This window comes from Caulobacter sp. GW821-FHT12A07, assembly GCF_058807655.1.
In genome coordinates this window covers 163,046-219,717 of sequence record NZ_JBXAQX010000009.1, presented here as the reverse complement: position 1 = coordinate 219,717, position 56,672 = coordinate 163,046, and the positions used below count along the sequence as shown (strand labels likewise).

Annotated in this window: 50 protein-coding genes and 1 pseudogene (1 of these 51 cut by a window edge); 35 read left to right on the top strand and 16 right to left on the bottom strand. The window is 69.8% G+C overall.

All coding sequences use genetic code 11. The features are described 5' to 3' along the window. Window positions 1–247 precede the first annotated feature (247 nt). Complete coding sequence (locus tag AC1RRS_RS18670) at window positions 248–1,723, top strand: sensor histidine kinase (protein WP_492856398.1); 1,476 nt, start codon at window positions 248–250, stop codon at window positions 1,721–1,723. Window positions 1,724–1,757: 34 nt separating this feature from the next. Continuing rightward, a complete protein-coding gene (locus AC1RRS_RS18665) occupies window positions 1,758–2,522 on the top strand; it encodes a 3-oxoacyl-ACP reductase (protein WP_492856397.1) in 765 nt (254 codons plus the stop codon). 7 nt (window positions 2,523–2,529) lie between these two features. Here AC1RRS_RS18665 and AC1RRS_RS18660 read toward each other — a convergent pair. Then, a pseudogene (locus AC1RRS_RS18660) lies at window positions 2,530–2,658 on the bottom strand (hypothetical protein); the annotation flags it as partial. A gap of 90 nt (window positions 2,659–2,748) precedes the next feature. Here AC1RRS_RS18660 and AC1RRS_RS18655 point away from each other — a divergent pair. From AC1RRS_RS18655 to AC1RRS_RS18630, 6 genes are all read left to right on the top strand, one after another. After that, complete coding sequence (locus AC1RRS_RS18655; protein ID WP_492856396.1) at window positions 2,749–3,018, top strand: usg protein; 270 nt, start codon at window positions 2,749–2,751, stop codon at window positions 3,016–3,018. A 62-nt stretch (window positions 3,019–3,080) separates the two neighbouring features. After that, window positions 3,081–3,725, top strand: coding sequence for a phosphoribosylanthranilate isomerase (locus AC1RRS_RS18650; RefSeq protein ID WP_492856395.1), 645 nt, complete (start codon window positions 3,081–3,083; stop codon window positions 3,723–3,725). 17 nt (window positions 3,726–3,742) lie between these two features. Continuing rightward, window positions 3,743–4,975, top strand: coding sequence for a tryptophan synthase subunit beta (trpB, locus tag AC1RRS_RS18645; RefSeq protein WP_487291941.1), 1,233 nt, complete (start codon window positions 3,743–3,745; stop codon window positions 4,973–4,975). After that, window positions 4,975–5,811, top strand: coding sequence for a tryptophan synthase subunit alpha (trpA, locus tag AC1RRS_RS18640; protein ID WP_492856394.1), 837 nt, complete (start codon window positions 4,975–4,977; stop codon window positions 5,809–5,811). Before trpB ends, trpA begins: the two co-directional genes overlap by 1 nt. A 12-nt stretch (window positions 5,812–5,823) precedes the next feature. After that, the gene (locus AC1RRS_RS18635; protein ID WP_492856393.1) at window positions 5,824–6,747 is read left to right on the top strand and encodes an acetyl-CoA carboxylase carboxyltransferase subunit beta; all 924 of its coding nucleotides are present in this window, start codon (window positions 5,824–5,826) and stop codon (window positions 6,745–6,747) included. Between the two features lie 137 nt (window positions 6,748–6,884). Further along, window positions 6,885–8,201, top strand: a complete 1,317-nt coding sequence (locus AC1RRS_RS18630; RefSeq protein WP_492856392.1) for a bifunctional folylpolyglutamate synthase/dihydrofolate synthase — start codon at window positions 6,885–6,887, stop codon at window positions 8,199–8,201. Between the two features lie 170 nt (window positions 8,202–8,371). Here AC1RRS_RS18630 and AC1RRS_RS18625 read toward each other — a convergent pair whose 3' ends face one another. Next, complete coding sequence (locus AC1RRS_RS18625; protein WP_492856391.1) at window positions 8,372–9,394, bottom strand: WD40 repeat domain-containing protein; 1,023 nt, start codon at window positions 9,392–9,394, stop codon at window positions 8,372–8,374. A 222-nt stretch (window positions 9,395–9,616) separates the two neighbouring features. On the opposite strand from AC1RRS_RS18625, the gene AC1RRS_RS18620 reads away from it, so the two are divergent. From AC1RRS_RS18620 to AC1RRS_RS18610, 3 genes are all read left to right on the top strand, one after another. After that, complete coding sequence (locus AC1RRS_RS18620; protein WP_110121124.1) at window positions 9,617–10,063, top strand: biopolymer transporter ExbD; 447 nt, start codon at window positions 9,617–9,619, stop codon at window positions 10,061–10,063. 92 nt (window positions 10,064–10,155) lie between these two features. Continuing rightward, complete coding sequence (locus tag AC1RRS_RS18615; RefSeq protein ID WP_110121123.1) at window positions 10,156–10,788, top strand: LysE family translocator; 633 nt, start codon at window positions 10,156–10,158, stop codon at window positions 10,786–10,788. Window positions 10,789–10,857: 69 nt separating this feature from the next. Beyond that, window positions 10,858–12,642 carry an ABC transporter ATP-binding protein gene (locus tag AC1RRS_RS18610; protein WP_492856390.1) on the top strand — a complete coding sequence of 595 codons (1,785 nt, stop codon included), beginning with the start codon at window positions 10,858–10,860 and terminating at the stop codon, window positions 12,640–12,642. Here AC1RRS_RS18610 and AC1RRS_RS18605 read toward each other — a convergent pair. Then, complete coding sequence (locus AC1RRS_RS18605; RefSeq protein ID WP_492856389.1) at window positions 12,623–14,395, bottom strand: DUF4153 domain-containing protein; 1,773 nt, start codon at window positions 14,393–14,395, stop codon at window positions 12,623–12,625. The genes AC1RRS_RS18610 and AC1RRS_RS18605 overlap by 20 nt on opposite strands. 206 nt (window positions 14,396–14,601) lie before the next feature. On the opposite strand from AC1RRS_RS18605, the gene AC1RRS_RS18600 reads away from it, so the two are divergent. The 4 genes from AC1RRS_RS18600 to AC1RRS_RS18585 all read left to right on the top strand — a co-directional run bounded on the left by AC1RRS_RS18600 (window position 14,602) and on the right by AC1RRS_RS18585 (window position 18,639). Continuing rightward, a complete protein-coding gene (locus AC1RRS_RS18600; protein ID WP_492856388.1) occupies window positions 14,602–16,137 on the top strand; it encodes a UbiD family decarboxylase in 1,536 nt (511 codons plus the stop codon). A gap of 58 nt (window positions 16,138–16,195) precedes the next feature. Further along, the gene (locus AC1RRS_RS18595; protein WP_492856387.1) at window positions 16,196–16,462 is read left to right on the top strand and encodes an AbrB/MazE/SpoVT family DNA-binding domain-containing protein; all 267 of its coding nucleotides are present in this window, start codon (window positions 16,196–16,198) and stop codon (window positions 16,460–16,462) included. Then, window positions 16,456–16,773: a type II toxin-antitoxin system PemK/MazF family toxin gene (locus AC1RRS_RS18590; RefSeq protein WP_492856386.1), complete on the top strand. Its 318-nt coding sequence runs from the start codon at window positions 16,456–16,458 to the stop codon at window positions 16,771–16,773. The genes AC1RRS_RS18595 and AC1RRS_RS18590 overlap by 7 nt, the downstream gene beginning before the upstream one ends. A gap of 63 nt (window positions 16,774–16,836) precedes the next feature. Further along, entirely contained in the window at window positions 16,837–18,639 is a 1,803-nt protein-coding gene (locus AC1RRS_RS18585) for a M14 family metallopeptidase (RefSeq protein ID WP_492856403.1), read from the top strand. A 204-nt stretch (window positions 18,640–18,843) separates the two neighbouring features. On the opposite strand, the gene AC1RRS_RS18580 is transcribed toward AC1RRS_RS18585, so the two are convergent. Further along, window positions 18,844–19,782, bottom strand: coding sequence for a LysR family transcriptional regulator (locus AC1RRS_RS18580; RefSeq protein WP_492856385.1), 939 nt, complete (start codon window positions 19,780–19,782; stop codon window positions 18,844–18,846). 75 nt (window positions 19,783–19,857) lie between these two features. Between AC1RRS_RS18580 and AC1RRS_RS18575 the strand changes: the two genes are divergently transcribed. Continuing rightward, window positions 19,858–20,574, top strand: a complete 717-nt coding sequence (locus AC1RRS_RS18575) for an SDR family oxidoreductase (protein ID WP_492856384.1) — start codon at window positions 19,858–19,860, stop codon at window positions 20,572–20,574. Between the two features lie 15 nt (window positions 20,575–20,589). On the opposite strand, the gene AC1RRS_RS18570 is transcribed toward AC1RRS_RS18575, so the two are convergent. Then, window positions 20,590–21,162: a hypothetical protein gene (locus AC1RRS_RS18570; protein WP_492856383.1), complete on the bottom strand. Its 573-nt coding sequence runs from the start codon at window positions 21,160–21,162 to the stop codon at window positions 20,590–20,592. 187 nt (window positions 21,163–21,349) lie between these two features. On the opposite strand from AC1RRS_RS18570, the gene AC1RRS_RS18565 reads away from it, so the two are divergent. From AC1RRS_RS18565 to AC1RRS_RS18550, 4 genes are read left to right on the top strand one after another with little or no spacing between them, the layout of a single operon-like run. Further along, on the top strand, window positions 21,350–21,751 hold the full coding sequence (locus tag AC1RRS_RS18565; protein WP_110121118.1) for an MAPEG family protein: 402 nt from the start codon (window positions 21,350–21,352) through the stop codon (window positions 21,749–21,751). 55 nt (window positions 21,752–21,806) lie between these two features. Then, entirely contained in the window at window positions 21,807–23,138 is a 1,332-nt protein-coding gene (locus AC1RRS_RS18560; RefSeq protein ID WP_492856382.1) for a TldD/PmbA family protein, read from the top strand. Beyond that, the gene (locus AC1RRS_RS18555; RefSeq protein WP_492856381.1) at window positions 23,138–23,917 is read left to right on the top strand and encodes a 3'(2'),5'-bisphosphate nucleotidase CysQ; all 780 of its coding nucleotides are present in this window, start codon (window positions 23,138–23,140) and stop codon (window positions 23,915–23,917) included. The genes AC1RRS_RS18560 and AC1RRS_RS18555 overlap by 1 nt, the downstream gene beginning before the upstream one ends. Window positions 23,918–23,946: 29 nt before the next feature. Beyond that, window positions 23,947–24,171 (top strand): DUF4170 domain-containing protein, encoded by a 225-nt coding sequence (locus tag AC1RRS_RS18550; protein WP_101716954.1) that lies wholly within the window; start codon window positions 23,947–23,949, stop codon window positions 24,169–24,171. A gap of 180 nt (window positions 24,172–24,351) precedes the next feature. Here AC1RRS_RS18550 and AC1RRS_RS18545 read toward each other — a convergent pair whose 3' ends face one another. Beyond that, window positions 24,352–25,017 (bottom strand): fused DSP-PTPase phosphatase/NAD kinase-like protein, encoded by a 666-nt coding sequence (locus AC1RRS_RS18545; protein ID WP_492856380.1) that lies wholly within the window; start codon window positions 25,015–25,017, stop codon window positions 24,352–24,354. Window positions 25,018–25,146: 129 nt separating this feature from the next. On the opposite strand from AC1RRS_RS18545, the gene AC1RRS_RS18540 reads away from it, so the two are divergent. The 5 genes from AC1RRS_RS18540 (at window position 25,147) to lpxK (ending at window position 31,181) form a co-directional block, all read left to right on the top strand. Beyond that, window positions 25,147–26,961: an ABC transporter ATP-binding protein gene (locus tag AC1RRS_RS18540; protein ID WP_492856379.1), complete on the top strand. Its 1,815-nt coding sequence runs from the start codon at window positions 25,147–25,149 to the stop codon at window positions 26,959–26,961. Next, window positions 26,958–27,656, top strand: a complete 699-nt coding sequence (locus AC1RRS_RS18535; RefSeq protein WP_492856378.1) for a lysophospholipid acyltransferase family protein — start codon at window positions 26,958–26,960, stop codon at window positions 27,654–27,656. The genes AC1RRS_RS18540 and AC1RRS_RS18535 overlap by 4 nt, the downstream gene beginning before the upstream one ends. 179 nt (window positions 27,657–27,835) lie before the next feature. Then, on the top strand, window positions 27,836–28,903 hold the full coding sequence (locus tag AC1RRS_RS18530) for a cation diffusion facilitator family transporter (protein ID WP_492856377.1): 1,068 nt from the start codon (window positions 27,836–27,838) through the stop codon (window positions 28,901–28,903). Beyond that, on the top strand, window positions 28,900–30,180 hold the full coding sequence (locus AC1RRS_RS18525; protein ID WP_492856376.1) for a 3-deoxy-D-manno-octulosonic acid transferase: 1,281 nt from the start codon (window positions 28,900–28,902) through the stop codon (window positions 30,178–30,180). Before AC1RRS_RS18530 ends, AC1RRS_RS18525 begins: the two co-directional genes overlap by 4 nt. Next, a complete protein-coding gene (lpxK, locus tag AC1RRS_RS18520) occupies window positions 30,177–31,181 on the top strand; it encodes a tetraacyldisaccharide 4'-kinase (protein WP_492856375.1) in 1,005 nt (334 codons plus the stop codon). Before AC1RRS_RS18525 ends, lpxK begins: the two co-directional genes overlap by 4 nt. Before the next feature lie 122 nt (window positions 31,182–31,303). On the opposite strand, the gene AC1RRS_RS18515 is transcribed toward lpxK, so the two are convergent. The 3 genes from AC1RRS_RS18515 to purD form a co-directional block, all read right to left on the bottom strand. Next, complete coding sequence (locus tag AC1RRS_RS18515) at window positions 31,304–32,614, bottom strand: metal-dependent hydrolase family protein (protein WP_492856374.1); 1,311 nt, start codon at window positions 32,612–32,614, stop codon at window positions 31,304–31,306. Window positions 32,615–32,840: 226 nt separating this feature from the next. Then, complete coding sequence (locus tag AC1RRS_RS18510; protein ID WP_492856373.1) at window positions 32,841–33,917, bottom strand: phosphotransferase family protein; 1,077 nt, start codon at window positions 33,915–33,917, stop codon at window positions 32,841–32,843. A 204-nt stretch (window positions 33,918–34,121) separates the two neighbouring features. Then, window positions 34,122–35,396 carry a phosphoribosylamine--glycine ligase gene (purD, locus tag AC1RRS_RS18505; protein WP_492856372.1) on the bottom strand — a complete coding sequence of 425 codons (1,275 nt, stop codon included), beginning with the start codon at window positions 35,394–35,396 and terminating at the stop codon, window positions 34,122–34,124. Window positions 35,397–35,571: 175 nt separating this feature from the next. On the opposite strand from purD, the gene AC1RRS_RS18500 reads away from it, so the two are divergent. After that, the gene (locus AC1RRS_RS18500; protein ID WP_492856371.1) at window positions 35,572–37,200 is read left to right on the top strand and encodes a PAS domain-containing sensor histidine kinase; all 1,629 of its coding nucleotides are present in this window, start codon (window positions 35,572–35,574) and stop codon (window positions 37,198–37,200) included. 281 nt (window positions 37,201–37,481) lie between these two features. Further along, window positions 37,482–38,102, top strand: a complete 621-nt coding sequence (locus AC1RRS_RS18495; protein ID WP_492856370.1) for a cysteine hydrolase family protein — start codon at window positions 37,482–37,484, stop codon at window positions 38,100–38,102. On the opposite strand, the gene AC1RRS_RS18490 is transcribed toward AC1RRS_RS18495, so the two are convergent. Beyond that, window positions 38,099–38,764 carry a cation efflux transmembrane domain-containing protein gene (locus tag AC1RRS_RS18490; RefSeq protein ID WP_492856369.1) on the bottom strand — a complete coding sequence of 222 codons (666 nt, stop codon included), beginning with the start codon at window positions 38,762–38,764 and terminating at the stop codon, window positions 38,099–38,101. The two genes, AC1RRS_RS18495 and AC1RRS_RS18490, sit on opposite strands and share 4 nt — an antisense overlap. A gap of 78 nt (window positions 38,765–38,842) precedes the next feature. On the opposite strand from AC1RRS_RS18490, the gene AC1RRS_RS18485 reads away from it, so the two are divergent. Then, complete coding sequence (locus AC1RRS_RS18485; protein WP_492856368.1) at window positions 38,843–39,235, top strand: MerR family transcriptional regulator; 393 nt, start codon at window positions 38,843–38,845, stop codon at window positions 39,233–39,235. 110 nt (window positions 39,236–39,345) lie between these two features. After that, window positions 39,346–40,929, top strand: coding sequence for a hypothetical protein (locus tag AC1RRS_RS18480; RefSeq protein ID WP_492856367.1), 1,584 nt, complete (start codon window positions 39,346–39,348; stop codon window positions 40,927–40,929). Between the two features lie 61 nt (window positions 40,930–40,990). Here AC1RRS_RS18480 and phoB read toward each other — a convergent pair whose 3' ends face one another. From phoB to AC1RRS_RS18450, 6 genes are all read right to left on the bottom strand, one after another. Further along, window positions 40,991–41,683, bottom strand: a complete 693-nt coding sequence (gene phoB / locus AC1RRS_RS18475; protein ID WP_110121100.1) for a phosphate regulon transcriptional regulator PhoB — start codon at window positions 41,681–41,683, stop codon at window positions 40,991–40,993. A 21-nt stretch (window positions 41,684–41,704) separates the two neighbouring features. Next, window positions 41,705–42,397, bottom strand: a complete 693-nt coding sequence (gene phoU, locus AC1RRS_RS18470; protein WP_110121099.1) for a phosphate signaling complex protein PhoU — start codon at window positions 42,395–42,397, stop codon at window positions 41,705–41,707. Between the two features lie 23 nt (window positions 42,398–42,420). Then, window positions 42,421–43,263 (bottom strand): phosphate ABC transporter ATP-binding protein PstB, encoded by an 843-nt coding sequence (gene pstB, locus AC1RRS_RS18465; protein WP_370444041.1) that lies wholly within the window; start codon window positions 43,261–43,263, stop codon window positions 42,421–42,423. Between the two features lie 55 nt (window positions 43,264–43,318). Then, window positions 43,319–44,632: a phosphate ABC transporter permease PstA gene (pstA, locus tag AC1RRS_RS18460; protein ID WP_487291914.1), complete on the bottom strand. Its 1,314-nt coding sequence runs from the start codon at window positions 44,630–44,632 to the stop codon at window positions 43,319–43,321. Further along, the gene (gene pstC, locus AC1RRS_RS18455; protein ID WP_487291913.1) at window positions 44,625–46,067 is read right to left on the bottom strand and encodes a phosphate ABC transporter permease subunit PstC; all 1,443 of its coding nucleotides are present in this window, start codon (window positions 46,065–46,067) and stop codon (window positions 44,625–44,627) included. Before pstC ends, pstA begins: the two co-directional genes overlap by 8 nt. Before the next feature lie 102 nt (window positions 46,068–46,169). Next, window positions 46,170–47,627 carry a sensor histidine kinase gene (locus AC1RRS_RS18450; RefSeq protein WP_492856366.1) on the bottom strand — a complete coding sequence of 486 codons (1,458 nt, stop codon included), beginning with the start codon at window positions 47,625–47,627 and terminating at the stop codon, window positions 46,170–46,172. Window positions 47,628–47,869: 242 nt separating this feature from the next. Between AC1RRS_RS18450 and AC1RRS_RS18445 the strand changes: the two genes are divergently transcribed. The 6 genes from AC1RRS_RS18445 to AC1RRS_RS18420 form a co-directional block, all read left to right on the top strand. Then, a complete protein-coding gene (locus AC1RRS_RS18445) occupies window positions 47,870–51,106 on the top strand; it encodes an autotransporter domain-containing protein (RefSeq protein WP_492856365.1) in 3,237 nt (1,078 codons plus the stop codon). Between the two features lie 204 nt (window positions 51,107–51,310). Beyond that, entirely contained in the window at window positions 51,311–52,780 is a 1,470-nt protein-coding gene (locus AC1RRS_RS18440) for an OprO/OprP family phosphate-selective porin (protein WP_492856364.1), read from the top strand. A gap of 264 nt (window positions 52,781–53,044) precedes the next feature. Next, window positions 53,045–54,073 carry a sulfate ABC transporter substrate-binding protein gene (locus AC1RRS_RS18435; RefSeq protein ID WP_492856363.1) on the top strand — a complete coding sequence of 343 codons (1,029 nt, stop codon included), beginning with the start codon at window positions 53,045–53,047 and terminating at the stop codon, window positions 54,071–54,073. A gap of 115 nt (window positions 54,074–54,188) precedes the next feature. Further along, entirely contained in the window at window positions 54,189–55,232 is a 1,044-nt protein-coding gene (locus AC1RRS_RS18430; protein ID WP_492856362.1) for a sulfate ABC transporter substrate-binding protein, read from the top strand. A gap of 171 nt (window positions 55,233–55,403) precedes the next feature. Further along, the gene (gene lovK / locus AC1RRS_RS18425) at window positions 55,404–56,513 is read left to right on the top strand and encodes a photosensory histidine protein kinase LovK (RefSeq protein ID WP_492856361.1); all 1,110 of its coding nucleotides are present in this window, start codon (window positions 55,404–55,406) and stop codon (window positions 56,511–56,513) included. A gap of 15 nt (window positions 56,514–56,528) precedes the next feature. After that, window positions 56,529–56,672, top strand: partial view of a response regulator gene (locus tag AC1RRS_RS18420; RefSeq protein ID WP_492856360.1) — the 5' end (the start) only. It continues 321 nt past the right edge of the window; only the first 144 of its 465 coding nucleotides appear in the window; its start codon is at window positions 56,529–56,531; the stop codon falls past the right edge of the window.

The window sequence follows — 56,672 nt, the reverse complement described above, 5'->3', positions numbered from 1 at the left end:
TTCATCAGCTCGCAGCGAAAGCGCGGGGTCGCCAACCCGTTCCCTCTCCCCTTGCGGGAGAGGGTGGCCCTGCGGAGCAGGGTCGGGTGAGGGGTCTCTCAGAACTGTAAGCCGCGTGCGGCGGTCAGGCCGGATGAGGCGTCCGATGTCTGAGAGACCCCTCATCCGACGCCTATCGGCGCCACCTTCTCCCGCAAGGGGAGAAGGATCATGTCTAGCGCCCCACGCGCGAACGGGGCCATGATGCGTGCTCTCGCCGTCCGTAGCCGGAGCCGCCGCCCGCCCGATGATCGCGCAGGACTCGCCCAGCCTGACCACGGCGCTGAAGCATGCGCCGCTGGGCATCGCCATCTTCGACCGGTCGATGCGCTATCTGGCCCATTCGGCCCAGTACCTGACCGACCAGGGCCTGCCGGCCGACCTGCCGCTGCTGGGCCGCGTGCACTACGAGGTTTTTCCCGAGATCCCCCGCCACTGGCGCGACCTGCACGCGCGGGTGATCGCCGAGGGGGTCGAGCTGCGCGAGGACGCCGGCGACCGCTATGTCGACCGCAACGGCCGGGTCGAGTGGATCCGCTGGTCGATGGCCCCCTGGCGCACCGAGGACGGGGCGATCGGCGGCCTGGTGCTCTATACCGAGGTGGCCACCGCCGCCGTCGAGGCGCGCCTGCGGCTGGAGGCGGCCGAGGCCCGCTACAAGGCGCTGTTCGAGCAGGCGGCCATGGGCGTGGCGCGGATCGCGCCGGGCGGGACCTTCCTGGAGGTCAACGACCGCTTCTGCGCCATCACCCGCCACGACCGCGACCATCTGTTGGCCGGCGACGCCGCCGAGCTGATCGAGCCGGAGGACCTGCCGGACGCCCAGCGCCACGTCCGCTCGCTGCTGGCCGGCCGCACCGACACCTATCACGCCGAGCGCCGCCTGCGGGCCGGCGACGGGTCGAGCCTGTGGATCCGCCTCAACGTCTCGCGCGTGCAGCCGCCCGGCCAGCGGCCCTATCTGGTGGCCATCATCGCCGACATCACCACCCGCAAGCGGATCGAGGTCGAGCAGGAGCGCCACCAGGGCCAGCTGCGCCTGCTGATCAACGAGCTGAACCACCGCGTGAAGAACACCCTGGCCACCGTCCAGTCGATGGCCGCCCAGACCCTGCGCAACGAGCCCGACCCGATCACCGCCTTCGAGAAGTTCGAGTCGCGGCTGCTCGGCCTGTCGCTGGCCCACGACGTGCTGACCCGCGAGAGCTGGCACGGGGCGGAGCTGCGCGAGGTGGCGCAAAGAGCATTGGCCCCGTTCACGGCCGCCGCCGGCCGGGTGAGCGTCGAGGGGCCAGCCTGCTTCCTGCCGCCGGGCGGGGCGCTGACCATGTCGCTGATCTTCCACGAGCTGGCTACCAACGCCTTGAAGTACGGCGCGCTTTCCACGTCCGAAGGGGCCACGTCCGAAGGCGCGGTGGCGGTCGCCTGGAGCTTCGACGCCGAGGCCCGCGCCCTGTGCCTGACTTGGACCGAGACCGGCGGCCCGCCGGTGACCGCCCCGCCCGCCCGGCGCGGCTTCGGCTCGCGGCTGATCGAGCGCAGCCTGCGCGGCGAGCTGCGCGGCCAGGCGCGGATGGACTGGCGGCCGCAGGGCCTGGTCTGCCGGCTGGAGGCCCAGGTCCCCCTGCCCAACCCGCCCTCGCCGGAGCTGGGGGTCGTCGCCAGCCTGGACGAACGGCGCTAAGGGACCGACGGGCCGAGTTTTGGAGTCTCTTATAATGCAGCTGTCCGACCAGATCGTCCTCGTCACCGGCGCCGGCCGGGGCCTGGGGGCCGAGATCGCCCGCGCCTTCGCCCGCCATGGCGCCCGCGTCGTCGTCAACTACCGCGTCAGCAAGGACGCCGCCGAGGCCCTGGCGGCCGAACTGGGCGGTCCCGAACGCGCCATCGCCGTCCAGGCCGACGTCGCCGACCGCCCCGCCGTCGAGGCGATGTTCGCCACCGCCAAACAGGCCTTCGGCTCGCACGTCACCACCGTGATCAACAACGCCCTGGACTACAGCTTCAACGGCGACGCCCGCGCGCATCTCGCCAGCATCGCCTGGGAAGACTTCGAGAAGCAGAACACGACGGTGCTCAAGGGCGCGCTGAACGTCATCCAGGCCGCCGCGCCCGACATGGCCGACGCCGGTTTCGGCCGCGTGATCAACGTCGGCACCAACCTCTTCCAGAACCCGGTCGTGCCCTATCACGACTATACGGCGGTCAAGGCCGCCCTGCTGTCGCTGACCCGCACGGCCTGCGGCGACCTCGGCCCCGCCGGCATCACCGTCAACATGGTCTCCGGCGGCCTGCTGCGCGTCACCGGCGCCAGCGCCGCCACGCCCGAGCCGGTCTTCGACCTGATCGCCGGCATGACCCCGCTGCGCTCGGTCACCACCCCGGCCGAGTTCGCCGACGCGGTGCTCTTCTTCGCCAGCCCCTGGGCGCGGGCGGTGACGGGGCAGAACCTGGTGGTCGACGGGGGTCTGGTGCGGGATTGATTTGGGATCCCTCTCCCCCTGCGGGAGAGGGTGGCCCGCGCAGCGGGTCGGGTGAGGGGTCTCTCAGACCTCGACCGCCGCGCGACCCCTCATCCGTCGCCTTCGGCGCCACCTTCTCCCGCAAGGGGAGAAGGATTTTGGGGTGCGACGCCCTGCCCTCTTGAGCAACTCAGCCCCCGGGCGGACGGTTCTTCGGTGACGCTTACCCGTTGTCGGAGTGCTTTCGATGACCACCCGCGCGTTCGAGCTGCAGATGCTGGGCTACGGCCTGACCACGGCCCAGATCTGCTACCACCTGCCCGACCATCCGCACCTGCTGCAGCTCTATGTCTGGCAGGAGTACGACCTGGCCCCACGCTTCCCGACCCTGAAGGGCTTCCTCGACTTCTGGAGCCGCGAGCTGGACGGGGTGCTGCATTCGGTGAAGGTGGCCCACAACCGGATGATCGGTCCCACCGAGTGGAGGGCGGTCAACGGGGTCTTCACCCTGCAATGACGCCGGGCCGGTTGGGCCGGCGGGGGTTGCGCTGAGGCCTTCCCCACCGTAACTCCCCCGCCATGACCACCAAGGCCAAGATCTGCGGGCTCTCGACGGCGGAGACGGTGAAGGCCGCCTTCGACGGCGGCGCGGCCTATCTGGGCTTCGTCTTCTTCGCCAAGAGCCCCCGCAACATCACGCCCGAAGCCGCCGAGCGGCTGGTCGCGCCGGTGCGCGGCCGGGGCGTGCAGACCGTGGCCGTCACCGTCGATCCCGACGACGCCCTGGTCGACCGGCTGATGGCGACCATGCGCCCCGACCTGATCCAGGTGCACGGCAAGGAGACGCCCAGCCGCGTGCGCGAGATCGCGCAGCGCAGCGGCGCCGGGGTGATCAAGGCCTTCTCCGTTTCCTCGTCGGCCGATGTCGACCAGGCCCGCGCGTTCGAGACCGTCGCCGAGCAGTTCCTGTTCGACGCCAGGCCCGTGGAAGGATCCGCCCTGCCCGGCGGGACCGGCGCAAGGTTCGACTGGAGCCTGCTGGAAGGCCGGCGATTTTCTCGCCCGCATTTCCTGGCCGGCGGCCTCGATCAGTGGAACGTGGCGCAGGCGGTCAAGGCCTCGGGGGCCCCGCTGGTGGACGTTTCCTCTGGCGTGGAACGCGGTCCGGGCCTAAAGGACCCGGCTCTGATCGCGGCGTTCCTCGACGCCGTCAAACGCGCCTAAAAGCCCGGAAGACGATCTTGAACGCTCCTACCGCGACTCCTGAACGGCCTAACGACTGGTCCGCCTATCCCGACGCCAAGGGGCGCTTCGGCGACTACGGCGGTCTCTATGTGGCCGAGACCCTGATGCCGCTCGTGCTCGAGCTGGACCGGGCCTACACCGAGGCCAAGAACGATCCGGCGTTCCAGAAGGAGCTGCGCGGCTACCTGACCCACTATGTGGGCCGGCCCAGCCCGCTCTATTTCGCCGAGCGCCTGAGCAAGCATCTCGGCGGCGCCAAGATCTACTTCAAGCGCGAAGAGCTGAACCACACCGGCGCGCACAAGATCAACAACTGCATGGGCCAGATCCTGCTGGCCCAGCGCATGGGCAAGACCCGGATCATCGCCGAGACCGGCGCCGGCCAGCACGGCGTGGCCTCGGCCACCGTCACGGCCCGCTTCGGCCTGCCCTGCGTGGTCTATATGGGCGCCGTCGACGTCGCCCGTCAGAAGCCCAACGTCTTCCGCATGAACCTCCTTGGGGCGGAAGTCCGCCCGGTGACCTCGGGCGCGGCGACCCTCAAGGACGCCATGAACGAGGCCATGCGCGACTGGGTCACCAACGTGGCCGACACCTATTACATGATCGGCACCGCCGCCGGTCCGCACCCCTATCCGGCCATGGTCCGCGACTTCCAGGCGGTGATCGGAAACGAGACCCGCGAGCAGATCCAGGAACTGGAAGGCCGCCTTCCCGACGCCGTCGTCGCGTGCGTGGGCGGCGGCAGCAACGCCATCGGCATGTTCCACCCGTTCCTGGCCGACGAGAGCGTCAAGATCTACGGCGTGGAAGCCTCGGGTCACGGCCTGGACACCGACAAGCACGCCGCCTCGCTGACCGGCGGCCGCCCGGGCGTGCTGCACGGCAACAAGACCTATCTGCTGCAGGACGACGACGGCCAGATCCTCGACGCCCACTCGATCAGCGCCGGCCTCGACTATCCGGGCATCGGTCCGGAGCACTCGTTCCTGCACGACATCGGCCGCGCCCAGTACCTGACCTGCACCGACGACGAGGCCCTGAAGGCCTTCCAGCTGTGCGCCGAGCTCGAGGGCATCATTCCGGCCCTGGAAAGCGCCCACGCCCTGGCCAAGCTGCCGCAGCTGGCCAAGGAAATCGGCGAAGGCGGCGTCATCGTGCTGTGCCTGTCGGGCCGCGGCGACAAGGACATCTTCACCGTGGCCGACGCCCTGGGACGGACCATCTGATGACGACCAGCTATCGCGACGGAACCCGCCTGGAGCGCGCCTTCCAGCGGGAAAACGACCACCGGGCGCTGTTCGTCGCCTACATCATGGCCGGCGATCCAGACCTGGAGACCTCGTTCGAGCTGCTGACGGGCCTGGCCGAACACGCCGACGTCATCGAGCTGGGCATGCCCTTCTCGGACCCGATGGCCGAGGGCCCGACCATCCAGCTGGCCTCGCAACGCTCGCTGGCCGCCGGCACCAAGATGCGCGACGTGCTCGGCATCGTCCGCCGCTTCCGCGAGACCAACACGGTCACGCCGATCGTGCTGATGGGTTATCTGAACCCGGTGCTGTCCTACGGTTTCGAGAGCTTCGCCAATGACGCCTCGGACGCCGGCGCCGACGGCGTGATCATCGTCGACTGCCCGCCGGAAGAGGCCGACGCCCTGACCGACGCGCTGGAAGCGGCGAAGATGAACCTGATCCGCCTGGCGACGCCGACGACCGACGACGCGCGCCTGCCGGCCGTGGTCAAGCGCACCTCGGGCTTCATCTACTACGTCTCCGTCGCGGGCGTGACCGGCGTGCTGGAAGCCGACGCCGACGCCGTGCGCGGCCCGGTCGAGCGCCTGCGCGCCGCCTCGGGCCTGCCGGTGGCGGTCGGTTTCGGCATCAAGACCCCCGAGCGCGCCGCCGAGGTGGCCCGCGTGGCCGACGGCGTCGTCGTCGGCTCGGCGCTGGTCGACGAAATCGCGTCGGCGGCGAAGCTGAACGAAAACGTGACCCAAAAGGTTCTTTCCAAGGCGTCGGAGCTGGCTAAGGCTGTGCGATCGGCGCGAGTCGGAACGGCATGAGGCTTTAAGGCTATGGCTATGGCTGAACCCCAAGGCCCCAAGAAGGGCGACAAGGCCAAGACCTCGACCGACCGTCGCGGCGGCTGGCTGTCTCGGATCGCGCCCGGCGTGCGCGGCGCCTTCGCCAAGCGCGAGACGCCAGAGAACCTGTGGGTCAAGTGCCCCGACACGGGCGAGATGATCTATCGCTCCGACCTGGAGGCGGCCCTGTGGGTCACCCCGGCCGGACGCCACATGCGCATCGGTCCCGAGGCGCGCTTCAAGTTCACCTTCGACGACGGCGAGTACGAGTCGCTGCCGACTCCGTCGGTCGTCGAAGACCCGCTGAAGTTCTCGGACGGCAAGCCCTACAAGGATCGCCTGGCCGCCGCTCGCAAGAGCACCGGCGAACAGGACGCCATGGCCATCGGCTACGGCAAGGTCGGCGGCGTCGACGCCGTGGTCCTGGTCCAGGATTTCGCCTTCATGGGCGGCTCGCTCGGCATGGCCGCCGGTGAAGGCTTCATCGCCGCCGCCAAGGCCGCCCTGGCTCGCGAAGTCCCGCTGATCGCCTTCACGGCAGCCGGCGGCGCGCGCATGCAGGAAGGCGCCCTGTCGCTGATGCAGATGGCCCGCACCACCCTGGCCATCAACGAGCTGAACGACGCGGCCCTGCCCTATGTCGTGGTCCTCACCGACCCGACCACCGGCGGCGTCACCGCCTCCTACGCCATGCTGGGCGACGTGCACCTGGCCGAGCCGGGCGCCCTGATCGGCTTCGCAGGGCCCCGCGTCATCGAGCAGACCATCCGCGAGACCCTGCCGCCGGGCTTCCAGCGCTCGGAATACCTCGTCGAAAAGGGCATGGTCGACCGCGTCACCGCCCGCAAGGACCTGCCCGAGACCCTGGGTTCGATCCTCGGCACCCTGATGCTGGGCCGTCGCAAGGCGGCCTGAACCTGAAGATGCTCCCCCTCTGGGGGAGCTGTCGGCAAAGCCGACTGAGGGGGTGCGGCGCAGCCGCCTGACGGCGGCCCCCTCCACCCCTTCGGGGTCCCCCTCCCCCAGAGGGGGAGGATCTTGATCGCGAACCCATGACCGACCACCTCCGCGCCCACGACGCCGCGCTGGAGCGCCTGCGGGCGCTGCATCCGCTGAAGATCGACCTGTCGCTCGACCGCATGCGCCGGCTGTGCGCGGCGCTCGACAACCCGCAGGACCGCCTGCCGCCGGTGATCCACGTGGCCGGCACCAACGGCAAGGGCTCGACGGTCGCCTATCTGCGCCACATGGCCGAGGCGGCGGGTCTCAAGGTCCACGTCTTCACCTCGCCGCACCTGGTGCGCTTCGTCGAGCGCATCCGCCTGGCCGGGACGTTGATCACCGAAGAGCGCCTGGCCGAAGTGCTGGAACGGGTCGAGGCCGCCAACGCCGGCGAAGCCATCACCTTCTTCGAGATCACCACGGCCGCGGCCTTCGTCGCCTTCGCCGAGACGCCGGCCGACCTCTGCATCGTCGAGGTGGGGCTGGGCGGCGTGCTCGACGCCACCAACGTGATCGCGCAACCGGCCGTCAGCGTGATCGCCCCGATCGACCTCGACCACCGCGAGTTCCTGGGCGACACGATCGAAGAGATCGCCGTCGAGAAGGCCGGGATCATCAAGCCTGGCGCCCCTGCCGTCAGCGCCCGCCAGCAGGACGCCGTCGACGGCGTGCTGGAAACCGCCGCCGCCCTGGCCGGGGTCGAGCTCACGCTCATGGGCCGTGACTTCGACGCCTGGGAGGAACGCGGCCGCCTGCTGGTGCAGATGGAAGACCGCCTGCTCGACCTGCCCGCCCCCGCCCTGCCCGGCGAGCACCAGTTCGCCAACGCCGGCCTCGCCGTCGCGGCCCTTCTGGCCCTGGACGATCCCAGGATCGACGAGGCGGCCATGGGCCGGGGGATCGCCGGCACGGTCTGGCCGGCCCGCTTCCAGCGCCTGACGGCCGGTCCCTACGCGGAAGCCGCGCAAGCCGCCGGCGCCGACCTGTGGCTCGACGGCGGGCACAATCCCCACGCCGGCCGCGCCGTGGCCCGCGCCGTGGCTGATCTGGCCGCCCGCGACGGCCGTCCCGTGGCCCTGATCTCGGGCCTGCTGGCCAACAAGGACGCCACCGGTTTCTTCCAGGCCTTCCGGGGCGTCGCCGCCAAGGTGTTCACCGTCACCTTCGAAGGTCACGCCGCCGCCAGCGCCGCTGAAACCGCCGCCGCCGCCGAACTGGCCGGCCTGCGCGCCGCCGCCTGCGACAGCCTCGACGACGCGCTAACGCGAGCGCTCGCGCTGGACCCCGTCCCGCACGTGCTGATCTGCGGCTCGCTCTACCTGGCGGGAGAAGTGCTGGGAGCCAGCGAAGCGACCTGGCCCGTCTAAATCCCTCTCCCCTTGCGGGAGAGGGTGGCCTCCGAAGGAGGTCGGGTGAGGGGTTGCACGTACAGAAACGCCGCAAAAGCCGATCAGCTTTCGCGGCGTCTGACTTCTGAGAGACCCCTCATCCGTCGCCTTTCGGCGACACCTTCTCCCGCAAGGGGAGAAGGACGAGATCAGAAGTTCCGCACCGAGATATCCGGCACCACCAGCACGCCGGCCTCGCCGCTTTCGTCGCCCCAGGCCAGACGCGAGCCGTCGGCGTTGACCGACAGGCTGCTGATCGGGGCGCCCTTCTCGGCCTTCAGGGTCTCGATGCGGCCCGAGCGCATGTGCGCGGCCCAGACGCGGCCGTTGTCCTGGCCGGCGATCATCACCGGCAGGGCGTCGATGCCGGCCACCTGCACCACCAGCGAGTCGCGCGAGAAGCCGATCTCGGCGGCTTCCTTGCCCATCGGGCCGCTGGCCCCGGCGAACGGCCAGATCACCGCGCCGTTGGCGCCGGCGGTGGCCAGCAGGTTGCCCTTGTCGAAGAAGTCCAGGCTCTTGATCTTGGCCGGATAGCCGCCCATCCGCATGTCCTTGCCGTCCGACAGGCGCCAGCCGTGCAGCTGGTTCTCCTGCATGGCCGAGACCAGGAACTTGCCGTCGGGGCTGTAGGCCAGGGCCACGTGGCTGCCGGCCCACTTCATCACCGTCGGCTTCTGGTCGGCGATGCGGCTCCACCACAGCGACACGCCGCCGTAGCCGGCCGCGGCCAGGCGCTTGCCCTTCGGGTCGAAGGCCACGCCCGAGACCGTCTTCTCGTGGACGTAGGTGCGACGGAACTCGGCGTCGGCCGAGTCCAGCACGTGCACTTCCTTGCCGGCCGTGAAGGCGATCAGGCCCGAGGCGGCGCTGGCCGTCACGTGCTCGATCCACTTGCCCTTCACCTCGGCCAGCAGGGTGGCCACGACCTCGTCGCCCTCGACCCGGCTCCAGACCACGCGGCCGTCGTCGCCGCCGGTCACCAGGCCCCGGCCCGAGGGGTGGACGCAGGCGGCCAGCACGGCCCCACCGAGCGGTCCGCCATGGGCTTCCACGGTGACGAAACCGCCCTCGGCCTCGAATCGGACAGTGCCGTCGCCCAGGGCGAATCCGGCGCGTCCAGCGCGATCGAACAGGGCGGCGGTGACGTAGGCGTCGAAGGAAAAGATCATGCGCGGGGGCTTAGCGCGGCCTGATGGCCAGCGCTAGTCGCGCGGGGCGCGAAGCCCGGCGCCCAAAACGCTCTCCTGAACGGCGTTAGGCCAAAAAGACTCACAAAAGGGGTTGCCATTGCGGCGCGTCGTCGGGCTTTACTTCCGCGCTCGTCTGCGCCAGACGTGGCATCTAACAATTTCTGGACCGCCTGGGGGCGGTCCCCGGGAGACAGTCAGGCTATGGCGGCTAAACTTGCTGGCGGCGGCGGCGGTCGCTACTCGCTGAACCAGAATTCAGAAATCAACGTCACGCCCTTCGTCGACATTCTGCTCGTTCTGCTCATCATCTTCATGGTCGCCGTGCCGATGGCCGTGACCTCGATCAAGATCGACCTTCCCCCCGCTTCGCCGCCGCCTCCCGGCGTGAAGCCGAAGGAACCGGTCTTCATCTCGATCCAGAAGTCGGGCGCTCTGTTCATCGCGGACAAGCAAACCAGCCTCGACAACCTGCAGTTCGACCTGGACGCCAAGTTCACCTCGAACGGCCAGGCTGGCCCGAAGGACGACCAGCGCGTGATGATCCGCGCCGACGCCGACGTCATGTACGCCGACTTCATGGGCGTGCTGAACCAGCTGCAGACCGCTGGCTGGTACAAGGTCGGCCTGATCAACGAAGACATCCACTAAGCAGGACGTCTTCGGCGACAGCCAAAAAGACCAAGGGGCCGGCGGCGAAAGCTTCCGGCCCCTTTTTCTTGTCCGCTTTTCAGGAAAACCCGATGCCCGACGCCAAGACCTGGATCGCCTTCGCCCTGGTTTGCCTGGGGATGGCCCTGACCCCGGGGCCGAACATGCTCTATCTGGTCAGCCGCTCGATCTGCCAGGGGCGCTGGGCCGGGATCGTGTCGCTGGTCGGCACGGCGGCGGGTTTCATCGTCTATCTGGTCTGCGCGGCGCTGGGCATCACCGCCCTGCTGATGGCCGCACCGATCGCCTACGACGTCCTGCGGTTCGGCGGGGCGCTCTATCTGGGCTGGCTGGCCTGGCAGGCGATCAAGCCGGGCGGACAGTCGCCCTTCCAGGTGCGCGAGCTGCCCAAGGACCCGCCGGCCAAGCTGATGGCCATGGGTTTCCTGACCAACCTGCTCAATCCCAAGGCGGCGATGCTCTATCTGTCGCTGCTGCCGCAGTTCATCGACCCGAAGCATGGGGCCGTGCTCAGCCAGTCGCTGCTGCTGGGCGGGACCCAGATCGCCGTCAGCCTGACGATCAACGGCCTGATCTGCCTGGCCGCCGGTTCGATCGCCACCTTCCTGGCGACCCGCCCCAGCTTCGCCCTGGTCCAGCGCTGGCTGATGGCCAGCGTGCTGGGGGGCCTGGCCGTGCGCATGGCCACCGAAGCCCGGCGCTAGGACAGAACCTGGCAGCAGCCTGTCGGCGGGACGTTCCCTGCCGGCCACAACAGGCCTATCTAGCCGCCCATGAGCGACTTCGACGACGAGGACGAGACCCAGGGCCGGCGCCGGGCGCTGTCCAACACCCAGGTGCTGGGCTTCCTGGCGCGCTTCTGGCTGCGCCGGAAGCTGATCTTCACCGCCGGGGTGGTGCTGACCCTGATCGCGGTGGGCTTCGACGTGGCCCTGCCGACCGCCGCCGAGCATCTGGTCAATGTCGTGGTGGCCGGCGAGAAGTCGCGCGCCTGGGGGGCCTGGGCCGTCTTCGTCGGCGTCTACCTGGCCTTCTCGCTGATCCGCAACATCGCCCACCGGTTCTGGATCCCGCTGGCCGCCCGCAACATGGAGGAGATGACCAACGAGGGCTTCGCCCGCGTCCAGGCCTTCTCGTCCGACTGGCACGCCGACAGCTTCGCCGGCGCCACGGTGCGCAAGCTGACCCGCGCCATGTGGGGCTATGACAGCGTCACCGACGCCTTCACGATCTGGCTCGTGCCCAGCATGATCGTGCTCTTGGGCCTGTCGGGCGTGATGCTGGTCAAGCAGCCCCTGGCCGGCGCGATCTCGCTGGTCGTGGTGCTGCTGTACCTGTCGGTGAACCTGTGGATCACCGAGCGCTACGTCCGGCCCGCGAACCTGAAGTCCAACGCCCTGGACTCCGCCATCGGCGGGGCCCTGGCCGACGCGGTGACCTCCAACCCCACCGTGAAGGCCTTCGGCGCCGAGGACCGCGAGACCCAACGCCTGGCCCAGGTCACGGCGGCCTGGCGCGACGCGGTGATGGTCACCTGGAACCGCTTCACCGACGTGTGGCTCGGCCAGAACCTGCTGCTGGTCGTGCTGCAGGCCGGCCTGACCGGGGCCATGGTCTGGTCCTGGATGCGCGGCCAGGCCAACGCCGGCGACATCGTCGCGGCCATGACCTCGTTCCTGCTGATGAGCGGCTATCTGCGCAACATGGGCGAGAACATCCGCATGCTGCAGAAGGGCATCGACGACAGCGAGGACGTCGCGGCCTGGTCAACGCTGCCGCCGCAGATCGCCGACGCCCCCGGCGCGCCCGACGTCGTGACCGGCCCCGGCGCCGTCGCCTTCCAGGGCGTGACCTTCGCCTACCGCAACGCCGGCGCGCCGCTCTACGACCGCTTCTCGCTGGACATCGCGCCGGGCGAGAAGGTGGCCCTGGTCGGCCCCACGGGCTCGGGCAAGTCGACCTTCGTCAAGCTGATCCAGCGCCTGCACGACCTGCAGGGCGGTCGGATCCTGATCGACGGCCAGGACGTGGCCAAGGTTACCCAGGGCTCCCTGCGCCGCGCCATCGCCGTGGTGCCGCAGGACCCGGCCCTGTTCCACCGGTCCCTTCTCGACAACATCGCCTACGGCCGTCCCGACGCCACCTTCGAGCAGGTGGTGGAGGCCGCCAAGAAGGCCCGCGCCCACGACTTCATCCTGAAACTGCCGCACGGCTACGACACCCTGGTCGGCGAGCGCGGCATCAAGCTGTCGGGCGGCGAGCGCCAGCGCGTGGCCATCGCCCGCGCCTTCCTGACCAACGCCCCGATCCTCGTTCTGGACGAGGCCACCTCGTCGCTCGACGTCGAGACCGAGGCCCTGGTGCAGGAGGCCGCCGAGGCCCTGATGCAGGGCCGCACGACGATCGTCATCGCCCACCGCCTGTCGACCGTGCGCGGCGCCGACCGGATCCTCGTCTTCCAGAACGGCCGTGTGGTCGAGGAAGGCCGCCACGCCGAACTGAAGGCGGCCGGCGGGGTCTATGCGCGGCTGAACGCCGTCAGCGAGGGCGCGGTTTAGGCCGCGAGGCCAGGGCCTCCTCCGCCGTCACGTTGCAGGCGTCGCCCTGCGGTCGAAGCTCCATCCGGACATCCCCGATCACCACGTCGCGCAGGGGCGAGGGTTCGACGGTCGCGGCCTCGCCCGAGCGCGCCAGCACCCCGGCGATGTCGGCCACCCGGCCGCAGGGGCTGGACGCATAGCCGATCTTCTTCCAGCGACCTTCGCGCATGCCGAAGACGTCGAGCATCGAGCCGCTCGACAGCAGCACCTCCTCGGACCCGTCCGCGTCGATGTCGAGCAGCAGGGCCGAGCACGGCTTGGCGGCGAAGCGGCACGGCGAGTCGCTCAGGTCGGTCAGGCGTTCGAAGCCGTTCGGCAGGGTCCGGCCCTTGGGGTAGACGATCACGCCGGCCATCGGCTCGGCCTTCCCCGGCGCGGGCCCGGCCGCCAGGCGGGCGAGGCTGGCCTTGGCCGCCTTGGCGACGAGGGCGTCCGGCCCTGCCGCCAGCCGCTTGAGCGCATCCAGGCCGAACCGGCCGCTGCGGAACCGCAGGAAGTCGAAGTCGAACGCCTCCGCCTTGACCTTGCCGGCCTGCAGCCGCGCGACCTGGTCGTTCACCGACAGCCGGCGCGGATCGGCCAGGGGCGTCACCAGGGCCAGCAGTACGACGATGACCACGAAGGCCATGCCGATATTGGTCGTCTCCAGGATCTTCAACCAGGGGCCCGGCCGCACGGCGGCGACCGCGTAGCCGATCGCATAGCCGGCCGCGACCAGCACGCAGGCGGCGGCGATGATCCGGTCGGTGCTGAGGCCGTACTGGCCGATGCGCAAGGACAGGCCATAGGCCGCCAGCACGGTGATCGGAACCAGCAACAGGCCGGCCAGCCGCGCCGCCCACTTCAGGATCAGGGCGGTCGTCTCGGTGCCGTCCTGATAGGCGGCGTTGGTCAGCAGAACCAGGAAGGCCGCCGCGGTCAGCAGGCTGGCCGTGGCGCTGCGGGTCTTCCACAGCGGCTCCAGCCCCGTGAACGGCAGGGTCAGCAGGAAGGCCCCGGCGATCAGCACCATAAGCGGCAGCAGCCAGGCCAGCAGGGTCAGGGCCACGGTCCGCACCCCGCGCACCAGGCCGGCCCGCACGTCGGTCAGCTGGACGGCGGCGGCGAAGATCGTGGTGGTGGCGGGAATGGCGAAGAGCTTGGTCTGGATGATCGTCTCGATGATCCCGACGCCGATCAGCTTGAACAGCACCGCCGCCAGCCACAGCAGCAGCCAGAAGGCGCCGGTGAAGCCGACCGCTAGCGCCAGCTGAACCCCGTGCTTCCAGGTAATGTCGAAATAGCTGGCGAAGCGGGCGATGGGCCGCCGCTCGATGTCGGCCGGCTCGACCAGGTGGTGACCGATGAAGATCAGGGCCGCCACGCCCAGGAAGCTTAAGGGTCCCAGGCCGTTGACGCCCGAGGCCGACGGATCGCCGCTCCACACGCCATAGGCTCCGACCCCGGCGGCGAGCAGAACGACCAGCCCCTTCCAGGAAGCCAGCGCGGGCCAGCGCATGGTCGAAAGCCCGGCCAGCACCACGAACGGCGCGAACAGGAAGGCCAGCAGGAAGGCCGCATAGACCATGGGCTGGCCGTCGGGCCAGCGCTTGAACTCGTCGGCCTGGTACAGCCAGTACAGCAGCAGGCCCTGGGCCAGGCCCGTGACCAGCCGCAGGATCGCCGCCCGGCGGACGGCGCGCGGATCGGCTTCGACGGCTTGATCGGTCATCGACGGGCTCCTGCAACCTTCGAGCAGCAGAGATCACGCCCCGCGTGCGGCGCCTAGGACGAAGCTTGGCCTCCATCCTTTCTCCACACGCTCTCGACGCTCCCTCGACGCCCCCTCCACACCCCCTTCGAACATCGGGCCCTCTCGCCTTGCCCTGGCGCGCCCCCGCTTCTAGGTTCCGCCCCGTTCCAGGAGTCTCCCCGCCCATGGCCTATCGCTCGCTTCGCGAATTCATCGACGTGCTGGAGGCCCAGGGCGAGTTGGTGCGGGTCAAGGAGCCGGTCTCCTCGGTCCTGGAGATGACCGAGATCCAGACCCGCCTGCTGGCGACCGGCGGCCCGGCCGTGCTGTTCGAGCACGTGCTGCTGCCCGACGGATCGCGGTCTTCGATGCCGGCCCTCGCCAACCTGTTCGGCACGGTCAAGCGGGTGGCGATGGGCGTGACGCTGGGCGGCGAGCCTCGCACCACCGCCGGCGAGCTGCGCGAAGTGGGCGAACTGCTGGCCTTCCTGCGCCAGCCCCAGCCCCCCAAGGGGCTGAAGGACGCCATCGACATGCTGCCGCTGGCCAAGACGGTGCTGTCGATGCGCCCGGGCACGGTGAAGAAGGCGCCCGTGCAGGAAGTGGTGCTGAAGGGCGACCAGATCGACCTCTCCAAGCTGCCGGTGCAGACCTGCTGGCCGGGCGAACCGGCCCCGCTGATCACCTGGGGCCTGGTGGTCACCAAGGGTCCCAGCGACGACCGCGAGGACGACTTCAACCTCGGCATCTACCGCATGCAGGTGCTGGGCAAGGACCGGGCGATCATGCGCTGGCTGGCCCACCGCGGCGGGGCCCAGCACTACGCCCGCCACAAGAAGGCCGGCAAGAAGGAGCCTCTGCCCTGCGCCGTGGTGCTGGGCGCCGATCCCGGCACGATCCTGGCCGCCGTGACGCCGGTGCCCGACACCCTGTCCGAATACCAGTTCGCCGGCCTGCTGCGCGGCGCCAAGCTCGACCTCGTGCCGGCCAAGACCGTGCCGCTGATGGTGCCGGCCCAGGCCGAGATCGTCATCGAGGGCCACGTCCTGCTCGACGAGCACGCCGAGGAAGGCCCCTACGGCGACCACACCGGCTACTACAACAGCGTCGAGACCTTCCCGGTCTTCCAGGTGACCGCGATCACCATGCGCAAGGACCCGATCTACCTGACCACCTTCACCGGCCGGCCGCCGGACGAGCCCTCGGTGCTCGGCGAGGCGCTGAACGAGGTGTTCATCCCGCTGATCCGCCAGCAGTTCCCCGAGATCGTCGACTTCTGGCTACCGCCCGAGGGCTGCTCCTACCGCATCGCCGTGGTGTCGATGAAGAAGGCCTATCCGGGCCACGCCAAGCGGGTGATGCTGGGCGTCTGGAGCTACCTGCGCCAGTTCATGTACACCAAGTGGGTGATCGTCGTGGACCACGACATCAACGCCCGCGACTGGAAGGACGTGATGTGGGCGATCAGCACCAAGATGGACCCCGCCCGGGACATCACGGTGATCGAGCACACCCCGATCGACTATCTCGACTTCGCCAGCCCCGTCAGCGGCCTGGGCTCCAAGATCGGCCTCGACGCCACCGACAAGTGGGAGCCGGAGACGAACCGCGAGTGGGGCGAGGAGATCCGCATGGACCAGGCCGTGGTCGATGCGGTCAGCGAAAAGTGGTCGCGGCTTGGCCTGCCGGGCGAAGGCAAGCCGATCTGGAAGACGAAGTAAGGACGCGCTGGCGGACGAGCGACTTTCAAGTTATTACTTAGTAATAACGGAGACAGTCATGCGCTCGTCCGTCCGCAAGATCGGCAATTCCGCTGGCGTTCTGCTGCCCAAGACCGCGCTCGAAAGCCTGGGCGTCGGGGTCGGCGACGCACTCGAACTCACCCTTTCGGGCGACGAAATCGTTATCAAGGCGGCCAAGCGTCACGTGCGCGATGGCTGGGAAGAAGCCTCCAGGCAGATTGGCGCGGAAGGCCTTAGCGAAGAAGACATCGAGTGGCTCGAAGCGCCGCTCACCGCCGAGACCGACGAGGACTGGACATGGTGATGCGCGGTCAGGTCTGGCTGGTCCGTCTTGATCCCACCGAGGGCAGCGAACTCCAGAAGACCCGGCCCTGCATCGTGGTCTCTCCGCCGGATTTCACCCACCACCGCGTGGTCACCGTCGTGCCGCTGACCAGCGGAGCACGGCCTGCACCCTACCGCCCCGCTGTCACCTACCAGGGCCGGGAAGGCTTCGTGCTGATCGAGCAGATCCGAACGGTCTCTCGCACACGGTTCATCCGCCGCCTGCCCGACATCGATCCCGAGACCCTCGCCGCCACGCTCGCCGCCCTACGCGAGATGTTCGAAGAATAGATCGCCTACATGAACAGCCTCACGTCTGCATCGACCGCAGGTTTCCGCAACGGCTTCCTATCCATGGCCACCGCCGCCATCCTGCTTTCCTCCGGAGCCCCCGCCATGTCGCAACCCAAGAAGCCCTGGGACGAAGCCTTCCTGCCGCCCGCGCCGCAGTGGCAGGGCGCGAGCCAGGCGCTGATCCGTGATGCGGCCGATCCGTGGGTGACGCCGTTCGAGGCCGATCCGGGCCACGACTTCTCGCCAACCTACGCCGACACCCGCGCCTGGTTCGACAAGCTCGACAAGGCGACCAAGCTGGTGCGCGTCGAGGACTTCGGGGTCTCGCCCGAGGGCCGGCCGATCTTCGCCGTCATCGCCAGCAAGGACGGCGACAAGCTCGATCCGAAGAAGCCGCTGCTGCTGGTGCAATGCGGCATCCACCCGGGCGAGATCGACGGCAAGGACGCGGGCATGATGCTGCTGCGCGACATCGCCTTCCACGGCAAGGACCCCTTGCTCGACAAGGTCAATCTGGTGCTGATCCCGATCCTGTCGGTCGACGGCCACGAGCGCTCGGGTCCCTATTCGCGGCCCAACCAGCGCGGGCCGCGCATCCAGGGCTGGCGCAACACGGCGACCAACCAGAACCTCAACCGCGACTTCATGAAGCTCGACCAGCCCGAGATGCAGGCGCTGAAGCGGCTCCAGGCCAGATACCACGCCGACCTCTACGTCGACGTCCACGTCACCGACGGCATGGATTACCAGTACGACGTCACCTACGGCTACAACGGCGAGGACGGCGTCTGGTCGCGCTCGCCGGCCACGGCCAAGTGGCTGGACGAGGCCTTCAAGCCGGCGATGAACGCGAGCCTGGAGGCCGAGGGCCACATCCCGGGCGAGCTGGTGTTCGGCGTCGACGAGCGCAACCCCAAGGCCGGCCTGTCGGACGGCGGGTTGGGCGAGCGGTTCTCCAACGGCTGGGGCTCGGCCGCCCACGTGCCGACCATCCTGATCGAGAACCACAGCCTCAAGCCCCACGCCCAGCGGGTGCTGGGCACCTATGTCTTCATCGAGACGGCGCTGAAGCTGCTGGCGCAGAAGGGCGACACCCTGCGCGCCGCCGTCGCCGCCGACAGCGCCCTGCGGCCGGCGACCATCCCGGCCAATTTCGTCGCCGACGACAAGCCGACCACGACCCGCGCCTTCAAGGGCATCCGCTACGAGACCTACGACAGCCCCGCCTCGGGCAAGACCGAGATCCGCTGGCTGGGGCAGGCCGATCCGGAGCTGTGGCAGCTGCCGTTCTACGGCTCGCACCCGACGCTGCAGCTGGCCCGACCCAAGGCCTACTGGGTTCCCAGCTACCGCGCCGACATCATCGAGCGGCTGAAGCTGCATGGGGTAAAGGTCGAAACCTTGGACGCGCCCAAGGTCGTTCCCGTCGAAATGCTGCGCCTGGTCGAGCCCAAGGTCGCCCCGCGCGCCAACGAGGGCCACGTCCAGATGAGCGTCGAGCAGGTGACGACGCAGGCCCGCGACTGGACCTTTCCCAAGGGCTCGGTGCGCGTGCCCACCGACCAGCCGCTGGGCGACCTCGTCGTGCTGCTGCTCGAGCCGCAGTCGAGCGAAAGCGTCTTCGCCTGGGGCATGGTCCCCGAGGTGCTGAGCCGGGTCGAATATATCGAGCCCTACGCCATCGCCCCGCTGGCCGAGAAGATGATGGCCGCCGACCCGGCGCTGAAAGCCGAGTTCGAGGCCAAGCTGGCCGCCGATCCCAAGTTCGCCGCCGATCCCGACGCGCGCCTGGCCTGGTTCTACAAGCGCACGCCCTTCTACGACGACCGCCACCTGCTCTACCCGATCGCCCGGGAGAGGTAGGGATCGGGCATAGAGACCCTCTCTCTTTGAGAGAGGGAGGGGCCCACGCCGCAAGGCGTGGGAGGGTGAGAGGTAACAAACTCACCGAATGAGGCGCGGCGCTTAGAGCTTCGACTTCGGGCGGTTGGTCGCCATCTCGGATTTGCCTGTCGGTGGTGAAACCCCTCACCCTCCCACCGCTTCGCGGCGGGCCCCTCCCTCTCCCTATGGAAGAGGGGACGAGTCCCACGGCCGCTCCGCTCCATACCGCGCGACCAGCGCGTCCACCGCCGCCCGCAGCTTCGCGCTCGGATACGGCGTGCGGGGCCACACCAGGTTCACCGGCAGGGGACTGTCGAACACCCCGTCGAGCACCGTCTCCAGCCGGCCGGCCGCGAGATCCTCGGCCACCACCCAGCGCGGGACCATGGCGATCCCGGTTCCGGCCCGAGCGGCCTCGGCCAGCACCAGGGCGTCGCCGATGCGCAGGCGGCCGTCCACCGGCAGGCTGCGGGCGACACCGTCCGCGTCGAGATAGGGCCAGGGCGTCGGGCGGCCGTCGCGGGCCTCGACCAGGCAGTCGTGATCCAGCAGGTCCTCGACGCGCTCGGGCCGGCCCCGCGCATCGAGATAGGCCGGCGTCGCGCAGACCACCCGCCGCTGCGCGCCCAGCGGCCGGGCGACCAGGCCGGCGCGGTCGTCGAGGTCGCCGATGCGCACCGCCAGATCCACGCCCTCGGCCGTCAGGTCCACCGTCCGCGCGCCGAACACGACCTCCAGCCTCAGGCCCGGCCAGCGGGCGACCAGCTCCAGCAGAACCGGCATGACGAAGGCCCGGCCCAGCAGCGGCGGCAGGGCCACGCGCAGCAGGCCCGACGGCTCGCCCCGTCCCTGCAGCAGTTCGGCCTCCGCCTCGGCCAGGCCGGCCAGGGCCGCGACGCAGCGCGCGTGGAACACCCGACCGTCCTCGGTCAGGGCCACGGTGCGGGTGGTGCGGGCCAGCAGCCGCACGCCCAGCCGCGCCTCCAACCGCTGCACCGCCTTGCCCACCGCCGAGGGCGACAGGCCCAGCGACGGCGCGGCGGCGGCGAAGCCGCCATGCTCGGCCACGGCCACGAAGGCCCGAACGCCGCCATAGCGGTCGAGGGAGGGGATCAACGTCATTCCCGCACTGAAGTCCGGAATGATCGGAATTCAAGTCGTTTCCGTCGCGCTTGTCCGCCGCCTAGCCTCACGGCCATGCGATACGATGAAAAGACCCTGGTGGTGATCGGCGGCGGCTCGGGGATCGGGCTGGCCACGGCGAAGGCCTTCGTCGAAGGCGGCGGCCGCGTGGTGATCGGCGGACGCTCGGCCGACCGGCTTGAGGCGGCCCGCGCCCAGCTCGGCCCCAACGCCCAGGCCGCGACTATCGACCTCTTCGACACCGCCTCCGTCGCGCGGTTCTTCGAGCCCCTCGACCGCATCGACCACCTGTTCACCCCGGCCGCGACCTACACTATCGCCCCCTTCGACCATCCCGACGAGGCGGCCATCGCCTCGCCGTTCGACGGCAAGTTCTGGGGCCAGGTGCGGTGCGTGCGCGCCGCCGCGCCCAGGCTGTCGCCCGACGGCTCGGTGGTGCTGATGTCCGGCGCCGCCAGCGCCCGACCGCCCAGGGGCGCGGCGCTCTACGCCGCCGCCAACGGCGCGATCGAGGCCTTCGGACGCGGCCTGGCCGTCGATCTGGCGCCCGTGCGGGTCAACGTGGTCGCCCCCGGCACGATCGACGGCGACCTCTGGGCCCGCCGTCCCACCGAGGTCCGCGAAGCCGCCTTCGCCGGCCAGGCCAAGGGTTCGCTGGTCGGCCGCCCCGGCCGCGAGGCCGAGATCGCCCAGGCCGTGCTGTTCCTGCTGACCAACGGTTTCACCACCGGGACCACCCTGTTCACGGACGGCGGCTACAGCCTGCGCTGACCCCGCCGCCGCTTTTCATTGCAGGGCGAGCGAGGGGACCGTCACGGCCTGTATCGGCAAGGATCCGTTCGAGGGGATCTCGATCCCCCGTTCCGCGAGCCACGATCTCAGGGGCTCGGCGGGAGGACTGGCGACGAACTGCTGGGCCGCCCCGAAGCCGCCGATCCGTCCGCTTCGAACCTGAGACGCCATGTCTTCGGCCGAGGTCGGATAGCTGCGCAGGCAGGCGTCGATCTGGGCCGCCCATACGTCGAAAGCGCCCTCTTCGACCCCTTCCGGAAAGATATAGCGCGCCATTTCGCCGGGGAAATTGGCCGTATGGATCATGAAGGGCGGCGACGTCAGGACCTTGCCCTTGCTGTTCACAAAGTCATCCACGCCGGTGAAACTCAGACCCATCAAGCCCGAGACGCTCACGGCGCCCCACTTCAGGTGGGGCGTGAAGATGAAGAAGGGCGTGATTTCCTGCCAGGATTGGAAAAACACAGGCGAACGGCCGAGCTTTCCCGGCAACTTGAAGTGATCGAGGCCACGCTCGATCAGGGCGTCCACGCCTCGCCACTTCAGCGGGTTCTGCGCTTTGGTCATGATCTTTCGTCTACGCGAAGCTCAACCGCAGCGTAAGTGACCGCCGCATCATTACCGCGACGCCGCCGGCGAGAGCAGCGCCTCGAAGCCGCCCGCAAGCTCAACCTTACGCCACGTTACCGGTTGCCTTCCGGGCGGAAGCGGGGCCCATATGCGGCCCCGCTTTCTGTTCCGAAGGGTCCGCGCCATGGACGTTTCCGCCGCCGGCCACGCCGCCGCCCTCTGGGCCGGCCTGCACGTCTTCCTGCTGCTGGTGCTGTCGCTGCTGGTTGTGCGCCTGCGCCAGAAGCACAAGGTGGCCCTGGGCGACGGCGGCGTTCCGGAGCTGGCCCAGGCCATCCGCGCCTTCGGCAACGCCAGCGAATACATCCCCACGGGCCTGGGCGTGCTGGCGGTGCTGGCCGTGGTCGGCGCGCCGATCATCGCCGTGCACGGCGTCGGCTTCGTGCTGTTCGCCGGCCGCCTGATCCACGCCGTGGGCCTGTCGCGCAGCGGCGGGGTCTCGATCCCGCGCGCCGTCGGCATGATCTGCACCTGGCTGGCCTACGTCTTCGGCGGCGTGATCCTGCTGTTCTACGCCATTCCCTGAGTTTCCGGGGGTCGGCGACGCTTGCCCCGCCCGCCCCGCCTCGTCATAAGGCCCCATGGACGAAAACCTGTTGCATGACGTCGTCGCCGCCGCGCGCAAGGCCGGGGCGGACGCCGCCGAGGCCGTGTTCGCCGAGCGCCAATCCCTGTCGGTGGGCGTACGCCTGGGCGAGCTGGAGGAAGTCGAGCGCGAGGAGGCCAAGGACCTGGGCCTGCGCGTCTTCGTCGGCCGCCGCAGCGCCACCGTCTCCGGCTCCGACGTCAGCCCCGAGGCCCGCGCCAAGCTGATCGAGCGCGCCGTGGCCATGGCCCGCCTGGCTCCCGAGGATCCCTATGCCGGCTTCGCGCCGCAGGATCGCCTGGCCAAGGGTCCGTTCCCCGAGCTCGACCTGGTCGATACCTACGAGCCCACCGCCGAGACCCTGGAGACCCAGGCCCGCGAGGCCGAAGAGGCCGCCCGCGCGGTCGAGGGCGTGACCAATTCCGACGGCGGCTCGTCGAGCTGGAGCTCCACCGCCTGGCGCCTGGTCACCAGCGACGGCTTTTCGGGCCTGCACGCGGCCACGGGCTTCGGGATTTCCGCCTCGGCCATCGCCGGCGAGGGCGCGGGCATGGAGCGTGGCGGCGAAGGCCGCTCGGTGCGCCACGCCGAAGACCTGCCCACGCCCCAGGCCATCGGCGACAAGGCCGGCCGCCAGGCCGTCTCGCGCCTCAACGCCCGCAAGATCGGCTCGACCACCGCCCCGGTGATCTTCGAGAACCGCCTGGCCATGTCGCTGATCGGCCCGCTGATCGGCGCCATCTCCGGCCCCTCGATCGCCCGCGGCACCTCGTTCCTGAAGGACAAGCTGGGCCAGCGGATCTTCTCCGCCGGCGTCCAGCTGACCGAAGACCCGCACCGCGTGCGCGGCCTGGGCTCGGCCCCGTTCGACGACGAGGGGGTGGCCACCGTGCGCCGCGCCCTGATCGACGACGGCGTGCTGACCACCTGGCTGCTCAACAGCGCCAGCGCCCGCCAGCTGAACCTGGAGACCACAGGACATGCGTCGCGCGGCTCGGCCGGCCCGCCCGGGGTCTCGACCCACAATCTCACCTTGGAGCCGGGCGACCTCGACCTGGCCGGCCTGATGGGCCAGGCCAAGGACGGTCTCTTCATCACCTCGATGTTCGGCCCGTCCCTGAACGGCAACACCGGCGACTGGTCGGTGGGCTGCTCGGGCTTCTGGTTCGAGAACGGCCAGGTCGCCTATCCGGTCACCGAGATCACCGTCGCCGGCAACCTGATCGACATCTACGGCCGGCTGGTCGTGGGGTCCGACCTGGAGATCCGCGGGGCCAGCAACAGCCCGTCCATCCTGGTCGACGGCCTGGCGATCGCGGGCAAATGATGAGCGACCTAGACCTGATCCTCGACGCGGCTCGCGAGGCCGGCGCCCTGGCCCTGAAGGCCCGGGAAGGCGGCGTGAAGATCTGGTCGAAGGAAGGCGGCTCGCCGGTCACCGACGCCGACCTGGCCGTCGACGCCCTGCTCAAGGAGCGCCTGCGCGCCGCGCGGCCCGACTATGGCTGGTTGTCGGAGGAGACGGTCGACGATCCGACCCGGCTCGACACCACGCGCCAGTTCGTGGTCGACCCGATCGACGGCACGGTGGCCTTCATGAAGGGCCGGCCGTGGTTCGCCGTCTCGGTGGCCGTGGTCGAGAACGGCCGGCCGATCGCCGGCGTCGTCCACGCCCCGGCCCTGGACGAGACCTATGCGGCGACCCTGGGCGGCGGCGCGACCCTGAACGGCGCGGCCATCGCCCCCAGCCCGACCGACGTGCTCGACGGCTCGGCCATGCTGGGCGACGCCAAGATGTTCGCCCACCCGGCCTGGCGCACGCCCTGGCCGCCGATGCGCATCGAGGCCCGCAATTCGATCGCCTACCGGGTGTGCCTGGTGGCGGCCGGCGCCTTCGACGCGGCGATCGCGCTCAGCCCCAAGAGCGAGTGGGACCTGGCCGCCGCCGACCTGATCTGCGCCGAGGCCGGAGCGTTGCTTACCGATCACCTCGGCAGAAAATTCGCCTACAACCAGCCGAATCCGACGGTTCCGAGCCTGGTTTGCGCGAATAGGGCGCTTCACCCGTTGATCCTGTCACGCGTCGGGCATATCGACCTGCCATAATCATAATTTCCGCAGGAACGTGCTCCCCCATGTCCGACAAGCAGCTTCTTCATATCGTGATCGGCGGCGAACTGAAGGATGTCGCCGGAACCGAGTTCCGTGACCTCTCGAAGGTGGAATTCGTCGGCGCCTACCCGACCTACAACGACGCCCACGCCGCCTGGAAGGCCAAGGCGCAGGCCACCGTCGACAACGCCCACGCGCGGTATTTCATCATCCACGCCCACAAGCTGCTGGACCCGAGCGCGGCGTAAAGCCTGATCCTTCTCCCCTTGCGGGAGAAGGTGTCATCCGCAGGATGACGGATGAGGGGTCGCACCCACGAAAAACGCCGCGACAGCTGATCGGCTGTCGCGGCGTCTTGCGTTTGAGAGACCCCTCACCCGACCTCCCTCCGGGAGGCCACCCTCTCCCGCAAGGGGAGAGGGACGATCTCACTCCCGCCGCAGCAGCCTGTCGGTCAGCATCTTGCCGAGCATGCCGGCGCGGAAGGTCTTCTTCATCGCCACCGGATCGTAGTCGTCGCTGTCCACCCACTGGGTGAAGGTCAGGCCCTTGGGCGCGCCGCGCTCCAGGTACTGGTCGAAGGTGTAGTCGAGCACGCCGGTGTTGCCCTCCTTGATGTGGAGGTAGCGGCCCGACAGCTGCTTCTTGGCCTCCTCGATCGGCAGGCCCAGGCGATAGTGGGCGTAGAGCACGCTCATGATGCCCGCCCGGTCGGCTCCCGACTTGCAGTGGATCAGGGCCGGGTACTCGATGGTCTCGAACAGTTCCTTGGCCCCGTGCACGCGGGCGCGGATCGGCACCTCGCGCGAGGTGATGGTGAAGTCGACCATCTTGATGCCCAGACGCTCGCAGGCGTCCTTCTCCAGCGCGTAGAAGCTGCCGTCGAAGCCGCCGCGCAGGTTCACCACCGTCTTGATGCCCTGCTTCTTCCACCAGGCCAGCTGGAACGGCCAGGGCTGGTTGGTGCGCACGAGCTCGGGGCTGACCCAGTGGGCGTTGGTGAAGCCGACACGCAGGTAGGCGTGATCGTTCCACATGTAGTGGAGGTAGGTCTTGAAGCGCCCCCAGCGCGTGGAAAGGTCGAAACCGGCCAAGTGGCGATCCTCTGAAAACGCGCCTAGATAGGGCCCACAGGGGATTATTGCAAAACCCCGTGTCGTTTGCCGCTGCACTGCGGCGCCGGCGTCCTTGACAGCCCCCTTTCGAAATCCGACCCCTCGCCCATGACAGACGCCGCCGAGACCGAGACCTCCAACCGCGCCCTGGCCGCGCGGGTCTGGCGCGACTTCCTGCGGCCGCGCTGGAAGGGACTGCTGGTTTCCCTGGCCGCCGCCGTGATCGTGGCGACCTTGAGCGGCCAGCTGGCCCAGATCATCCAGCCGGCGATCGACGAGCTGATCACCCATCCCCAGCCGGGCGCCATCTTGCGGATCCCCGCGATCATCGCCGCCCTGGCGATCGGACGCGGCCTGTTCCAGGTGCTGCAATCGGTGCTGATCAGCCGCATCGGCAACGGCGTGGTCGGCGACATGCAGGTGCGCCTGTTCGGCAAGCTGGTCCGGGCCGACCTCGCCCGCCTGCGCGGCGCCCACTCGGGATCCTACGTCTCCTCGGTGCTCTACGACGCCGGCCTGATCCGCGAAGCGGCGACCACGGGCGTGGTCAACTATGTGCGCGAGTTCCTGACCGTGATCGCCGCGCTCTATGTGATGTTCACCCTCGACCCGATCCTGGCGGGCGGCATCATCGTGCTGGCTCCGCTGGCCAGCCTGATCATGCGGCGCTTCTCGAAGAAGACCACCAAGGCCGCCAAGGGCGCGATGGGAGAGACCTCCAACCTGTCGACCGCGATCATGGAGAGCCTGGACGGCATCAAGATCGTCAAGATGGAGAACCGCGAAGCCTATGAAGAGGGCCGGGTCGCCACGGTGGTCGAGCGCCGCCAGCACCACCTGATCAAGGGCAGCAACGCCAAGGCCATGGCCGCGCCGGCCACCGAGGCCTTCACCACCCTGATCGTCGCCGCCGTCTTCGTCTATGCCGGGTGGCGGGCGACCGCCGGCGCCGGCGTTCTGGGCGGCACCCTGACCGCCGGCGCCTTCTTCGCCTTCCTCACCGCCCTGCTGATGGCCGCTCAGTCGCTGCGCCAGGTGGCCAACCTGCAGACGGTGTTCAGCGAAGGCTTCACCGCCGCCCGCCGGCTGTTCGCCGCCCTCGACGTCGCGCCGGCCATCGTCGAGCCGGCCGGCGCCGCCCCCATTCCGCCCGGCGACGGCGTGGTGGTCCTGAACCATGTCGACTTCGCCTATGGCGAAAACGCCCCGGCCCTGTCCGACGTGTCGCTGCACGTGCGCCGGGGCGAGACCGTCGCTCTGGTCGGTCCGTCCGGCGGCGGCAAGAGCTCGATCCTCAACCTGATCCCGCGCTTCTACGACGTCGCCGGCGGCTCGGTGAGCATCGACGGCCACGACGTGCGCTCGGTGACCCTGGCCAGCTTGCGCGACCGCATCGCCCTGGTGACGCAGGAGCCGTTCCTGTTCGACGACACCATCCGCGCCAACATCGCCTACGCCAAGCCGGACGCGACGGACGCGCAGATCGAGGCCGCCGCCGCCCAGGCCGCCGCCCACGACTTCGTCAGCGCCCTGCCCGAAGGCTACGAGACCCGGGTCGGCGAGGCGGGCGCGCGCCTGTCAGGCGGCCAACGCCAGCGCATCGCCATCGCCCGGGCCTTCCTCAAGAACGCTCCGATCCTGCTGCTCGACGAGGCCACCAGCGCGCTGGACACCGAGAGCGAGGCCCTGGTGCAGGCGGCGCTGGAGCGGCTGATGGCCGGCCGCGCCACCATCCTGATCGCCCACCGCCTGTCGACCGTGAAGCACGCCGACCGCATCTACGTGATCGACAAGGGCCGCGTCGTCGAGACCGGAACCCACGCCGGCCTGGTCCGCGCCAAGGGGCTGTACGCCCGTCTGGCCAAGGCCCAGGACCTGGATCACGCGCCCCCCGCTCTCGGCTCCGAGGAGACCGCCTCTTGAGGCCCCTGCGTTCGCCCATCGTCATCAAGATCCTGTCCTCGATCTTCGCCGGCTACACCAAGCTGGTCTTCGCCACCCTGCGCCTGACCGTCGAGGGCCAGGACAAGGCCGAGGGCGTGTGGGCCGAAGGCCGCACCAAGGGCACGGGCGCGATCCTGTGCCTGTGGCACTCGCGCATCCCGCTCTCGCCGCTCAGCTGGCCGCAGAGCCCGGCCCGCCAGGACATGCGCGCCCTGATCTCGCTGTCCAACGACGGCGAGTTCATCGCCCGCACCATGGACAAGCTGGGCTTTCCGGCCATCCGCGGCTCCTCGGCCAAGAAGAGCGACCTGGGCAAGAACAAGCACGGCGAGCAGGCCTTCCGCGACATGATCAAGTGGGTCAAGGACGGCGGCGGCATGGCCATCACCCCCGACGGCCCGCGCGGCCCGGCCGAGCACATGGAAAAGGGCACCCCCACCCTGGCCCGCTTCACCGGCGCCCCGGTGCTGTTCGTCGGCCTGGCCGCCAAGCCCTGCCTGCGCCTGGGCTCCTGGGACCAGACGATGATCCCCCTGCCCTTCGCCAAGGCCGCCATGGTCTGGGATGGCCCGACCGGGGCGGCGCGCGGGGATGATCCCGAGGCGCTGGTGGCCGAATGGGAAGCGCGGCTGTCGGCGGTGACCCGGCGGGCCGAGGAGATCGTGGGGCTTTGATCCTTCTCCCCTTGCGGGAGAAGGTGGCGGCGAAGCCGACGGATGAGGGGTCGAAAGGCCTGTCCGTCGATTTCTGAGAGACCCCTCACCCGACCTCCCTCCGGGAGGCCACCCTCTCCCGCAAGGGGAGAGGGGACGAGTGGATTGATCCCGCACCGCCTTGGTGGGATGTAGACCCCATGCCGCACGACCATCCGGGCCACGACCACGACCATCACGCCCATGGGCACGACCATGGGCATGGGCATGACCATGACCACGATCACGGTCATGACCACGGGCATGACCATGCGGACGGCCACGGTCACGGCCACCATCACGGGCACGGGCATGGCCACAGCCACGGTCACCACGGTCACAGCCACGCCCCGGCCGACTTCGGGCGCGCCTTCGCGATCGGCACGGCGCTGAATCTGGCCTTCGTGGCGGCCGAGGCCCTCGCCGGCTTCGTCACCGGCTCGCTGGCCCTGCTGGCCGACGCCGGCCACAATCTTTCGGACGTGCTGGGCCTCTTGCTGGCCTGGGGCGCGACGGTGCTGGCCAAGCGCGCGCCGACGGGCCGCCGCACCTACGGCCTGCGCAAGGGCACGATCCTGGCTTCGCTGACCAACGCCGCCCTGCTGCTGGTGGCCGTCGGCGCCATCGCCTGGGAAGCCGTGCGCCGCTTCGCCGATCCGCAGCCCGTCGAGACCGGCCCGGTGATGGTCGTCGCCGCCATCGGCATCGCCATCAACACCGCCACGGCCCTGATGTTCATGCGCGGCAGCAAGGACGACCTCAACGTGCGCGGGGCCTTCCTGCACATGGCCGCCGACGCCGCCGTCTCGGCCGGGGTGGTGGTCGCCGCGCTCGCCATGTGGGCCACCGGCTGGCTGTGGCTGGACCCCGTGGTCAGCCTGGCCATCGTCGTGGTCATCGTGCTGGGCACCTGGGGCCTGCTGCGCGACTCCCTGGACCTGGCGCTGGACGCCGCCCCGCGCGGCATCGACCCCAAGGCCGTGGCCGACTGGCTGGCCGCCCGTCCCGGCGTGGCCGAGGTGCACGACCTGCACATCTGGGCCATGAGCACCACCGAGACGGCGATGACCGCCCACATCGTCCGCCCCGACGAGACCGACCACGACCAGTTCCTGCACGACGTCTGCGGCGAGCTTTCCAAGCGCTTCGCCATCGGCCACGCCACGATCCAGATCGAGCGCGGCGGCCACGCCCACCCCTGCGCCCTGGCGGCCGAAGGCAGCGTGTGAGCCTGCCCTTCTCCCTGGCGCTGTACCGCGCCGCGACCACGGCCCTGACGCCGGTCGCCCCGGCCCTGCTGCGCCGCCGGGCGGCCAAGGGCAAGGAAGACCCCGCCCGCCTGAACGAACGCCTGGGCAAGCCCGCCATCCCGCGCCCCGACGGCGTGCTGGTCTGGCTGCACGGGGCCAGCGTCGGCGAGAGCCTGTCGATCCTGCCCCTGGTCGAGCGCCTGCGGGCCGAGCGGCCGCACGCGGCGATCCTGGTCACCTCGGGCACCGTCACCTCGGCCGAGCTGCTGGCCCGGCGACTGCCCGACGGCGCGATCCACCAGTACCTGCCGGTCGACACCCCGGCCGGCGCGGCGCGCTTCCTCGACCACTGGCGGCCCGACCTGGCCGTCTTCGTCGAGAGCGAGCTGTGGCCCAACCTGCTGCTGGCCGCCAAGGCGCGCGGAACCAGGCTGGCGCTCGTCTCGGCCAAGCTGTCGGACAAGAGCTATGGCAGCTGGCAAACCCGCCCCCTGGCGGCGGCCTGGCTGTTCTCGGGCTTCGACCTGATCCTGGCCCAGGACGGCCGCGCCGCCGACCGCTTCGCCAGCCTGGGCGGAACCGTGGCCGGCGAGGCCGACCTGAAGTTCGGCTCGGCCTCCCTGCCGGTCGACGAGGCCGAATACGCCCGCCTGCGCTTCCAGCTGACCGACCGGCCGCTGCTGCTGGCCGCCAGCACCCACTCGGGCGAGGACGAGATCGTGCTCGACGCCGTGGCCGGCTTTCACCTGGCCCCGCGCCTGGTGATCGTCCCCCGCCACCCGGTGCGCGGCGAGGCGATCCTGGAGATGGCCCGCGAGCGCGGCCTCGAGGCCGTCCGCCGCAGCCGCTCGCCCGACACGATGGCCGAGGTGATCGTCGCCGACACCCTGGGCGAGATGGGCCTGTGGTACCGCCTGGCCGACCTGGCCCTGGTCTGCGGCAGCCTGGTCCCCGGGATCGGCGGCCACAATCCGCTGGAGCCGGCGCGGCTGGACTGTCCGGTGGTCTCGGGCCCGCATGTCGAGAACTGGCTGACCGCCTTCGGCGACCTCGCCGCCGTCGAGGGCGTGGCCTATGCCGACGCCTCGGTGCTGGGCGAGCGGCTGTCGGTCCTGCTCGAGACGCCCGAACGGCTGAAGGCCCAGGCCGCCCGCGCCAAGGCCTTCGTCGAGGCCCGCGACGCCGCCGCCCGGGCGGGCCTGTCGCGCATCCTGGAACTGGTCCCCCTCAACCCTGGACCGGAGGCGGCTGCATGAAGCTTTCCACCCCCCGCTGGTGGTACCGCCGCGAAGGCGGCCCCGCTCCCCTGACCCGCGCCCTGCTGACGCCCCTCTCCTGGCTGTGGGCCAGCGCCACGGCCCGCCGCATCGCCAAGGCCAGCCCCGAGGATCCCGGCGCGCCGGTGATCTGCGTCGGCAACCTCACCGCCGGCGGGGTCGGCAAGACGCCGATCGTGCGCGAACTGCTGCTGGTGCTGACCAATGGCGGGGTGGCGGCCCATGGCCTGTCGCGCGGCTACGGCGGTTCGCTGAAGGGGCCGCTGCGGGTGGATCCCGCCCGCCACAAGGCCGGCGAGGTCGGCGACGAGCCGCTGATGCTGGCCCAGGACTTCCCGATCTGGATCTCGCGCGACCGCGTCGCCGGGGCCAAGGCCGCCGCCGCGGCCGGCGCCCAGGTCATCGTCATGGACGACGGCCACCAGAACCCGGATCTGGCCAAGACCCTGTCGCTGGTGGTGGTCGACGGCGAGACCCGCGACGACGAATGGCCGTTCGGCGACGGCCGGGTGTTCCCCGCCGGGCCGATGCGCGAGCCCCTGGCCGTGGGTCTGGCGAGAGCCGACGCGGTGATCGTGCTGCTGCCGGCCGACCTGCCGCAGGCCGATCCGGAGCTGCTGGCCCTGCTGGCCTCCAAGCCCGTGCTGATCGCCCGCCTGGAGCCGGCCGCCCCGCCGCCGGGCGGTCCGCAGGTGGGCTTCGCCGGCGTCGGCAAGCCGTGGAAGGTCGAGCGCGCCCTGCAGGCCGCCGGCTGCGACCTCGTCGACTTCGCCCCCTTCCCCGACCACGGGACCTACAGCGAGGACACCCTGCGCGGCCTCGCCGAACGGGCCCGCGACCTCGGCGCCAGCCTGGTCACGACGGAGAAGGACTGGATCCGCCTGCCCCCCGCCTGGCGCGACCGCGTGGCGGCCTGGCCGGTGCGGGCGCGTTTCGAGGACGAGGAAGCGCTGGCGCGGGTGCTGGCGGGGATTTCGTAGCCGCTGCGCGACCCCCTCAGTCGCTCCGCGACAGCTCCCCCAGAGGGGGAGCATCTGGGGCGTAGATCCTCCCCCTCTGGGGGAGGTGGCCCGGAGGGCCGGAGGGGGTCTCGCGGCGCTAGCTACTTCACCACCACCCCGCCCTTGATCACGTGATCCACCTTCTGGAGCACAGACACGTCGACCAGCGGATCGCCCTCGACCGCGATCAGGTCGGCCGCCTTGCCGGGCGCCAGCGAGCCGGCTTCGGCCGTGATGCCCAGGTGATCGGCCGCGTTGACCGTCGCCGTGCGGATGGCCTCGATCGGCGACAGCCCCGCGCGGGTCAGCAGCACGAACTCATAGGCGTTGTCGCCGTGGGCGCTGACGCCGCTGTCGGTGCCGAAGGCGATCTTGACGCCGCCGTCGTGGGCGCGGCGGGCCATGTCGAGCATCTTGGGGCCGGCTTCCAGGGCCTTGGCGGTCTGGGCGGGCGTGAAGAAGTTGCCCGGGCTGGCGGCGATGCGGGCCACGAAGTCGCCGGCCATCAGGGTCGGCACCAGATAGGCGCCGTTCTTCTTGAAGAGGGCGATGCTCTCGCCGTCGAGATAGGTGCCGTGCTCGATGGAGTCGCCGCCGGCTTTCAGGAAAGCGTTGATGCCGTCCACCCCGTGGGCGTGGGCGGTGACGCGGCGGCCCATGCGGTGGGCGCTCTCGACGATGGCGGCCAGCTCGCTGTCGCTGAACTGCTGCGACAGGCCCGCGGCGGTGTTGGAGAGCACGCCCCCGGTGGCGGTGATCTTGATCACGTCGGCGCCGCGCCAGACCTGCTCGCGCACCGCGCGGCGGCAGTCGTCGGGACCCGAACACACCGACTCCGGCCGCAGCACGTGCATGACGTCCTCGCGGAAGCCGTTGATGTCGCCATGGCCGCCGTGGATCGACACGGCCGAGCCGGCGGCGATGATCCGCGGGCCGACCACGTCGCCGCGCTTGATCCCGGCGCGCAGGGCGAAGATGGCGTCGTTGTCGGCGCCCAGGTCGGCGACGGTGGTGAAGCCCGCCATCAAGGTCTTGCGGGCGTAGCCGGCCCCGATCATGGCCTGGTCGGCGGAAGACTGGGTCACCTCGTCGAGGCGCGAATTGGGGCCCTGCTGGCCCGTCAGGTGCACGTGGCTGTCGATCAGGCCGGGCAGCACGAAGCGGTCCTTCAGATCGACCACCACCCCGCCGGGCTCGGACACATAGCCGTCGGCGATGCGCACCACCTTGCCGTCCTGCACGACCACGGTCTTGGCGGTCTCGACCTTGCCGGTGGCCGGGTCGGCCAGGAGCTTGCCGGCCTGGACGAAGGTCAGGGGGCCTGCTGCCCCATTGGCTGCCTGAGCGGCGGCGAACGACAGGGCGGCGGCCGCGACGCCGAGCGCGGCGGCGGCCAGGGTACGGATACGCATCGAGTTAGGCCCCTCTGGAACGTTTCACCCCTCCCCAGGGGCGTTTGGCGGCAGGATGAGCGCGGCGGCGCGGGGCTGTCACGCCATTTTCTTTCAAGAGATCCTCCCCCTCTGGGGGAGGTGGCCCGGAGGGCCGGAGGGGGGACGTTTTCAGCTTCCGGAGCGGCGGCCGGGTTCCCCCCCACCGATCGCTACGCGATCGCCTCCCCCATAGGGGGAGGTTCCGTTAAGCCGCCCCCGCCCTCTTGGCGAAGCTCCATGCGCCCTTGGCCAGCACCGGCACCCGGGCCTCCATCAGCTGCGCATGGGCGCTGGCGGCCGTGCCGTCGCGCACCCGGCCGACGATGCCCTGGCAGATGCCGGCCAGGCGGAAGAGGTTGTAGCTGAAGTACCAGTCCAGCTGCGGCAGGCCCTGCCGCCCCGTGGCGGCGCAGTAGCGGGCCACGGCCTCGTCGATGGTCGGGATGCCATAGGCCGTCAGGTCGGTGATCTCGGCCAGGCCGCCGCGCTGGTCGGACGGCATCACCCAGTTCATCAGGAAGTAGGTGAAGTCGGCCAGCGGATTGCCCAGGGTCGACAGCTCCCAGTCCAGCACCGCGATCACCTTCGGCTCGGTGGGGTGCAGGATCATGTTGTCGAGGCGGTAGTCGCCATGAACGATCGAGGTCTGGTCATCGGCCGGCGCGCTGGCGGCCAGCCAGTCGATCAGCCGGTCCATCTCCTCGATCTTCGTCGTCTCGCTGGCGCGATACTGCTTGGTCCAGCGGTCGATCTGGCGGGTGAAGTAGTTGCCCGGCTTGCCGTAGTCGGCCAGGCCCACGGCGGCGTAGTCCACGTTATGCAGGGCCGCCAGGGTGTCGATCTGGGCCTCGTAGATCGCCCGACGCTCGGCCGGCTGGTAGTCCGGCAGGGTCCCGTCCCAGAGGATGCGGCCCTCGACGTTGTCCATCACGTAGAAGATCGTGCCGATCACGCCCTCGTCCATGCACAGGGCGTAGGGCCGGGCGACCGGGAAGCGCGCTTGGTGCAGGCCCGAGATCACCTTGAACTCGCGATCCACCGCGTGGGCGCTGGGCAGCAGCTTGCCCGGCGGTTTGCGGCGCAGGACGTAGCGCTTGGCCGGCGTGACCAGCTGGTAGGTGGGATTGCTCTGGCCGCCCTTGAACTGGCGCACCTCCAGCGGACCGGCATAACCCTCGACGTTGGCCTCCAGCCACGCGGCCAGGGCGGCCTCGTCGATCGCGTGGCGCGGATCGACCGGCTTGGTGCCCGAATTCAGCTCCTGAGCGGACGGCTCGGCCACGGCGCTTCACTCCCAACATTTGTTTGAATGGGAGTTTAGAGGGCCGCGAGGCGCGTGCAAGCCTTCCTTCTCCCCTTGCGGGAGAAGGTGGCGGCCGAAGGCCGACGGATGAGGGGTCGAAAGCCCTGTCCGGAGAGGTCTGAGAGACCCCTCACCCGACCTCCTTCGGAGGCCACCCTCTCCCGCAAGGGGAGAGGGAACAGGTCAGAGAGCCCGCCAGCCGATGTCGCTGCGATAGAACCCGCCTTCCAGCGACACCGTGCCCAGCGCCGCATAGGCCACGTCGCGGGCCTCGTGCAGGGTCGCGCCCAGGGCGCAGACGTTGAGCACCCGGCCGCCCGAGGCCACGAGGTTTCCCTCGGCGTCGCGGGTCGTGCCGGCGTGGAAGATCTCGGCCTCGTGGCCGTAGTCGGCCTCGGCGCCCTGGATCAGCCCGCCGGTCTTGGGGGCGTCGGGATAGCCCTCGGCGGCCAGCACCACGCAGATCGCCGCCTCGTCGCGCCACTTGGGCGGCTCGGCGCTCGCCAGTTCGCCCTTGGCGGCCGCCAGCAGGATCGGGACGATGTCGCTCTCCAGGCGCAGCATCAGCACCTGGCATTCCGGATCGCCGAAGCGGGCGTTGTATTCGACGAGCTTGGGCCCCGTCGGGGTCAGCATCAGGCCGGCATAGAGCACGCCCACATACGGATTGCCTTCGGCGGCCATGCCCTCGACGGTCGGCACGATCAGCTCGCGCCAGGCCTGCTCGACCAGGGCGTCGGTCAGCACGGGCGGCGGCGAATAGGTGCCCATGCCGCCGGTGTTGGGGCCCTCGTCGCCGTCATAGGCGCGCTTGTGGTCCTGGGCCGCGCCGAACAGCACGGCGGTCTTGCCGTCGGAGAGGGCGAACAGCGAGGCCTCCTCGCCGTGCATGAACTCCTCGATGACGACGCGGGCGCCGGCCGAGCCGAAGCGGCCGCCCAGCATGTCGACCACCGCGGCGTCGGCCGCCTCGCGCGTCTCGGCGATGACCACGCCCTTGCCGGCGGCCAGGCCGTCGGCCTTGATCACGAACGGCGCTTCCAGGGTGTCGAGGAAAGCGCTCGCGCTGCCTGCGTCCTCGAACACGCCGTAGGCGGCGGTCGGCAGGTCGTGGCGCTTGCAGAAGTCCTTGGTGAAGGCCTTGGAGGTCTCCAGCTGGGCGGCGCGCTGCGATCCGCCGAAGCAGGGGATCCCCACCTCCGCCAGCTTGTCGGCCAGGCCGACCTCCAGCGCCGATTCCGGGCCGACCACCACCAGGTCCGCGCCGATCTCCTTGGCCAGGGCCACCAGGCCGTCGGCGTCGGTCGCCTTGACCGGTTTCAGCTCGGCCACGGCCGCGATGCCCGGATTGCCCGGCGCGGCGACCAGTCGGCCGCACAGCGGCGAGGCCGCGATCTTCCAGGCCAGGGCGTGCTCGCGCCCGCCGGACCCGACGAGGAGGATGGTCAGCTTTTCCATGAGCCGGGGATGTCGCGCGGGCGCGGCCCCGGGTCAAGGTCGGGCTGCGTCCTATCGTCCCGCGCACGCGCCTGCGACGCTTGGCGCCGTTGCCCGCGGCGACGCTCGTAGGCTTCTTTGCGTGCGAATACGCGCGTCGGGGCTGGACGCGCCTGAGGGGGCGAACCGCGAGGTCATGGCCAGAGACAACAACCCGCACGCGCGCGACGCCGCGCCGGCCGACGCCGGCGCGCCCGCCACCTCGTCGACGCCCGAGGCCCTGCACTCCTGGGCCTTCCTCGACGCCGTGGTCGAGAGCGTGCCGGCCATGCTGGTGGTCAAGAACGGCCGCGACGGCCGCTTCGTGCTGGTCAACCGCGCCGGCGAAGAGCTGCTGGGCGTGCCGCGCGAGGCCCTGATCGGCCGCCGCGACGCCGACTTCTTCCCCGCCGACCAGGCCGCCTTCTTCGCCGAGATGGACCGCAAGGTGCTGGAGAGCGACGAGGTGTGGGTCATCGACGAAGAGCCCCTGAAGACCCCGCACAACGGCGACCGCTGGCTGCAGACCAAGAAGATCGCCATCCCCGGCGAGGGCGACGAGAAGCTGCTGCTGATCATCAGCGAGGACATCACCGAGCGGAAGGCCTCGGCCGTGGCCCTGGAGGCCGCGCTGGAGAGCGCCCGCGCCGCCAGCATCGCCAAGAGCGAATTCCTGGCCAATATGAGCCACGAGATCCGCACGCCGCTGAACGGCGTGCTGGGCATGGCCCAGGTGCTGGCCCAGACCGAGCTGACCCCGCGCCAGCGCGAGATGATGGACGTGATCCTGGGCTCTGGCCGCACGCTGAACGCCCTGCTCAGCGACATTCTGGACCTGGCCAAGGTCGAGGCCGGCGAGGTCGGGCTGGAGCCCGCCCCCTTCAACCTGCGCGGCGCGCTGATCGCCACCGCCGCCACCTTCGAGGGCCTGGCCCACCAGAAGGGCCTGAACTTCTCGCTGTTCTTCGACGACGGCTTCCACGACCGGGTTAGCGGCGACGCCCTGAAGTTCGGCCAGATCGTCAGCAATCTGATCAGCAACGCGGTGAAGTTCACCAGCGAGGGCCATGTGGCCGTCCACGCCCGCACCCAGGTCGAGGGCGAGGCCATCCGCCTGGTCGTTACGGTCGAGGACACCGGCGAGGGCTTCACCCCGCAGGTGCAGGCCAGCCTGTTCGAGCGCTTCGTGCAGGGCGACGGCTCGATCACCCGGCGGTTCGGCGGTTCGGGCCTGGGCCTGTCGATCGCCCGGCGCTTCGCCCGGCTGATGGACGGCGACATCGCCTGCCGCTCGACGCCCGGCGAGGGCGCCTGCTTCACCTTCACCGCCCGCCTGGACACCGCCGCCCCCGAAGAGCCCGCGCCCGTCCGTCGTCCGGCCAAGGCGCCCGCCCCCGAGCGCCTGCGCGTGCTGCTGGCCGAGGACCACCCCACCAACCAGCGGGTCGTGGAGCTGATGCTCGACGGCGCCGCCGACCTGGTCATCACCGCCGACGGCGAGGCGGCCCTGGCGGCCTACGAGCGCCAGGCCTTCGACCTGGTTCTGATGGACACCCAGATGCCGGTGATGGACGGCCTGACCGCCATCAGCGAAATCCGCATGCGCGAGCGCGCCGCCGGCCGGCCGCGCATCCCGATCATCTCGCTGACCGCCAACGCCATGCCCCACCAGGTGGAGGCGTGCCTGGCCGCCGGCGCCGACCTGCACCTGGCCAAGCCGATCACCGTCTCGGCCCTGTTCGACAGCATCGCCCAGGCCTGCGACCTGGCCGGGGAAGCGGACTAGGGGGCTGCGGCTCAGGGGTTACGCCACTCTCCTTCCATCCCGTCATTCCCGCCCTTGTGGCGGGAACCCCTGGTTCCGCTTCCACGTGAGGCGCAAGCGGCGTGCTGAGCACGCCGCCCCATCCGCCCTTGCGGCTGACAGAGGGGTTCTCGCCACAAGGGCGAGAATGACGGGAGTTTGGGAGGCGAGGGTAAACTCGTCACACCCGCCACGACCGGATCATCCAAGCCCCGCCCGCCGATCGCGCGTCTCCTGAAGGCCTCGCCGCCGGGAGCCCCGCCATGAGCCTCGCCTATCCCCAGGGCCGCACCGCCCTGCTGTTCGTCGATCCCTACAACGACTTCCTGGCCGACGGCGGCAAGCTGTGGCCCAGGGTGGCGGCGACGGAGGGCGCCGAAGGCCTGCACGGGCGGCTGAAGGCCGTGGTCGCCGCGGCGCGGAGCGCGGGCCTGCCCCTGTTCGTCGTGCCCCACCACCGCTTCGCCCTGGGCGATCTGGACGGCTGGAAGCATCCCTCGCCCTATCTGCAGGGCAGCGCCCAGGCCCTGGTGTTCGAGAAGGACGCCTGGGGCGGGGAGTGGCATCCCGACTTCGCGCCCCTGCCCGGCGACGTGATCGTGACCGAGCACTGGGGATCAAGCGGCTTCGCCAACACCGACCTCGACTACCGCCTCAAGCAGCGCGAGATCACCCACGTGATCCTGATCGGCCTGGTGGCCAACACCTGCATCGAAGGCACCGGCCGCTTCGCCGCCGAGCTGGGCTATCACGTCACCCTGGTCACCGACGCCACGGCGGCGTTCTCGGACGAGGCCCTGCACGCGGCCCACGCCATCAACGCCCCGACCTACGCCCACGCCATCGTGACGGTTGAGGAGGTTACGGCCTCGCTCGGCGCCTAGCGGCTGCGTGTCGCGACGCTGAAGCGGGGCGCCGGCGGGGCTTTGACCTGACGCAGTTCGGCGCGGGCCTGGCGGACGATCTGCCAGCCGCCCTGCAAGGCCAGGCCCGCCATCACCGCGGCCACCGCCAGGTCGGGCCAGCGCGAGCCCGTGCCCAGCACGCCGGCGGCCGCCAGCATCACCGCCACGTTGCCGATGGCGTCGTTGCGCGAGCAGATCCACACCGAGCGCATGTTGGCGTCGCCGGTGCGGAAGCCGAACAGCAGCGCCGCCACCCCGACATTGGCGACCAGGGCGATCAGCCCCAGGGTCCCCATCACCGGCGCCTCGGGCGTGCGGCCGGCGATCACGCCCCAGACGGTCATGGCCGACACCCAGCCGCCGAACAGCAGCATGGTCGCGCCCTTCAGCAGCGCCGCCCGCGCCCGCCAGGTCAGGGCCAAGCCCGCCACGCCCAGGCTGATGGCGTAGTTGGCCGCGTCGCCCAAAAAATCCAGGGAGTCGGCCTGCAGCGCCGCCGAGCCTGACAGCAGGCCCGCCGCGCCCTCGGCCAGGAACATGCCGCCGTTGATCACGAGGGCGATCCACAGCGCCAGCCGCCAGCGCCCCGACGGCGCGGGGGCGTCGGCCTTGCACAGATCATCGCCGCAGCAGTCAGCCATCTGGAGCCTCCTTCAAAGAGGCCCTATGTCTGCACCCTGTAGTCGCTACAGGGTCAAGCGCTCCGCTCGGAGGTTCTCATGTCTTCCATCGGCGATCTTTCCCGCCGCACCGGCGTGCCGGTCGAGACCATCCGCTATTACGAGCGCATGGGCCTGCTGCCCGAGCCGCCCCGTACCGACGGCAACTATCGCGCCTACGAGGCCGCGCACGAACGGCGGCTGGCCTTCGTCAAGCGCTCGCGGGATCTGGGCTTCGGCCTGGACCGCATCCGCGCCCTACTCGACCTGGCCGACGCGACCGACCGCCCCTGCGGCGAGGTCGACGCCCTGGCCCGCGACCAGCTGGCCGAGGTCGAACGCAAGATCGCCGACCTGCAGGCCATGCGCGAGGAACTGCGCGACATGCTCGACCACTGCCACAGCGACACGGTGGCCGACTGCGGAATCCTGGAGCGGCTGCGAGGGCGCTAGGCCGGTCGGCTCGGCGACCGATATAGACGCAGCGATGCGGAACAATACCTGAACCGACGGCCTGGCCGGCGGCATTTTTCAAGCCTTTTCAAAGTTCAGGATATTTTCCCATGGTCACCTACACCCAACCGGGCGCCGGCGCGGCGACGCGCTCCGTCGACGCCAAGATCGCCGAGATCCGCTCGGCCGAGGACTACGGCGCGGCCGGGACCGGCGCCGGCGACGACGGCCCCGCCCTGCAATCGGCCCTCGCCAGCTACACGGCCGGCGCCCTCACCGGCGGCAAGGTCAAGGCCGCCGGCCGCTATCGCGTCGCCACCTCGGTCGCCCTGCCCCAGGGCGCGGTGCTGAGCGGCGACGACGTCAGCCCCGAGCAGCCTCGCGTCGGCCAGTCGATCTTCGACCGCCCCTCGCTGATCCGTCTCGTGCCCAGCGCCACCGTCACCCTCGGCCGGGGCGCGGCGATCGAGAACCTGTCGATCGTGCAGGACCTGCCCGACACCAGCGAGCCGCCGCTGAACGACACGGCGATCACCGCCCTGCTGGCCGACTACAGCGGCGTCGGCGTCACCGCCAACCGCACCGGCGGGGCCGTGCGCAACGCCTTCGTCGCGGGCTTCGACACCTGCGTCCTGGCCGACATGGCCGCCCCGGCCGGCGGCACGGGCATCGACGGCGGCCGGATCAATCTCAGCAACCTGCGGCTGGACGGCAAGAACGGCGTCCGTCTCAAGGGCGCCAGGGACGTCTCGCGCATCGTCGACGTCCACTTCTGGCCGTTCGTCACCGCGCATGTGAACGACGCCACCAAGGCCAATCTCAAGCGCCCCGGCGTCGGCCTCTATCTGGAGGGGACCAACGAGTTCACCTGCATCGAGCGCTTCTTCGCCTTCGGGGCCGCGCGCGGCATGGTGTTCGACGGCGCCAACGACGTCTTCGCCACCGACTGCCAGATCGACCATCCCGACGCCGTCGGCAATGTCGCGGTCGATATCCTCAACGGCGCCTACGCCATCCACCTGGTCAACCTGCACACCGAGGCTCAGCAGGTGGGCGTGCGGATCAACAGCGTCGGCCCGGCCGGCGCCCAAGGCGCCGCCCGCGAGGTCGTGGCCGACATTCGGGGCGGCCGCATCGTCGCGACGGACATCTGCGTCGACATCCAGAACGGCGACACGCTGATCGACGGCGTGGTCTTCCGTGCGGCGGCGGTCAAGATCCGAGTGGGCGCGATCGCCGACAACGTCACGATCGTCAATCCGGTGTTCGACGACGCGGGCGTGGCGATCAGGATCGACGCGGGCTTCACCGGCCGCTGCAAGATCGACCTTGGCCTGCCGTGTCTGGGAACGCCGGTGTTCGACATCCCCGACGCCCTGATCACCGCGGGCCGGGTGGTGATCCACGACCCGTACAACTACACGGGCAAGGCGGCGGTCAGCGCCCAGTCGGAACGCAACGCCGGCAAGCTCAATGTCGGGACGGCCGCCCTGACCGCGACGATGTTCGGCGTGATCCAGGCCTCGGTAGCGGCCGGTTCGCCCCACTACGCCTTCTGGAAGGACGACGGCGCCGACAACGCCAAGCTGGGCGACATCGTGTTCGACGGCCAGAAGTTCTACGCGCGCCGGCTCAGCAACGACGGCCTGACGGTGCGGAGCGCGGTCATGATCGCCGACACCAGCGGGTCCTGATCCAGCATCAGGCGCACGATGGGAAGGGGGACGGCGCGCGACGCGCCGTCCCCTCTTTCCGTCAGGCCGCCTCGACGTCCAGCGAGTAGCCGGCCGAGCGGACGGTGCGGATCGGGTCGGCTTCGGCGGCGCCGTTCAGGGCCTTGCGCAGGCGGCCGATGTGGACGTCGACGGTGCGGGCCTCGACATAGACGTCCGAGCCCCAGACGGCGTCCAGCAGCTGTTCGCGGCTGAACACCCGGCCCGGGTGCTGCATCAGGTAGTCGAGCAGGCGGAACTCGGTGGGGCCGAGATGCACTTCCTTGCCCTGCCGCTTCACGCGGTGGGCCACCCGGTCGATGATGATGTCGCCGACCGTGATGCGGTCGTCGGCCAGGGCCGGACGGATGCGGCGCATGACGGCGCGGACGCGGGCGGTCAGTTCGACCATCGAGAACGGCTTGACCACGTAGTCGTCGGCGCCGGTGTCCAGGCCGCGGATGCGGTCGCTCTCCTCACCCCGGGCCGTCAGCATGATGATCGGCACGTTGCGGGTGTCGGTGCGGCCGCGCAGGCGGCGGCAGACCTCGATGCCCGAGACCTTGGGCAGCATCCAGTCGAGGATGACGAGGTCCGGCGCGCGCTCGCTGGCCAGGGTCAGGGCTTCCTCGCCATCGGCGGCCACCGAGACCTGGTAGCCTTCCTTGTCGAGATTGTAGTGCAGGAGGGTGGCCAGGGCGTCCTCGTCCTCGACCACCAGAACGTACGGAGTCACGTCGACCGGCCCTCCAGAGGCTTACTGAGCGATCACGTCGAGCTTGGGACGCTGGGAGATGATCTCCTCGCCCGTCAGCTCGAAATGGATGTTCTCGGCGATATTCGTCGCGTGGTCGCCGATGCGCTCGAGGTTCTTGGCCACGAACAGCAGGTGGGTGCAGGCGTTGATCGTGCGCGGGTCGCCCATCATGTAGGTCAGCAGTTCGCGGAAGATCGAGTTGTAGTGCTCGTCGACTTCCTCGTCGCTGCTCCAGACGCTGATGGCGCGCTGCACGTCCGAGGCCGTGTAGGCGTCGAGCACGTCCTTCAGACGGCCTTGCACCAGGCGGCCCATGCGCTCGATCGAGCGGGTCAGGGCGCTCATCGGCTCGGCGTCGTTGAGGATCAGGGCGCGCTTGCCGATGTTCTTGGCCAGATCGCCGCAGCGCTCGAGGTTCATCGAGATCTTCAGGGCGGCGACGGCGTGGCGCAGGTCCACGGCCATCGGCTGGCGCAGGGCGATCAGGCGGAACGCCTTGCGCTCGATCTCGACCTGCAGGGTGTCGAGGCGCTCGTCACGGCCGACCACGCTCTGGGCGAGGCCCGCGTCGCGACGGGCGATGCACTCGATGGCGTCGGCCACCTGGGCTTCGGCCAGGCCGCCCATGCGGGTGACCTCGGCCGTCAGGTGGTTCAGCTCTTCGCCGTAGGATTTGACGGTATGCTCGGTCATGTCCTGTTTCCTTCCGCCTGCGCTTAACCGAAGCGGCCGGTGATGTAGTCCTGGGTGCGGCTGTCGCGAGGATTGGTGAACATCTCCTCGGTCGGACCGCTCTCGACCAGCTTGCCGAGGTGGAAGAAGGCCGTCTTCTGCGAGACGCGGGCGGCCTGGGCCATCGAGTGGGTCACGATGACGATGCAGAACTGGCTGCGCAGCTCGTCGATCAGCTCCTCGATCTTGGCCGTGGCGATCGGGTCCAGCGCCGAGCAGGGCTCGTCCATCAGGATCACTTCGGGCGAGACGGCGATCGCGCGGGCGATGACGAGACGCTGCTGCTGGCCGCCCGACAGGCCGGTGCCCGGCTGATGCAGGCGGTCGGCGACCTCGTTCCACAGGCCGGCCTTCTTGAGGCTGCTCTCGACGATGGCCTCGAGCTCGTCCTTGCGGGTGGCGATGCCGTGGATCTTGGGACCGTAGGCGACGTTCTCGAAGATCGTCTTCGGGAAGGGGTTCGGCTTCTGGAACACCATGCCTACGCGCGAGCGCAGCACCACCGGGTCGACGCTCTTGGCGTTGACGTCGGCGCCGTCGATCTCGATCGCGCCCTGCACCCGGGCCGACGGGATGGTGTCGTTCATCCGGTTGATGCAGCGCAGGAAGGTCGACTTGCCGCAGCCCGACGGGCCGATGAAGGCGGTGACCGACTTGGCCGGGATGTCCAGCGCCACGTCGAACAGGGCCTGCTTGTCGCCGTAGAAGACGTTGACGTCGCGGGCGCGGATCTTGAAGTCGCGGGTCTCGACCACGCCGTGGCCTTGCGGCACGGCGGTGTGGATGACGGGCGCGGCGACGCCGCCGTCGCGGTTCTGGGTGGGCATGGCGTGTCCCTGGACGAGGGCGAGAGCGTTGGGGTTGGTGACGGTCATATGGATCCTACCACCGGCGTTCGAAGCGGCGGCGCAGGATGACGGCCGCGGCGTTCATGACGATCATGAAGATCAGAAGGACGAGGATGGCGGCGGCGGTGCGCTCGTGGAAAGCCCGCTCAGACGCGTTCTCCCAGATGAACACCTGCACCGGCAGCACGGTCGAGGCGCCGGTGAAGCCTTCCGGCACGCCGGGCACGAACGAGACCATGCCGATCATCAGCAGCGGGGCCGTTTCGCCCAGGGCGTGGGCCAGCGACAGGATGGCGCCGGTCATCACGCCGGGCATGGCCAGCGGCAGCACGTGGTGGAACACGGTCTGGGCGCGGGAGGCGCCGACGCCGAGGGCGGCTTCGCGGATCGAGGGCGGCACCGCCTTCAGCGCCGAACGGGTGGCGATGATCACGGTCGGCAGGGCCATCAGGGCCAGCACCAGGCCGCCGACCAGCGGCGAGCTGCGCGGCACGTGCAGCCAGTTGATGAACAAAGCGAGGCCCAGCAGGCCGTAGACGATCGAGGGGACGGCCGCGAGGTTGTTGATGTTGACCTCGATGACGTCGGTCCAGCGGTTCTTCGGCGCGAACTCTTCCAGGTAGACGGCGGCCATCACCCCGACCGGCACCGCGATCAGGGCGGTGATGATCAGCATCAGGGCCGAGCCGACCACCGCGCCCAGCACGCCGGCCTGTTCGGGCTCGGTCGAGTCGGACTTGGTGAAGAAGCCGAAGTTGAAGCCGCCCTTGACGGCGCCGCTCTTCTCCAGCTGGTCCAGCCAGCCGAGCTGCTGGTTGTCGAGCTTGCGGTCTTCCTCGGCGGTCGCGCGCTTGATCTCGCCCTTGTAGTAGAGGTCGGCGTCGGCCTTGACCGGACCGGTGACCTCGATGGTCTTGCCGATCACCGACGGGTCGGCCTTGATCTTGTCGAGCAGCTGGAAGCCGAGATCGCGCGAGACCAGGTCCATGACCTTGCCCGACGTGGTGCCCAGGTCGTCGTCCTGGATGTTCAGCTTCTTCATCACCGCTTCGGCGACGATGTAGTCGTAGTTGACGCCTTCGAGCGCGGTGCGGTCGATGCGGTCCGGGTTCAGGTAGACCGGCACGCTGATCGAGTGGGTCTCGAAGGTGGTGTAGCCCTGGGCGACGATGCGGCCCACCAGCACGACCAGGAAGATCATGGCCACGACGATGGCGGCGATGCCCTGGGCCTTGAACCACATTTCCGAGCGGTAGCGCTTCTTCAGGCGGGCTTCGGCGGCCGAGAGCGTCGCGCGGGGGCCCTGCCCGTGCGGAGCGGCGCCGGCGGTGATGGCGGCGTCAGTCATATTGTTCCCGATACTTCTGGACGATGCGCAGGGCGATGATGTTGAGCGCCAGGGTCACGACGAACAGCGTCAGGCCCAGGCCGAAGGCCGAGAGGGTCTTGGGGCTGTCGAACTCCTGGTCGCCGGTGAGCAGGGTGACGATCTGCACGGTCACGGTGGTGACGGTGTCGAGCGGGTTGACGGTCAGCTTGGCCTGCAGGCCCGCGGCCATGGTCACGATCATGGTCTCGCCGACGGCGCGGGACACGGCCAGCAGCATGGCGGCCATGATGCCCGGCAGGGCGGCCGGCAGGATGACCCGCTTGACCGTCTCGGACTTGGTGGCGCCCATGGCGTAGCTGCCGTCGCGCAGGGATTGCGGCACGGCGTTGATGATGTCGTCCGACAGCGAGGAGACGAACGGGATCAGCATGATCCCCATCACCACCCCGGCCACCAGGGCCATCTGGTTCTGGACTTCCATCAGGTACTGGCCGACGCCGTCCAGCGGGCCGCCGATCAGGACCGCGCCGATGGCGTTGAAGCCGGCGCGGAACAGCGGACCCACGGTCAGGGCGGCGAAGAAGCCGTAGACCACGGTCGGCACCCCGGCGAGGATCTCGAGCAGCGGCTTGATCGTCGAGCGCAGGCCGCGGCTGGCGTATTCCGAAAGGTAGATCGCCGAGTAGAGGCCGACGGGCGCGGCCACCAGCATGGCGATCAGCATGATCAGGAAGGTGCCGGCGAAGAGCGGCACGGCCCCGAAGGCGCCCGACGAGGCCACCTGGTCGGCGCGCATGGCGATCTGCGGGCTCCACTCGGTGCCGAACAGGAACGACAGCGGGTTGACGCTCTGGAAGAAGCGCCAGCTTTCCCAGACCAGCGACAGCACGATGCCCAGGGTGGTCAGGACGGCGGCGACCGAACAGGCGATCAGCAGGCCGTTGATCCAGCCTTCCACCCGGTTGCGGGCGCGGAATTCGAGACCCACACGCGGCAGCGCCAGCAGCACGCCGATCAGGGCCACCAGCGAGGCCAGGCCGATCGTGCTGTAGCGCACGATGGCGTTGATCTTGCGGGACTCGGCGACCTTGGCGTCGAGCGCGGTCTTCAGCTCGCCCTCGTAGACGACCTCCGACGGCGCTTCCTTGGCCGAGATGGCCCGGGCGTCGCTGAAGAAGACGTCCTGGCGGTCGGGCGTCAGGGCCGAGACGGCCGCCGGACGTTCGGCCTGCAGGACCGCCTCCTCGAGACGGCCGCCGAACACGGCGCCGAGCAGCAGCAGGAGGGCGGCCGGAGCGCCGGCCCAGAGGGCGGCGTAGGCGCCGTAATAGTTGGGCAGCGAGTGGAGGCGCACCGAAGCGCCGCCGGCCGCCTTGAGCGCTCGGCCCCGACCGAGCAGGAACGCCGCCAGCGCGAACAGCGCCAGGAAGAGGAGCGAGAGCCAGGTCAGCATGCGTGAAGCGGTCTTGCGCGTAGGATGCGAGCACGGCGCCCGTTGCGCCGCCCCGCCCGTGACCGATCTATGCCGGGCGGGCGCCGACCTTATGCGACGTTTCTACGACAGTTTTACGACACCGCCCGGCCCGACCCCGTCAACTGTGGCCAAGTCCTTGTCGGGCAAGGTTTTGGCCATCGGCAGATAGACCCCGAAGGTCGCCCCCTCGCCCTGGGTCGACTCCACGTGCAGGCCGCCGCGGTGGCGATTGACGATGTGCTTGACGATGGCCAGGCCCAGGCCCGTGCCCGAGCGGTCGCCGCTCTTCTGGCCCTCGACGCGGTAGAAGCGCTCGGTCAGGCGCGGCAGGTGCTCGCGGGCGATGCCCGGCCCCTTGTCGCCGACCCGCAGGCCCGCGAACAGCGACTCCGACTCCGAATGGTCGGGGGTCAGCAGCGACAGCCGCGCGGCGGACGGGTCGCGCGGGGCGACGGCCGTGGCCGGGGTCAGGCCGGGGAAGATCTCGACCCGCACGACGCCGTCCTTGGGCGTGTACTTGATGGCGTTGTCGACGAGGTTCTGGACCACCTGGACGATCTGGTCGCGGTCGCCCTCGACCACCGCCGAGCCGCGCGGCGGCAGGATGGCGTCGAAGCTGACCTGCTTGTCGCGCGCCTGCGGGGCCAGGGCGTCGATGACGTCCTGGGCGGCCATGGCCAGGTCGACGCGGCCGGCCGGGGCGATGTGCTCGTTCAGCTCGATGCGCGACAGGCTCATCAGGTCGTCGATCAGCCGCGACATCCGCTCGGCCTGGGCCTGCATGATGCCGAGGAACTTGTCGCGGGCGCCCGGATCCTCCTTGGCGTGACCGCGCAGGGTCTCGATGAAGCCCGACAGCGAGGCGAGCGGCGTGCGCAGCTCGTGGCTGGCGTTGGCCAGGAAGTCGGCGCGGGTGCGCTCGCTGCGGCGCACGTCGGTCTCGTCGCGCAGCACCAGCAGGGCCAGCTGCGAACCGCGATCGTCGCGGCCCAGCGGCCGGGCGTGGGCGGTCCAGTCGCGGCCCTGCGAGCCGACGCCGGTCCATTCCACGGTGCGCTCGACGCCGCCGAACAGGCTTTCGTCCACCGCCTCCAGCACCTGGGGGCTGCGCACGGCGGTGACCAGCAGGGCGCTTTCCCGGATGCGGAAGCGCTCGCGGGCGGCGGCGTTGGCGAAGACGAAGCGGCGGCCGGTCAGGTCGTCGGCCTCTTCGGCGGCGATGACCATCAGCGGCTCGGGCAGATTCTCCAGGATCACCGCGAAGGGCGGGGCCCGGTCGGCGATCGCGGCGGCCGGGACGGCGACCAGCGAGGCGTCCTCGATCAGGCGGCGCAGGCGGCGCAGCAGGAAGATCCCGCCGCCGCCCAGCAGCACCGCGGCCGGCAGGGCCACGCCCGGCTGGGCCGCGCCCAGGGCGGTCATGGCCACAAGAGCGACCGGCCCGCCGGCGATCGCCGTCCAGGCCCCGGCCCACGCGCCCGCCAAGGGGCCGCCCCAGCGGTCCGGCGCGACCGGCGAAGGGGGGGAGACGGTGGGCATGGCGGGGGTCCGGGCTCCATCTGGCGGGGCGGGCCTCGAACGGCCCGACGGGGGGACCAAGGCTCGTAGGCCAGTTTTGTGACGAAGCGATGATTCGTCGAAGCAGATATGGCGCCGCCCGATCTCATGGGATAGACGGGGAACCCCTAGATGCGTGTCGGTCGCGGTGTTCACCGCAATTTCGCCGCAACCTGACGCAATCTCGGGGGCAGAGGGTATTCTCCTTAGGGTGGTCGGTTCGTATGCAGCGCAAGGTCCTGGTCGCGACGGTCGCGGCCGCTCCTCTGATGGCCATGGCCTTGGCCGCGCAGGCCGAGACCGTCATCAATTCCGAACGGACGACCCCGATCGCCACCGGTTCCGCGGGGACCGGCGGCGCGGCCGACGATGTCAAGATCGACACGGGCGGCACGATCAAGCTGACGGCCTCCGGCGCGCTGGTGACGCTGAACAGCAACAATAAGGTCACCAACACGGGCTCGCTGACGACCCAGGGCGTCAATGATTCCACGGGCATACTGATCAGGGGCGGCACGACCGGCACGGTCACCCAGACCGCCACGATCACGCTCGACGAGGACTACACCGCCACCGACACCGACTCGGACGGCGACATCGACGGCGCCTTCGCGCTGGGCCAGAACCGCTACGGCATCCGCCTGACCGGCCCCGGCGCCTTCACCGGCGACATCCTGGCCACCGGCGGCTCCATCACCATCGAGGGCAACAACTCGGCCGGCATCTCGCTGGAGAGCGCCCTGGTCGGCAACCTGACCAACGGCGGCTCGATCGCCGTCACCGGCAACAACAGCTACGGCGTGCACGTCGCGGCCCCGGTGACCGGCAAGGTCACCATAAACGGCGGCGTCAGCACCGTCGGCCAGAACTCGGTCGGCGTGGCCATCGACGGCGACATCACCGGCGCCTTCGTGGTGCAGGGCGGCGTCAGCGCCACCGGCTACCGCTACACCAGCCGCCCCTCCGACAAGACCGTGCGCGACAAGCTCGACGCCGACGACCTGCTGCAGGGCGGTTCGGCCGTCCGCGTGGCCGGCAACGTCACCGGCGGCGTGCTGCTCGACATCCGTCCGGCCGACAACGACACCACCAAGACCGACGAAGACGGCGACGGCGTCGAGGACGCCTCGGAAGGCAGCAGCGCGCTGACCGTCTACGGCGCCGCCCCGGCCCTGCTGGTCGGCTCCGACACCCGCGCGATCACCGTCGGCGCGGTCGGCACGGGCGACAACGCCTATGGCGTGATCGCCAAGGGCTCGATCACGGCCAACGGCCTCTATGACGGCGTGACGGCCACCGGCGTGCAGCTGGGCGGCAACGCCGGCCAGGCGACCAACATCGCCGGCGGCTTCCGTTCGGACGCCTCGATCACCGCCCAGGCCTACGAGGCCAACAGCACCGCCATCCGGGTCACCGCGGGCGGCAACGCCCCGACCATCTGGAACAAGGGCACGATCGTCGCCTACAGCGTCTCCGAAGGCGTGTTCGACGCCCGCGGCGTGGCCATCGAAGCCGGCGGCGGGACCAACACCCTGCGCAACGCCGGCGTGATCAACGCGACCATCGTCGGCGAAAAGGGCACGGCCTACGGCGTCATCGACTATTCGGGCGGCCTGACCACGATCGAGAACACCGGCTCGATCATCGCCTCGATCTCGCCCACGGACGACGATCTCGACACCGACGACAGCGACACCGACGCCAGCAACGAGACCATCACCGGCAAGGCGGTGGCCATCGACGTCAGCCGCAACACCACCGGCGTCACCCTGACCCAGAACGGCGTCAACGACGGCGACGACGGGGCCGACGGCGTGGCCGACACCGACACGGACGGCGACGGCGTCGACGACGCCGACGAGCCGGCCATCATCGGCGCCATCCGCTTCGGCTCGGGCGCCGACACCTTCAACGTGCTGAACGGCACCGTGGTGGGCGACATCTCGTTCGGCGACGGCGCCGACGTGTTCCGCATCGACGGCGGCGCGGCCGTGATCGGTTCGATCAGCGACAGCGACGGCCGGCTGGACGTTACCATCGGCAAGGGCTCGCTGGGCCTGACCAAGGCCGAAACGATCAACATCACCAGCCTGAGCCTCGGCGCCGAGAGCAAGCTGGTGTTCACCGCCGATCCGTCGACCTCGACCAACACCCGCCTGGTGGTGTCGGGCGCGGCCAACGTCGCCAGCGGCGCGCAGCTTGGCCTGCGCCTGACCAGCCTGCTGAGCGCCCCGACCTCGTACACGGTGATCACGGCCGGTTCGCTGACCAGCGGCGCCCTGGGCCAGAGCCTGCTCGACGACGCGCCCTACATGTACGTCGCCAGCAGCCGCGCCGACGCCAACAACGTCTATATCGACGTGCGCCGCCGCACGGCCGCCGAGATCGGCATGGCCCGCTCGGGCGCGGCCGCCTACGACGCGATCTTCAACGCCCTCAGCGGCGACTCCGACGTGGCCGGCGCCTTCCTGGGCATCAGCGACCGCGGCTCGTTCCTGAACCGGTACAACCAACTGCTGCCGGACCAGGGCGAGGGCATGTTCGCCACCCTGCAGACCGTCACCCAGCAGATCTCGCAGGCCACCTCGATCCGGCCCGATCCGGGCGACCGCTACGGGCCCGACAGCATCTGGGTCCAGGAAATCAACGCCCTGGTCCGTCGCGAAGACGGCCCGACCCTGGGCACCGACACCCAGGCCTTCGGCTTCGTGGCCGGCTACGAGGCGATGGGCGACGCGGGCGGCGCCCTGGGCGTGACCCTGGCCTACACCGCCCTGGAAGAGCACGACACCGTCGCCCAGGTGGGCGAGCAGACCACCTCGTCGCTGGTCCAGACGGGCGTCTACTGGCGCCGGTCGGTGGGTCCCTGGCGGTTCAACCTCGGCGGCGGCGTCGGCTATGGCTGGTTCGACAGCGACCGGGTGTTCCTGGTCGACGCCAACGGCGACGGCGTCTACGAGGAAAAGCGCAAGGCCAGCAGCGACTGGGGCGCCCTGACCGCCAACGCCTTCGCCGGCACGGCCTACGAAGTGAAGTTCGGCCGCTTCTTCTCGCGTCCGGAAGCGCGCGTCGACTACACCTACCTCAACGAGTCGAGCCACGACGAGACCGGCGGCGGCAAGGTGATGGACAACGAGATCGGCCGGCGCAAGTGGAGCAACCTCAGCGGCGACGTGGGCGTCGTGCTGGGCGCCGAGTTCGGCCGCGACGTCTGGGTGCGCCCGGAAGTCCGCGTCGGCTACCGCAAGACCCTGGCCGGCAAGCTGGCCGACACCGTCGCCACCCTGAACGGCCAGACCTACGTGCTGGAGCCGTTCGACGACAAGGACGGCGCCCTGACCCTGGGCTTCGCCCTGCGAGCCGGCACGGCGATGTCCTATGTGGCGCTGGAAGGCACGGCCGAAAGCACCAAGCGCCAGAAGCGCTACAACGTGAAGCTCACCGGCCGGACGATGTTCTAGGCGCCGTCCGCCTAGGTGGAGAAGAGGGCCTCGCACAACGTGCGGGGCCTTTTTCATAAGGGCTTTGCGGCCAACTTGGCGACAATCCGCCGCAGCTGTCGCGGCCTTGCCGGCTCGCCACGCTAAAGGTCCGTTTAAGGACTAATATTAAGGCTGTTCCCATCGATAACAGACGGCGGCCCTGATCGCCGTGAGGGGAAGACCTTGACCATCCATCGCTTCGCCCGGGGCGCCGCCGCCCTGGCCGGCGCCGCGACGCTCGTCGTCGCCGGCGGCGCTCACGCCCAAGTTCCGTCAAATGGGGCTGCTCCCGACCAGCAGGCCCGCATCGAGGCCCTGGAGGCCCAGCTGGCGGCTCTTCAGAAGCAGATCGCCGAGATCAAGACCGCGACCGCCGCGGCCCCGAAGGCGGCCCCCGCCGCCGCCACCCCCGCTCCGACCGCGACCGTCAGCATCGCCGGCGGCCGTCCGACCATCGCCTCGACCGACGGCGCCTTCAGCGCCACCCTGCACGGGGTGATGCAGTTCGACACCGCCCACTACTTCCAGGACAAGGGCCTGCCGGCGGTGATCGGCAACGGCCGCGACCTCAACAGCGGCAGCAACTTCCGCCGCGCGCGCCTGGGCATGGACGGCAAGGTCTTCAAGAACTTCGACTACAGCGTGCTGCTCGACTTCGGCGGCGCCGGCACCGACGGCTCGGGCGTGCTGCAGGAGCTGTTCCTCCAGTACAACTACGCGCCCTTCAAGGTGCGCGTCGGCGCCTTCGCCCCGAACGTGGGCCTGGAGGACGCCGGCTCGACCAACGGCTCGCTGTTCGCCGAGCGCCCGGCGATCTCGGAACTGACCCGCGGCCTGGCCGCCGCCGACCGCCGCTACGCCCTGCAGGTGCAGACCGGCGGCGAGCGCTGGCTGCTGTCGGCCGCCGCCACCGGCGGCAAGACCGGCGACGCCCAGACCTTCGACGAGCAGCAGGGCTTCGTGGCCCGCGCCGCCTTCCTGCCGGTCAAGACCAAGGACTGGATCGTGCACACCGGCCTGGGCGCCGGCTACATCGTCACCCCGGCCCAGACGGCCGTCGGCGGCGCCTATCCGCTGACCCTGACCGAGCGTCCGGAACTGCGCGTCGACGGGACCACCCTGGTCACCACCGGCGCCATCGACGCCGACAACCTGCGCCACGTGGGCGTGGAATTGGCCGTGCAGCACAAGAACCTGCTGATCCAGAGCGAGTACTTCGACATCGCGCTCGATCGCCGCAACCCGGCGGCCGGCGTCAGCGATCCGAAGTTCGGCGGCTGGTACATCGAGGGCGGCTGGGTGCTGACCGGCGAGAGCCGCCGCTACAACGGCTCGACCTTCGCCTTCGACGCCCCGTCGATCGCCAACCCCTTCGACCCGAAGGCCGGCAAGTGGGGCGCCTGGGAACTGGCGGCGCGCTATTCGGTGCTCGACCTGAACCACCACGAGACCGCGACCCTGGCGGCCGACCGGGTGCGCGGCGGCGAGCAGACGATCTGGACCGCCGGCGTCAACTGGTTCCCCAACTCGGTGACCAAGTTCTCGCTCGACTATCTGGACGTCGACGTGGATCGCCTGGATCCGGCCGGCGGGACCGTGGCGCTGAGCCAGGGCTACCAGGCCGTCAACCTGCGCAGCCAGTTCGCGTTCTAGGTTTCTCTCTAAACTCCCGTCATTCCCGCCCTTGTGGCGGGAAACCCTGGGTCCGCTCGTAGGGGCAGAGCAAGCGGCGTGCTAAGCACGCCGCCCCATCCGCACCTGCGGCTGACAGAGGGGTTCCCGCCACAAGGGCGGGAATGACGGGCGGATAGGAGAGACTGCTCCCCCGCCCCTTTCTGATCCCGCCTTCAGAAACATTCGCGCGTACAACGGGAGCGAGATCGGCCAAGGTTTCGGCGTTATCCCAGAGGACGCCCGATGACCCTGCCCCGCCCGCTTTCCCGCCGAGACCTGTCGATCGGCGTCGGCGCCGTAGCGGCGGCCGCGCCGCTGGGCGCCCTGGCGCAAGGCCCCAAGGTCGTGACGCTGCTGAACGTCAGCTACGACCCGACCCGCGAGCTCTATCAGGAGATCAATCCGGCCTTCGCCGCCTACTGGAAGCGCCGGGTCGGCCAGACGCTGGACATCAAGCAGAGCCACGGCGGCTCGGGCAAGCAGGCCCGCTCGGTGATCGACGGGCTGCAGGCCGACGTCGTCACCCTGGCCCTGGCGGACGACATCGACCAGATCGCCGCCCGCGGCCTGATCGCCAGGAACTGGCAGTCGCGCCTGCCCAAGAACTCGGCCCCCTACACCTCGACGATCATCTTCCTGGTCCGCAAGGGCAACCCGAAGGGGATCCGGGACTGGGGCGACATCGTCAAACCCGGCGTCGAGATCATCACCCCCAACCCCAAGACCGGCGGCGCGCCGCGCTGGGCCTATCTGGCGGCCTGGGCCTGGGCGCTGAAGCAGAAGGGCGGCAACGACGCCAAGGCCCGCGCCTTCGTCCAGCAGCTCTATCGCCAGGTGCCGGTGCTCGACAGCGGCGCGCGCGGCTCGATGACCACCTTCGCCCAGCGGGGCGTCGGCGACGTGCTGCTGACCTGGGAGAACGAGGCCCACCTGGCCCGCGACGAGTTCGGGGCCGACAAGTTCGAGATCGTCTATCCCTCGCGCTCGATCCTGGCCGAGCCGTCGGTGGCCGTGGTCGACAAGGTGGTGCAGCGGCGCGGCACGCGGCTGGTCGCCGAGGGCTATCTGAACTTCCTCTACAGCCCCCTGGCCCAGGACATCATCGGCAAGCATCACTACCGCCCGCGCGACCCGAAGGCGGCGGCCAAGTACGCCGCCAAGTTCCCCGACATTCCGCTGGCGACCATCGACCGCGACTTCGACGGCTGGGCCAAGGCCCAGGCCCGGCACTTCGCCGACGGCGGCGTCTTCGACCAAATCTACCGGCCTTGAGAGTCTTCTTGGGCGTGAAGTCTACCTGGACAATAGGATATAGCGCCTGACGTCAGGTTCGTGCGTTATCCGCATGCACCGCCACGGACATCACCCGAGACAGAGCGACATCGCCATGACCACCGCCTTGAAGTCTCCCACCCGCCGCGGCCTGCTGGGCGCGGCCGGCGCCGCCGCCTTCGGGGGTTCGACCCTCACGGCCGGCCAGGCCCTGGCCCAGCCCAAGCCGCTGACCCTGCTGAACGTCAGCTACGACCCGACCCGCGAGCTCTACAAGCAGATCAACGTCGCCTATGCCGGCTACTGGAAGAAGAAGGTCGGCCAGACCCTGACCATCAACCAGAGCCACGGCGGCTCGGGCAAGCAGGCCCGCTCGGTGATCGACGGCCTGGAAGCCGACGTCGTCACCCTGGCCCTGGCCTACGACATCGACGAGATTTCCGACCGCGCCAAGCTGCTGCCGGCCAACTGGCAGTCGCGCCTGCCGCAGAACTCCACGCCCTACACCTCGACCATCGTGTTCCTGGTCCGCAAGGGCAACCCCAAGAAGATCAAGGACTGGGGCGACCTGGTGAAGCCGGGCGTCGACGTCATCACGCCGAACCCGAAGACCTCGGGCGGGGCGCGCTGGAACTACCTGGCCGCCTGGGCCTGGGCGCTGAAGCAGAAGGGCGGCAACCCCGCCAAGGCCCAAGCCTACATCACCGACCTCTTCAAGCATGTGCCGGTGCTCGACACCGGCGCCCGCGGCGCCACCACCACCTTCACCCAGCGCGGCATCGGCGACGTGCTGCTGGCCTGGGAGAACGAGGCCTTCCTGGCGCTGGAGGAAATTCCGGGCCAATTCGAGATCGTCGTGCCGTCGATCTCGATCCTGGCCGAACCGCCGGTGGCCGTGGTCGACAAGAACGTCGACCGCCACAAGACCCGCCTGGCCGCCGAGGGCTATCTGCGCTTCCTGTACAGCCCGCTGGCCCAGGACATCATCGCCCAGAACCACTACCGGCCGCGCGACGCCAAGGTCGCGGCCAAGTACGCCGCCAAGTACAAGAAGATCCCGCTGGTGACGATCGACAACACCTTCGGCGGCTGGCGCAAGGCCCAGGCCACGCACTTCGCCGACGGCGGCGTGTTCGACAAGATCTACCAGCCGAAGTAAGGCGCTGAACCCAATCGGGTCAGAAAGCTTGACCTTTCAAGGCGCGGCGGTCCCCCATGGGCCGCCGCGTTTTGCGTTTCAACGCCCAAGCTCGGTCGGGAACCCGACTATCGACCGGGCGTTCAGGCCTCACGGGGCGTACCAATAACAAAAGCCGGGGTCGGGCTCAGGATGACGGATTATCTGAAGTCGCAGCGGGCGAGCGATCAGCTCGCGGCCGAGCACGGCATCGACGACCCCTTCGCCGCGGCGATCCGGGCCACCCGCATGGCGATGATCGTCACCGACGCCACCCAGGCCGACAATCCGATCATCTTCGCCAACGACGCCTTCCTGCGGCTGACCGGCTATGCGCGTTCCGAGGTGATCGGCCGCAACTGTCGCTTCCTGCAGGGCCCAGACACCAGTCCGGTTTCGATCGCCGAGCTGCGCGGGGCCATCGCCGACGGCGACGACATCGCCATGGACATCCTCAACTACCGCAAGGACGGCAGCAGCTTCTGGAACGCGCTGTACCTGAGCCCCGTGCGCAACAAGCAGGGCCAGATCATCTACTTCTTCGGCTCGCAGCTGGACGTCAGCGACAAGAAGCAAACCGAGCAGCACCTGCGCGAGACCCGCAGCGACCTGGAGCTGGCCGTCGAGGCCCGCACCCGCGAACTGACCCTGGCCCTGGAGCAGAAGACCGCCCTGCTGCACGAGGTCGACCACCGGGTGAAGAACAACCTGCAGCTCATCTCGTCCCTGCTGCTGCTGCAGAACCGCCGCGAGAAGGATCCGGCCCTCAAGCACAGCCTTCGCGGCATGCTGGAGCGGGTGAACGCCATCGCCACCGTCCACCGCCGGCTGTTCCAGAGCGAGGACGTCGAGCGCTTCGACGTCTCGGCCTTCGTGCGCGACCTGGTGTCGGACATGACCGGCTCGGCCAACCGCGAGGAGATCCGCGTGCGGCTGGACCTGGAGCGGGTGGACGTGGCCGCCTCGAAGGCCGCGCCCCTGGCCCTGGTGATCAGCGAACTGTTCTCCAACGCCCTGCGTCACGCCTTCCCCGACGGTCGCGCCGGCGAGATTTCGGTATCGATCACTCGCCAAAACGGCGACTTCCGGATCGAAATCGCCGATGACGGCGTTGGTGTGTCTGAAGGGGCCCGGACTTCGGGTTTCGGACTGACCATCGTCCAGCTGCTGTGCCAGCAGTTGAAGGCGCGGTCCGAGACCACGGACGCCGGACCCGGAACGCGCGTCGTCGTACACCTGCCCGTCAACGGCGCGCACCACTGAGGAAGTAGCTTACCCATGGCCGGGCGTGCGTTGGATGTGCTGATCGTCGAGGACGAGGTCCTGCTGGCCACCGAGCTGGAGTTCCTCGCCCAGGAAGTGGGCTACCACTCCGTGGGCCTGGCCATGAGCTCGGACGAGGCCGTGGACCTGGCCAGGTCG

Bases quoted from the DNA above. Each gene is read 5' to 3' on its own strand.
- AC1RRS_RS18665 (WP_492856397.1), top strand. From the start codon at position 1,758: ATGCAGCTGTCCGACCAGATCGTCCTCGTCACCGGCGCCGGCCGGGGC.
- AC1RRS_RS18655 (WP_492856396.1), top strand. From the start codon at position 2,749: ATGACCACCCGCGCGTTCGAGCTGCAGATGCTGGGCTACGGCCTGACC.
- AC1RRS_RS18650 (WP_492856395.1), top strand. From the start codon at position 3,081: ATGACCACCAAGGCCAAGATCTGCGGGCTCTCGACGGCGGAGACGGTG.
- trpA (WP_492856394.1), top strand. From the start codon at position 4,975: ATGACGACCAGCTATCGCGACGGAACCCGCCTGGAGCGCGCCTTCCAG.
- AC1RRS_RS18635 (WP_492856393.1), top strand. From the start codon at position 5,824: ATGGCTATGGCTGAACCCCAAGGCCCCAAGAAGGGCGACAAGGCCAAG.
- AC1RRS_RS18630 (WP_492856392.1), top strand. From the start codon at position 6,885: ATGACCGACCACCTCCGCGCCCACGACGCCGCGCTGGAGCGCCTGCGG.
- AC1RRS_RS18625 (WP_492856391.1), bottom strand. From the start codon at position 9,394: ATGATCTTTTCCTTCGACGCCTACGTCACCGCCGCCCTGTTCGATCGC.
- AC1RRS_RS18620 (WP_110121124.1), top strand. From the start codon at position 9,617: ATGGCGGCTAAACTTGCTGGCGGCGGCGGCGGTCGCTACTCGCTGAAC.
- AC1RRS_RS18615 (WP_110121123.1), top strand. From the start codon at position 10,156: ATGCCCGACGCCAAGACCTGGATCGCCTTCGCCCTGGTTTGCCTGGGG.
- AC1RRS_RS18610 (WP_492856390.1), top strand. From the start codon at position 10,858: ATGAGCGACTTCGACGACGAGGACGAGACCCAGGGCCGGCGCCGGGCG.
- AC1RRS_RS18605 (WP_492856389.1), bottom strand. From the start codon at position 14,395: ATGACCGATCAAGCCGTCGAAGCCGATCCGCGCGCCGTCCGCCGGGCG.
- AC1RRS_RS18600 (WP_492856388.1), top strand. From the start codon at position 14,602: ATGGCCTATCGCTCGCTTCGCGAATTCATCGACGTGCTGGAGGCCCAG.
- AC1RRS_RS18595 (WP_492856387.1), top strand. From the start codon at position 16,196: ATGCGCTCGTCCGTCCGCAAGATCGGCAATTCCGCTGGCGTTCTGCTG.
- AC1RRS_RS18590 (WP_492856386.1), top strand. From the start codon at position 16,456: ATGGTGATGCGCGGTCAGGTCTGGCTGGTCCGTCTTGATCCCACCGAG.
- AC1RRS_RS18585 (WP_492856403.1), top strand. From the start codon at position 16,837: ATGGCCACCGCCGCCATCCTGCTTTCCTCCGGAGCCCCCGCCATGTCG.
- AC1RRS_RS18580 (WP_492856385.1), bottom strand. From the start codon at position 19,782: ATGACGTTGATCCCCTCCCTCGACCGCTATGGCGGCGTTCGGGCCTTC.
- AC1RRS_RS18575 (WP_492856384.1), top strand. From the start codon at position 19,858: ATGCGATACGATGAAAAGACCCTGGTGGTGATCGGCGGCGGCTCGGGG.
- AC1RRS_RS18570 (WP_492856383.1), bottom strand. From the start codon at position 21,162: ATGACCAAAGCGCAGAACCCGCTGAAGTGGCGAGGCGTGGACGCCCTG.
- AC1RRS_RS18565 (WP_110121118.1), top strand. From the start codon at position 21,350: ATGGACGTTTCCGCCGCCGGCCACGCCGCCGCCCTCTGGGCCGGCCTG.
- AC1RRS_RS18560 (WP_492856382.1), top strand. From the start codon at position 21,807: ATGGACGAAAACCTGTTGCATGACGTCGTCGCCGCCGCGCGCAAGGCC.
- AC1RRS_RS18555 (WP_492856381.1), top strand. From the start codon at position 23,138: ATGAGCGACCTAGACCTGATCCTCGACGCGGCTCGCGAGGCCGGCGCC.
- AC1RRS_RS18550 (WP_101716954.1), top strand. From the start codon at position 23,947: ATGTCCGACAAGCAGCTTCTTCATATCGTGATCGGCGGCGAACTGAAG.
- AC1RRS_RS18540 (WP_492856379.1), top strand. From the start codon at position 25,147: ATGACAGACGCCGCCGAGACCGAGACCTCCAACCGCGCCCTGGCCGCG.
- AC1RRS_RS18530 (WP_492856377.1), top strand. From the start codon at position 27,836: ATGCCGCACGACCATCCGGGCCACGACCACGACCATCACGCCCATGGG.
- lpxK (WP_492856375.1), top strand. From the start codon at position 30,177: ATGAAGCTTTCCACCCCCCGCTGGTGGTACCGCCGCGAAGGCGGCCCC.
- AC1RRS_RS18515 (WP_492856374.1), bottom strand. From the start codon at position 32,614: ATGCGTATCCGTACCCTGGCCGCCGCCGCGCTCGGCGTCGCGGCCGCC.
- purD (WP_492856372.1), bottom strand. From the start codon at position 35,396: ATGGAAAAGCTGACCATCCTCCTCGTCGGGTCCGGCGGGCGCGAGCAC.
- AC1RRS_RS18500 (WP_492856371.1), top strand. From the start codon at position 35,572: ATGGCCAGAGACAACAACCCGCACGCGCGCGACGCCGCGCCGGCCGAC.
- AC1RRS_RS18495 (WP_492856370.1), top strand. From the start codon at position 37,482: ATGAGCCTCGCCTATCCCCAGGGCCGCACCGCCCTGCTGTTCGTCGAT.
- AC1RRS_RS18490 (WP_492856369.1), bottom strand. From the start codon at position 38,764: ATGGCTGACTGCTGCGGCGATGATCTGTGCAAGGCCGACGCCCCCGCG.
- AC1RRS_RS18485 (WP_492856368.1), top strand. From the start codon at position 38,843: ATGTCTTCCATCGGCGATCTTTCCCGCCGCACCGGCGTGCCGGTCGAG.
- AC1RRS_RS18480 (WP_492856367.1), top strand. From the start codon at position 39,346: ATGGTCACCTACACCCAACCGGGCGCCGGCGCGGCGACGCGCTCCGTC.
- phoU (WP_110121099.1), bottom strand. From the start codon at position 42,397: ATGACCGAGCATACCGTCAAATCCTACGGCGAAGAGCTGAACCACCTG.
- pstB (WP_370444041.1), bottom strand. From the start codon at position 43,263: ATGCCCACCCAGAACCGCGACGGCGGCGTCGCCGCGCCCGTCATCCAC.
- pstA (WP_487291914.1), bottom strand. From the start codon at position 44,632: ATGACTGACGCCGCCATCACCGCCGGCGCCGCTCCGCACGGGCAGGGC.
- pstC (WP_487291913.1), bottom strand. From the start codon at position 46,067: ATGCTGACCTGGCTCTCGCTCCTCTTCCTGGCGCTGTTCGCGCTGGCG.
- AC1RRS_RS18450 (WP_492856366.1), bottom strand. From the start codon at position 47,627: ATGCCCACCGTCTCCCCCCCTTCGCCGGTCGCGCCGGACCGCTGGGGC.
- AC1RRS_RS18445 (WP_492856365.1), top strand. From the start codon at position 47,870: ATGCAGCGCAAGGTCCTGGTCGCGACGGTCGCGGCCGCTCCTCTGATG.
- AC1RRS_RS18435 (WP_492856363.1), top strand. From the start codon at position 53,045: ATGACCCTGCCCCGCCCGCTTTCCCGCCGAGACCTGTCGATCGGCGTC.
- AC1RRS_RS18430 (WP_492856362.1), top strand. From the start codon at position 54,189: ATGACCACCGCCTTGAAGTCTCCCACCCGCCGCGGCCTGCTGGGCGCG.
- lovK (WP_492856361.1), top strand. From the start codon at position 55,404: ATGACGGATTATCTGAAGTCGCAGCGGGCGAGCGATCAGCTCGCGGCC.